This window comes from Aquisalimonas sp. APHAB1-3, assembly GCF_048323695.1.
Lineage (GTDB): Bacteria > Pseudomonadota > Gammaproteobacteria > Nitrococcales > Aquisalimonadaceae > Aquisalimonas.
The window spans coordinates 170,999-227,431 of the sequence record NZ_JBLWFT010000001.1; the positions used below are offsets into that span (position 1 = coordinate 170,999).

The following is a 56,433-nucleotide window of genomic DNA, read 5'->3' on the forward strand; positions in this document are numbered from 1 at the left end:
AGCCAGATCAGCGACCACGCGCTCAAGGTGCTCTACCGGCTCAAGAATGCCGGATTCGAGGCATACATGGTGGGTGGCGGGGTCCGGGACCTCTCTCTGGGGCGGGAGCCGAAAGACTTCGATGTGGCAACCGATGCGAAGCCGGAAGAGGTCAAGGATCTGTTCCGTAACTGCCGCCTCATCGGGCGCCGCTTCCGGCTCGCGCATGTGTTCTTCGGGCGGGACATCATCGAGGTGGCCACCTTCCGCGCCCTCCATGATCCGGAGAATGGCGACGGTGACGTGGCCGTGGAGGATGGCCTGATCCTCCGCGACAATGTCTACGGCACCGTCGAGGAAGACGCCCTGCGCCGGGACTTCACCATCAACTCCCTCTACTACAACATTGCCGATTTCTCGGTGGTGGATTTCGCCAACGGCATGGATGACCTGGAGGCCGGACGCCTACGGCTCATCGGCGACCCGGACGCGCGCTACCGGGAAGATCCGGTGCGCATGCTGCGCGCCGCGCGTTTCGCCGCCAAGCTCGGCTTCCAGATCAGCCCGGAGACCGGCGACTCCATCCCGGAGATGGCGCCGCTGCTGGCCAACATCCCCCAGGCGCGGCTGTTCGACGAGATCATGAAGCTGCTCATGGGCGGTGTCGGTGCCCACACCTTCAGTGTGCTGCGCCGTTACGGGCTGTTCGAGCAGTTGTTTCCGCAGACCGAGGCCGCCCTCGCCGGGCCGTCGGGCGAGGTGTGGGATCTGTTCATTCTGCGGGCGCTGGGAAATACCGATCGGCGGGTGAACGAGGATAAGCCGGTGACCCCGGCCTTCCTGTTCGCGGCACTCCTCTGGCCGAGCATCAGTGAGCGCGCGCAGGTGTTGGAAGCCGAGGACATGCACCCCACCCAGGCATTGCAGGAAGCCATCGGCGAGGTGATTGCAGCGCAGCTCGAGCGCGTGGCCATCCCCAAGCGGTTCAGCGTGCCCATGCGCGAGATCATGCTGCTGCAGCCGCGTCTGGCGCGCTTTCGGGGCAAGCGTGCATCCCGGCTGCTGAGCCACCCCCGGTTCCGGGCCGCCTACGATTTTCTCCTCATTCGCGCCGCCGCCGGCGACGCGCCGCAGGAACTCGCGGACTGGTGGACGCAGGCCCAGGAGGCGCCGGGCCAGCAACCTCCCGCCCAGGAGCCGGCCAGCGAGGGCAAGCCGCGTCGCCGCAGGCGTCGCCGGCGCCGTCGCGGCGGGGATGCGCCGGCGCCATCGGAATGAGCGCGGCGACCGTCACGGCGTGTATCGGGCTGGGCAGTAATCTCGACGACCCGTTGCTCCAGGTTAAGCGCGCCGTTGATGCCCTGGCCGCCCATGAGGCCATCCGGGTCACGGCGTGTTCATCGCTGTATGCCTCGGCGCCCATGGGGCCGCAGGACCAGCCGGATTACATCAATGCGGTAGCGGTCGTGGAAACGCCGCTGCCGGCGCTGTCATTGCTGGATGCGCTGCAGGCCCAGGAGGCGGCCCAGGCGCGCCGTCGTGGCCGTCGGTGGGGCCCACGGACCCTGGATCTCGACCTGCTGCTCTACGGTGACGACACGATCCGCACGGCACGGCTGCAGGTGCCGCACCCCGGTCTGCACCTGCGCGCCTTTGTGCTGTATCCTCTCGCCGAACTGGATCCCGGACGCCGCGTGCCGGGTCTGGGGCGAGTGCAGGAGCTGCTGGCGGCGTGTTCCGATGATGGGGTCCGCCGCCTGTGCGATCACGAGAATGAGTGGAACGGCGCCTCATGAGCGAGCGCAATTATCCCGGCTATCTAGTGGTTGAGGGGCCGATCGGGGTTGGCAAGACCAGTCTCGCCCGGCGCCTGGCCGCGAGTTTCGGCAGCGAGCTACTGCTTGAGGGGGCGGACGACAACCCCTTTCTGGAGCGCTTCTACGCGAATCCCCGTGATGCGGCGTTCCCGACGCAGATGCATTTTCTCATGCAGCGCGCCGAGCAGCTGCGCGGCCTGCGCCAGGCGGACCTGTTCGAGACGACGCGCATCGCCGATTTCCTGTTCCAGAAAGACCGCCTGTTCGCCCAACTCACCCTCAATGCCGACGAATTCGACCTCTACCGCCGCGTCTACGACCATCTGGCGCCGGATGTCCACCCGCCGGAACTGGTGATCTACCTGCAGGCACCGGTGAGCATTCTCATGGAGCGGATTCGCAAACGGGGCATCGCCCACGAGCAGCAGATCGACGCGGAGTACCTCCAGCGATTGAGCGATGCCTACGTGGAGTTCTTTCATCACTACGAGCAGGCGCCGCTGCTGATCGTCAACGCGGCCGAGATCGACCTGGTCAACAGCGATGCCGACTATGGCCAGCTGTTGGAGCGGTTGCAGACCGTGCGCAGCGGCCGCCATTTCTTCAATCCGGCACCCATTGGCTGAAGCCGTCCGGATACCGTCCCTGTGTGTTAGCGTCTGGAGTGCTTATGTACGCCGGTGAAACCCGTAAACGCCCTGTCACGGTGGCCTCGCTGGCCAGGATGAAGGCCGCCGGCGAACCCATCGCCTGCCTGACCGCCTACGATTACTCCTTCGCGGCGCTCACGGATGCCGCGGGCATGGATGTCATCCTAGTTGGCGACTCCCTGGGCATGACCATGCAGGGGCGGGAGACCACCCTGCCCGTGACCATGGAAGACATCATCTACCACGCCCGCTGTGTCGCCGCGGCGCGGCCACGTGCGCTGCTCATGGTGGACATGCCGTTCATGAGCCACTCCACGGTCGACGACGCTCTGCGCAATGGCGCCCGGCTGATGAAGGAGGGCAACGCCCAGATCATCAAGCTGGAGGGTGGCCGCGAGCAGACCGAGGCCGTCAGTCGACTCACAGGCGCCGGTGTACCGGTGTGTGCCCATCTCGGCTTGCAGCCGCAGTCGGTCCACAAGCTGGGCGGCTACAGGGTCCAGGGCCGGGAGGCGAGTGATGCCGACGCCATGGTCGCGGATGCCCGGGCGCTGGCCGATGCCGGGGCCGATGCCATCCTGCTGGAGTGTGTCCCCGCGGCGCTGGCTGCGCGCGTGACCCGCGAGGTCGACGTGCCCGTAATCGGGATCGGCGCGGGCGCCGACACCGACGGCCAGATCCTGGTGCTGCAGGACATCCTCGGCATCACGCCGGGCAAGACGCCGAAGTTCTCCCACAACTTCATGGCCGAGGCGGACACCATCCAGGGTGCGGTGGAAGCCTACGTGCAGGCGGTCCGCGATGGCCGCTTCCCGTCGGCTGAACACAGCTTCTGAGTCGCTCATGGATACGTTTCATCAGATCCAGCGCATGCGCAACCAGGTCCGCCGCTGGCAGGCGGCGGGTGAGGTGGTGGGGTTCGTACCGACCATGGGGAATCTCCACGAGGGGCATCTGCGCCTGGTCCGTCATGCCCGCCGCGTGAGCGACCGCGTGGTGGTGAGCGTGTTCGTCAATCCCACCCAGTTCGGCCCGGGCGAAGACTTCGACGCCTATCCCCGCACGCTGGAGGCCGATAGCGAGCACCTGTTGGCGGAGGGAGTGGATGCGCTGTTCGCGCCCACGGTGAATGAAGTCTACCCACGCGGCCTCGACCACCTGGTGACGGTCCATGTCCCCGGGCTGTCGGACATCCTGTGCGGTGCCCACCGCCCCGGGCACTTCACTGGTGTGGCGACGGTGGTGTGCAAACTCTTCGGTATGGTGGGGCCGGATCTGGCGGTGTTCGGGCGCAAGGACTTTCAGCAGTTTCAGGTGATCCGGCGCATGGTCACCGATCTCAATCTGCCAGTGGAGGTGATTGGCTCCGAGACGGCGCGGGAGGCGGATGGTCTGGCGCTCAGCTCACGCAACGCCTACCTGGAGCCGGCGCAGCGTGACACCGCACCGGCGCTGTACCGGGAGCTGCATCGCATCGCCACCGCACTCCGGGGCGGCGAGCGGGACTTCCTGCAGCTGGAAGCCGACGGCTGGAAGCATCTGGCTGAGGCTGGCCTGGCACCCGACTACGTCAGCATCCGCCTGCGGGACAATCTGGCCGAGCCGGTGCCGGATCTCCCTGCCAACGCCTTTGTGGTGCTGGCTGCGGCGTGGTTGGGTCGCGCACGCCTGATCGACAACATTGAGGTGGCTGATCTGGTGTCGTGAGCGCCGGGGCGCGGCTACTCTCATGAGTGCAGCCGCGCTACCATTTCCCTGACCAGTGGCTTCATGAAGTAGCTCTTCTCCGGCGCCAGGTCCGCGGGTCGGCCGCGCGCCGTGAGTGCTTCTTCCACCACCGGGCCGATGGCTGCCACCAGCGTGCGGCTCATGCCGCGGTTGAGTGCATCCTGGCAGTCCGCCCCCTCGGCAACCTCCCACAGACGCTGCACCTGTGCCTTGCTGGTGAAGGCGATCACGTCGATGCGGCCTGTATCCAGTGCCCGGATCAGCTCCAGCACCGCGGGGTCGTCCCGGTCCGAGAGGTAGACGTAGGGCGCCACCGCGTCCGCTTCGGCGCCGGCCGCCTGCAGCGCGTCCATGAGCGGGTGGTTGGGCTCCTCGCCGTAGAGCTGCACCCCGACCCGGTGGCCGGTGAGGTCCAGCTCCTCCAGCGTACGGATGACGCCGGCGCTGGTCGGTGACTCCGAGAGGAGGTCCGGCTTGAGGCCAAACGGCCGCAGCGCGCGCCCCGGCTTGGGGCCACGGGCGATGATGCGGGGATGGCTCAGCGCGGAGATGAACGCCTCGTGCTGCCCGCGCCGTTCGGCAAAGCCCAGCAGGCGGCGAAGCCCTTCGCCAGTCAGCAGGATCAGTTCATCCGGCGGGTTGTCGCAGAAGCGATCCAGCCACTGGTGCACGGCGTCTTCATCCGGACTGTCGGCGATGCGTACCAACGGGCAACGGAACGCCGTGGCGCCCCGTTCCTCCAGCATGCGGGCGAAGAGGTCCAGTTCACGGCTCTCGGGGACGGCGACGGTCAGGCCCTCGAGTTCCTGCTCACTCACGGTGGTCTCCTTGCGTTTGATGGCGCTCCAGTGCCCAGGCGACGTGCTCCCGGACCAGTGGCGATGGGTGCTCCCGGCGGTGGTGCAGCGCTTCAAGCACGGCAGCCTCCGTGGGCGCATTGCCCAGGGCGACGGCGATATTGCGCAGCCACCGCTCGTGCCCCAGGCGGCGAATGGCCGAGCCTTCGGTATTGGCCAGAAACGTCTGCTCGTCCCACAGGAAGAGTGTGACCAGGCTGGCGGTGTCCAGACCGTGACGGGGGTGGAAGTCCGCTTCGTCGGTGGGTCGGGCGAACTTGTTCCACGGGCAGACCATCTGGCAGTCGTCGCAGCCGAAGATGCGGTTGCCCATTAGCGGGCGAAGCGACTCCGGGATGCTGCCCTTGTGCTCGATAGTCAGGTACGACACGCAGCGGCGGGCGTCGAGCTGGTAAGGACCGGTGATCGCTCCGGTGGGGCAGACATCGATGCACGCCCGGCAGGTGCCGCAGTGGTCGGTGCCGGGTGTATCCACCGGCAGGGGCAGGTCGGTGTAGAGCTCGCCCAGGAAGAACCAGGAGCCGGCCTGGTGGTTCAGCAACAGCGTGTGCTTGCCGATCCAGCCCAGGCCGGCCTTCTCGGCCAGCGGTTTCTCCATGACCGGCGCGCTGTCCACGAACACGCGATAGCCGGCTGACCCGGATGCGGCTTCGATGCGGGACGCGAGCTGCTGCAGCCGCTTGCGCATGAGCTTGTGGTAGTCGCGGCCCAGGGCATAGCGGGAGATAAAGGCGCGCGTGGCGTCGTCCAGAATCGCATCCCCATCAGCGGCGGTATCCGCAGGGTGATAGTCCATGCGCACGCTGATAACCCGTTGGGTCCCCGGGAGGAGCTGCTCCGGGCGGGTCCGTTTGCGGCCGTGACGGGCCATCCACTCCATGTCGCCCTGCCGGCCGTCGGCCAGCCACTGATCAAGTCGCGCTTCCGCCGTGTCGAGCCGGGTATCGGTAATCCCGACCTGCTGGAAGCCGAGCGCTCGCCCCCAGCTGCGGATGTTATCCGCCAGGCCCTGCAGACCGGGATCGATCGGCGTGTTGTCACGTGTCGTGCTCATGGCCGGCAGTGTACCGCGCCGCGGCCCTCGCGCCCCAGAGCGGGGAGGCCATGCGTTGCTCCTGCGCCTGCAGTTATACTGACGCTCATGTCGACTTTGCCCCATGCGCTCTATCGTCCGGATCAGGTGGCCGAGATGGATCGTCGTGCGATCCAGGACCACGGCGTGCCCGGTCTCGCTCTCATGGAGTGTGCCGGCGCCGCGGCCTACGACGCACTGCGCGCCGCCTGGCCGGAGCGTCGCCACCTGTGCGTGCTCTGTGGCGGTGGCAACAATGGCGGTGATGGTTACGTCATCGCCGAGCTGGCGCGCCGCGACGGGCTGATGGTGGACGTGCTGGCGCTGTCCGATCCCGAGCGCCTGCGCGGTGATGCCGCCACGGTGGCGGCCCAGTACGGTGCGGCAGCCGAGGTGGCTCCGTTCGCCGGTGCGCTGCCCGAGGGGTGTGATCTGGTGGTCGATGCCATGCTGGGCACCGGTCTGCAGCGCCCGGTGGAGGGGGCGTACCGGGAGGCCGTGGATGCGGTGAACGCCAGCGGGTTGCCCGTGCTGGCGGTGGATATCCCGTCCGGGCTCCACGGTGGTACGGGTGCCGTGCTGGGAGCGGGCGTCCGGGCTGACCTCACGGCCACGTTCATCGGTTTGAAAGCCGGACTGTTCACGGGCGAGGGTCCGGCACACACCGGGACGGTCCTGTACGACGGCCTGGGCGTGCCCGCGGCGGTCTTCGGCGGTATCGAGCCGATTGCACGGCGCAGCAGTCACGACGGGCTCCGGCACTGGTTCCCGCGGCGTGAACGTACTGCGCACAAGGGGCGCTTCGGGCACGTGCTGGTCGTCGGCGGGGATTCCGGAATGGGCGGTGCTGCCCTGATGGCGGCACGGGCTGCGGCACGATGCGGCGCGGGGCTCGTCAGTGTTGTCACACGGCGGGAGCACGCGCCGGGATTTCTCGCGGCACAGCCGGAACTCATGGTGCATGGGGAGGATCACCTTGCCGCACTGCTGCAGCGTGCCAGCGTGATCGTGCTTGGCCCGGGGCTTGGGCGCTCGCCGTGGGGGCAGGCGATGTACCGCGAGGTGCGTGCGTTCCCGGGGCCACAGGTGCTGGACGCTGACGCGCTCAACCAGCTGGCGGAGACGCCGGATCGCCACGATGAGCAGGTCCTTACGCCTCACCCGGGCGAGGCTGGGCGGCTGCTGGGAGTGGGGGCGGCAGAGGTCCAGCAGGACCGTTTCGCGGCGGCGCACGGCGTCATCGGGCGCTATGGCGGCACGGCGGTGCTGAAGGGTGCCGGTACGCTCGTGCTGGGGCCGGACGGCATCCCGGCGCTGTGTACCGACGGCAATCCCGGGATGGCCTCCGGCGGCATGGGCGATGTGCTCTCGGGTATCATTGGCAGCCTGATCGCCCAGGGTTTTCCGCCCGCCGAAGCGGCCGAGGCCGGTGTCTGTCTGCATGCAGCGGCGGCGGATCGGGCGGCCAAGGCAGGCGAGCGGGGGTTGCTTGCCACGGATCTGTTGGCTGAACTGCGAGCGTTGCTGAATCCGTCATGAGCGAACCAGTGTTGACACGCGGCGGGGTTGACGAAGGTATGGTCTGGCTGCCGGATGAGACAGCCACGGCCCGGTTCGGCGCGCGACTCTGGCACGCATGGGAAGGTGAACAGCAGTGCGTCATCCTGCTGGAAGGCGATCTCGGCGCCGGCAAGACGACGCTCGTGCGCGGCCTGCTCAGGGGGGCGGGCGTACAGGGCAGTGTGCGTAGCCCCACCTACACGTTGATCGAGCCTTACGCTCTCGGTGCGTGGCGCGTGCTGCACCTGGACCTGTATCGACTCGGTGATCCCGGGGAGCTGGAGTTTCTCGGTCTGCGCGACGAGCTCGGCCCGGCGACGCTGGTGCTGGTGGAGTGGCCGCAGCGCGGCCGTGGTGCACTGCCCGACGAAGACCTGATCGTGCATCTGGACCACGCCGGAGAGGGGAGGTCGGTTGGTGTGTCCGCCCGTTCCCCGCAGGGGGGGACCATGCTGCAGGTGTTGGCCAGAGGGTAACGGGGTCTAAGTTATTTTAATCAGCTGTTTAGAGCATGCCCTTGATGTTGTTCTTGCAATTTCGTGTTCAACGGGGTTACCGTTTCGGTAAATGTCTGTCAGAACAAGCGCCCGGGCCATGGCACGTTTATTCGTCCTGCTACTGCTGCTCGTTACCTCCGGCACTCTGATCGCCAGTCAGGTGCAGGTAGAGAACGTGCGTACGTCTGCGGGCTCCGAGCGCACACGGGTGGTATTTGATCTGAGCGGTGACGTTCAGCACCGCGTGTTCAACCTCAAGGACCCTGACCGGGTCGTGATCGACATCACGGGCGCGGCAATCTCCGACAGCTCCAGCGTCAGCGACGCCGGTCTCATCCAGCGCCTACGCAGTGCCGCCCGGGGAGACGGTGATCTGCGCGTCGTCCTCGACACCGATGGCCCGGTCCGGACGCAGTCCTTTCTCGTGAAGCCCAACGACCAGTATGGTCACCGTCTGGTCGTTGACCTGCATCCCGGCGAAGAGCGGGAGGAACCCGTGCGCACGGCCCAGGACAGCGCGCAACGCGATTTCGTGGTGGCCATCGACCCAGGCCATGGCGGGCGTGACCCGGGTGCGATCGGGCCCACCGGGGCCATGGAAAAGGATGTGGTGCTCGAGGTCGGCCGCAAGCTCTACTACCTCCTGGATCAGGCGCCCGGGATCAAGCCGTTGATGATTCGTGATTCCGACACGTACGTGCCGCTTTCGGAGCGGCGGGAAATGGCCCGCTCCAACAACGCGGACATCTTTGTGTCCCTGCATGCGGATGCGACGGAAAGTGGCGGTCCGCGTGGATCGTCGGTCTATACCCTGTCCCAGACCGGCGCGTCGTCCCAGGCGGCCAGCCTGCTGGCGCAGCGCGAGAATGCGGCAGATCTCCTCGGGGACATCTCGTTGTCTGACAAGGACGACATGACCCGCTCGGTGCTGGTGGATCTCTCCCGCGGCGCGACGCTCGAGGCCAGCGTCGAACTGGCCGGTGAGGTGCTGCACGAACTTGCGGGCGTTGGACCCATTCACCGGGGCGACGTCGAGCGCGCCGGGTTCGTGGTGTTGAAATCGCTGGACATGCCGTCCGTTCTGGTTGAGCTGGCGTTCATTTCCAACCCGGAAGAAGAGCGCCGGCTGCAGCAGGCTGATCATCAGTGGGACCTGGCGCGCGCCGTCTCGCGGGGCGTATCCGGTTATGCGGAGCGACACCGGCCATCGGGCGGGCGCATGGCCTCGGCCGGTCGCGAGTACGAAGTCCAGCGTGGTGACACCCTCAGCGGCATCGCCAGCGAGCACCGTGTGAGCGTTTCCGAGCTGCGGTCCGCCAACGATCTCAACGGTGACGTGCTGTCCGTGGGGACGACGCTGCGCATCCCCGAGTAAGCCACTTCCCGGGGCCACCAAGGGTGGCCGGCGGCACACGGCGTGCGCCATAATGCCGGCGTTCTCCGCCAATGTTGCCGTCACTGTCGCCCATGTCTTTACCCCGTCCGATCAAGCCCCTTCCCGAGCAGCTCATCAACCAGATCGCCGCTGGCGAGGTGGTCGAGCGCCCCGCGTCGGTGGTCAAGGAGCTGATGGAGAATAGCCTTGACGCGGGTGCGGACCGTATCGATGTGGATCTCGAGACCGGTGGCAAGCGCCTGATTCGGATCCGCGACAACGGTCGCGGCATTCCTCGGACGCAGTTGGCGCTCGCTCTGAGCCGCCATGCCACCAGCAAGATCGGGTCGCTGGACGAGCTTGAGCACGTGGGCAGCCTGGGCTTCCGCGGTGAGGCGCTGCCCAGCATCGCGTCCGTATCGCGCCTGCGTCTGACATCCCGGGTGTCAGCCGACGAGCACGCGTGGCAGGTGGAGACCGATGGCGACGAGGTGCCGCCGGAGCCGGCGCCCGCCGCGCATCCTGCGGGGACGACCGTTGAGGTGCGCGATCTCTTCTTCAACACCCCCGGGCGGCGCAAGTTCCTCAAGGCGGACCGCACGGAATTCGGGCACATCCAGGAGCTCATCCGGCGGCTGGCGCTGGCGCGTTTCGACGTCAGCATCCACGTTCGCCACAACGACAAGCCCGGGCTGCAGGTGGCCGCCGCCCGGAGTCAGGATGCCGCCGAGGAACGACTGGCACGCCTGTTGGGGCGCGAGTTCGTGGAGCAGTCCTTGCGCATCGATGTGGAGGCCGCGGGGCTGGTGCTCCGTGGCTGGGTGGCGCTGCCGACCTTTTCCAGAACGACGGCCGACCTCCAGTATCTGGTGGTCAACGGCCGTGTGGTGCGTGACCGCCTGGCCTCGCACGCCATTCGCCGCGCCTACCAGGATGTGCTCTACAAGGATCGCTACCCCGCCTACGTGCTCTACATGGACGTAGACCCCGGTCAGGTGGATGTCAACGTCCACCCCGCCAAGCACGAGGTTCGTTTCCGTGACGGTCGCCTGATTTACGATTTCCTGTTCCGCCACCTGCGGCAGGCGCTGGAGTCCGTGCGGCCCGAGACCACCGGCGGCGCCGCCGCGCCGGGGGCGCAGCCGCCGTCGCCTTCGTCCGATCAGATGCTGTCGCGGGGCGGAGCGGCGGTGGTACAGCCGTCGACATCATCCGCCTCCCCGCCGCGGCAGGATGGTTTCGGGTTCGGCGTCAGGGAAGCGCAGGCGCTCTACGGTGACGTGGGTCCGCCCGGGGCCGAGGCGACCGGGCAACCGGGCGCGGCAGGGGCTGTCCCGCCCGCTCCCGCCGAGTCGGCGGATGATGGTCCCGACGCGCAGGGGCCGCCGCTCGGATACGCGCTGGCGCAGATTCATGGCGTCTTCATTCTGGCGCAGAACGCCGAGGGCGTGGTGCTGGTGGACATGCACGCCGCTCATGAGCGCATCGTCTACGAGCGCATGAAGCAGCAGCTGGCGGCGCAGGGGGTCTCCGCGCAGCCGCTACTGGTTCCGGTCAGCGTTGCGGTGGCGCCGGCCGAAGCCGATCTGGCGGAGCAGCACCACGACGCCTTCGCACGCCTCGGCTTCGAGCTGGATCGGGCCGGACCGGAGACCGTGCTGGTGCGACAGGTGCCGGCCCTGCTGCGCAATGCGGACGCCGGCGCGCTGGTGGCGGATGTGCTTGCCGATCTGCGTGGCTGTGAGGATGCGTCGCGGCTTGAGGCGCGGCTGAATCACGTACTTGGCACCATGGCCTGTCATGGGTCCGTGCGTGCCAACCGGCAGCTGACCCGGGCGGAGATGAATGCGCTGTTGCGGGACATGGAGAGCACGCCGAACAGTGGTCAGTGCAACCATGGCCGGCCGACCTGGACCCGGCTGGCCATGGCCGATCTGGATCGGCTGTTTTTGCGCGGTCAATAACCCATGACCCGTCGCGATCAGCCGTTGCTCTGTCTCATGGGGCCAACCGCGTCCGGCAAGACCGGCGTTGCGCTGGAACTCGCCCGGCGCTTTCCCGTGCGCATCATCAGTGTTGACTCCGCGCAGGTCTACCGGGGCATGGATATCGGTACCGCCAAGCCGTCGCCGGACGTGCTGGATAGTGTGCCCCACGGACTGGTGGATATCTGTGATCCCGTGGAAGCGTATTCGGCGGCCCGGTTCTGCGAGGATGTGCCTGGCGAGGTCCGCAAGGCGCGTGACGCGGGGCGGATTCCGCTGCTGGTGGGCGGCACCATGCTGTATTTCCGCGCGCTGGAGCACGGACTGGCCGACCTCCCCGCCGCGGATGCCTCTCTGCGCGCGCAGATGGAACGTGAGGCGGCCGAACGGGGCTGGGATGCACTGCACAGGGAACTGGCGACGATCGACCCGGAGAGCGCGCGGCGGATTCATCCCAATGATGCGCAGCGCATTCAGCGGGCGCTGGAGATCTACCGGCTCAGCGGTTCAACCATGACCGCGTTGCTTGCCGATGTGCGGCGACCGGAGCCGGGTGGTGCGCTGATGAAGTGCGTGCTGGCACCAGCCCGGCGGGAGGTCCTGAACGCCCGGATCGCGGACCGGTTTGATGCCATGCTGGACAATGGTTTTGTCCCGGAGGTCGAGGCGTTGCGTGCGCGAGGTGATCTCGGATTGAACCACCCGTCCATGCGTGCTGTCGGTTATCGGCAGGTCTGGCACTATCTCGACGGCGCGTTCGACCGATTGCAACTGCGGGAGAACGGCGTCGTGGCAACGCGTCAGTTCGCCAAGCGGCAGATGACGTGGCTGCGCAAGGAGACGGATGCTCTGTGGATGGATCCCGATCGGGACGCCGTGGTTGATCGGCTGACGCACCTGATCGAGAGTGTGTCGTGAGGGGTAACATCGCCGAAAGGACGCGTTTGCCTGTGCTAGACTGGCTTCGGGTTCGCAATAAGGCCCGATTCCAAGGCGTCTACGCGCGGATCCGCGATAAGAACAAGCTCAACGGGAATTTGAAGGGGTCAAAAATGTCCAAGGGACAGTCGCTGCAGGAACCTTTTCTCAACGCGCTGCGAAAGGAACGGATTCCGGTGTCTATCTATCTGGTCAACGGTATCAAGCTGCAGGGGCAGATCGAATCCTTTGACCAGTTTGTGGTTCTGCTGCGGAACACGGTGAACCAGATGGTCTACAAGCACGCTATTTCCACCATCGTACCTGCCCGGAACGTCAAACTTCCGCCGGCGGAGCAGGAGCGAGGCGCTTCGGATCTTGGTAACGCATGAAACACCCGGGGCGGCAGCCTCGGAACTCAAACTGTTTGATCGGCCCGGCGGTGGCGAGCGGGCGGTGCTGGTGCATCTCGATATGGACGGGCGCGGCGTTGCCGACGCCCTGGACGAGCTGCATTCGCTTGCCGAATCCGCCGGTGCCGAGGTGGTCGAGAGCTTCGTCAGTCGGCGCGACCGGCCCGATCCGCGGTATTTCATCGGCCGCGGCAAGGTCGATGAGCTGGCTGCGCTGGTGGCGTCCGGCGAGGCGGACCTCGTGCTCGTCAACCATGCGCTGTCGCCCAGTCAGGAGCGCAACCTCGAGGCGGCGTTGCGCTGCCGCGTGCTTGACCGCACCGGGTTGATCCTGGACATCTTCGCCCAGCGCGCCCGCACTCATGAGGGCAAGCTGCAGGTGGAGCTGGCGCAGCTCCGGCACGTGGCCTCGCGGTTGGTGCGCGGCTGGTCGCACCTGGAACGCCAGAAGGGCGGCATCGGGCAGCGCGGGCCGGGTGAGACGCAGCTGGAGATGGACCGCCGTATGCTCGGCGTCCGCATCAAACAGCTGGAAAAGCGGCTTGCCAGGGTTCGCCAGCAACGCCAGCAGGGCCGCCAGGCGCGCCGCAAGCAGGATGTGCCAACGGTTTCACTGGTGGGGTATACCAACGCCGGCAAGTCCACACTGTTCAATCGTCTGACCGAGGCGGAGGTGTATGCCGATGACCGGTTGTTTGCCACGCTGGACACCACCCTGCGTCGGGTGAACGTGGACAGTGGCGAGCACGTCATTCTGGCCGACACCGTCGGATTCATCCGTGAGCTTCCCCACCAGCTGGTGGCGGCGTTCCGGTCGACTCTGGAAGAGGCCACCGAATCGCAACTGCTGCTGCACGTGGTGGATGCCAGCGCGGATGATCGCGACGGCAGCATCGAACAGGTCGATTCTGTGCTGGAGGCCATTGGGGCGGACAGCATTCCGACCATACGCGTGTTCAACAAGATCGATGAGGCCGGCCGTGAGCCCGGCGTCATGGTGGATCCGGAAACCGGGCTGACCGAAGTCTGGGTATCCGCCCAGGACGGGCGCGGAATGGATCTGCTGCTGACTGCGATTGCCGATGCCGTTGCCGCAGAGCGTGTGCAGGGGCGGCTCACTCTGTCGCCTGATCAGGGTCGGCTGCGTGCGCGGCTGTTCGACCTGGGGCGGGTCCTGGAAGAAGTCTGGACCGACGACGGTGAATTGCTGCTGGATGTGGATATCCGTCGTCGCGATCTGGAGCGTCTGTACGAAAAGGAGGGTCTCACGGCTCCGCTGGAAGCCGCGGTTCCGTGATATGTTGCGGGGCAGCGTCGGAGATCATTACAATCCGGTTCGGTCTGTGGCCCGCCCGCATTCCAATAATTAATCCTGTCTACGGAGAACAGTATGTCCTGGAACGAACCCGGTCGTGGGAATCGGGACCCGTGGGGCGGCTCAGGGAATCAGGGGCCACCTGATCTCGATGAGGTGATCAAGAACGTCAAAGGCAAGTTCGGCGGCCTGTTCGGTGGCAAGGGCGGTTCCGGCGGCAACGGCGACAGTCAGGGCAACGGCGGTGAGGGCTCAGGCCCGCCCGGTGTCAGTGGCACGGCCATCGGCGCCATCATCGGCGTTGCGGTTCTGGTCTGGCTTGCCTCGGGCATCTACATCGTTGATGAGGGCTGGCGTGGTGTGGAGAAGCGCTTCGGTGCCTATCACCAGACGACCATGCCCGGTCCGCACTGGCGTCCGCCGCAGCCCATCGGCACCGTCGAGCGGGTGAACGTCGAGACGGTGCGTGTCTCCGAAATCGGTTACCAGACCGGTGGCGGTGAGCGCCGGCGGCACGTTCCGCGCGAGGCGCTGATGCTGACCCAGGACGAAAACATCGTCGACGTCCAACTGGCCGTGCAGTATCAGGTCGAAGACCCGGCCAAGTACGTGTTCAACTTCCGTGACCCGGATCAGAGCCTCAAGGATGTCACCGAAAGCGCACTGCGCGAGACGGTCGGCAAGCGGCGCATGGACTTCGTGCTCACGGAGGGACGGACCGAAGTCGCCCAGGAGACCCGCCGGCTGCTGAGCGAGGCGATGGAATCCTACGGCACCGGCCTGCGCGTGGTCAGCGTGGACATGCAGGACGTCCAGCCGCCGGAGGAAGTGCAGCCGGCCTTCGAGGACGCCATCATGGCGCGCGAGGACGAGCAGCGTAAGATCAATCAGGCCAACGCCTACCGCAACGAAGTGATTCCGCGCGCTCAGGGTGAAGCGGCCCGGGTGCGCGAGGAAGCGCAGGGCTATCGTGAACAGGTTGTCGCCGAGGCGGAGGGTGAAAGTGCCCGCTTCCTTGCCGTGCTCCGTGAGTACGAGCGGGCCCCGGAAGTCACGCGTACCCGCCTGTATCTCAATACCGTGTCGGATATCTACTCCCGGAGTCAGAAGGTGTATATGACCGGCGATGCCGCCGACTCGCTGTTGTATCTGCCGCTGGATCGCATGGGCGATCGGCAGTCGCGCGGTGACGACGCCCGGCGGGATACGGGGGCGCTGGATCCCGACGTTCTCGATCGCCGTCTGTCCACGCAGGATCAGCAGCAGCCCAGCGGCGCCCGTAGTCGGGGCGACCTGCGTTCGCGGGAGGCCTATTAATGCAATCGTTGAAGTCAATTGGCGGCATCGCTCTGGTGGTGGCCCTGGTGGTGGGCTATTTCTCGGTGTTCACCGTGGATGAGACCGAAAGGGCGCTGATGTTCCGCCTTGGTGAAATCCAGCGCGCGGACTATGAGCCGGGGCTGCATTTCAAGATGCCCTTCATCAACAACGTGCGGAAGTTCGACGCGCGGGTGCAGACTCTCGACGCCGAGCCGGAGCGCTACCTGACGGGTGAGCTCAAGAACCTCATCGTGGACGCCTTCGTCAAATGGCGCATCACAGACGTGCGTGAGTACTACACCACCGTGGGTGGCGATCCGGCCCGTGCCAATGCCCGTCTCAACGAGAACATCAAGGACGGGCTGCGTAGCGAGTTCGGTCGCCGCACCATCCAGGACGTGGTCTCCGGCGAGCGTTCGCAGATCATGGATATCCTCAGTGAGGAGGCGAACACCTACGCCGCCAGCCTGGGGATCGAGGTGCTGGAAGTCAGGCTGAAGCGGGTGGATCTGCCGCCCAACGTCAGCGAGTCCGTGTTTCAGCGCATGGTTGCCGAGCGTGAGCGGGTCGCACGTGATATCCGCGCCAGCGGTGACGAAGCGTCTGAGCGGATTCGCGCCGATGCCGACCGGCAGCGTACCGTACTGGTTGCCGAAGCACGCCGTGATGGTGAGGAGCTGCGAGGCGAGGGTGAGGCGGAAGCCGCTGCGATCTTTGCCCAGGCAGCGGAACAGGATCCGGAATTCTTCAGCTTCATCCGCAGTCTGCGCGCCTACGACCGCGCCTTCCAGGGTGAAGATGACGTGCTTGTCCTGACGCCGGACAATGACTTCTTCCGCTATCTGGAAGACCCGTCCGGCGGTGACGACGACTGAACGGCACGCGCCCGGCGTCGGGCCGTTCAGGCGAAGACCGGTAGCACTGACGGAACCGGGCGGTTGACATGACCGCCCGGCTTTTTTTGGAGTCGGCATGGCACCGTTCGAACTGTTCATGACGGCGATTGCGCTTGTCCTCATCGTCGAGGGCATTCTGCCGTTTCTCAGCCCGCGCCTGCTGCGGCGCTATCTTGAACAGGTCCAGGCCATGGATGACCGCAGCCTGCGGCTCGGCGGGCTCGCCGCCATGCTGAGCGGTCTCGGGCTGTTGTACTTGTTTGGCGCATGAGGGAGCCTTCAGGGCAATGAAAGAAGCAGAATTCTCCCGGGCCAACCGGTGGCTCCTGCCCGATGGTGTGGACGAAGTCCTGCCGCCCCGGGCGGCCGCTCTGGAAACCCTTCGGCGGGATATGCTGGATGCCTGGCGGAACTGGGGCTACGAACTGGTGATGCCCCCGGTCATTGAGTATCTGGACTCCCTGCTCATCGGCACCGGGCCGGATCTTGACCTGCAGACCTTCAAACTGACCGATCAGCTATCGGGCCGCATGATGGGCGTGCGCGCGGACATGACCCCGCAGGCTGCCCGCATCGACGCACACCAACTCAAACGGTCAGGGCCGACACGGCTTTGCTATCTGGGGACCGTGCTGAATACCCGCCCGGAAGGGCCGGGGCGCAGCCGGAACCCTGTGCAGCTCGGAGCCGAGCTGTTCGGGCATGGGGGCGTCGAGAGCGATGTCGAAATCATCGCCCTCATGATGGAGACGCTGCGTATCGCCGGCCTGCCCACGCCGCACCTGGATATCGGGCACGTGGGCATCTATCGTGCGCTGGCGAGTGAAGCGGGGCTGGACCCGGACACCGAGAACCGCCTCTTTGACTGTCTGCAGCGCAAGGCCGCCGGTGAGATTCGCGACCTGCTGCAGAGCGTGCCGTCGGGGGCGGCGCGGGATCGACTGGCCGCGTTGACCAACCTGAACGGTAGCGTGGAGGTGCTGAATCACGCGGGCGAACAGCTCGCGGGCGCCGGCGAGGCGGTCCAGACTGCACTGAAGCATCTCTGGGCGCTCTCGTCCGCAGTGGAGCGGCAGATTCCGGAGGTGACGCTGCACTTCGATCTCGCCGAGCTCCGCGGGTACCGCTTCCACACCGGCGTGGTGTTCGCCGCGTTTGCGCCCGGCTGCGGCCAGGAAGTGGCCAGGGGCGGGCGGTATGACGGAATTGGCGAGGTGTTCGGGCGGCCGAGGTCGGCGACCGGCTTCAGCGCCGATCTCAAGAACCTGCTTGCGTTGAGCGAGCGGGAGCTTGAGCCTGAACGCACCGGGATACTGGCACCCTGGGGGGACGCCAGTGACCTGGTGACCGCAGTCCGGGAGCTCCGGGCGAACGGGGAGCGTGTTGTCGTCGAACTCCCGGGAGCGACTGCGTCGCCGGAGGAGCTCGGCTGCGACCGCCAGCTTGTGGAGAGCAATGGCGCCTGGAAAGTGGTGCCATTGGCCGAGTGAGTCAATCGCGGCTGCAGGCCGCTCATGGGCAACTGGAACGGACAGCATGGCAAAGAACGTGGTGGTGATCGGCACCCAGTGGGGTGACGAAGGCAAGGGGAAAGTGGTCGACCTGCTGACGGAGCGTGCGGCTGCGGTGGCGCGTTTCCAGGGGGGGCACAACGCCGGGCACACACTGGTGATCGACGGTGAGAAGACCGTGCTGCACCTGATTCCGTCGGGGATTCTCCGTGAGGGTGTGCATTGCCTGATCGGTAACGGCGTCGTGCTCGATCCGGCGTCGCTGTTCCGCGAGATCGAGACGCTGGAAGCGCGCGGCGTACCGGCCCGTGAACGGCTCCGCCTGAGCCCTGCCTGTCCGGTGATCCTGCCCACGCACGTGGAGCTGGACAGGGCGCGCGAGAAGGCGCGCGGCAAGTCGGCCATCGGCACGACCGGTCGCGGCATCGGCCCCGCGTATGAGGACAAGGTTGCCCGGCGCGGCATCCGCGTCGCGGACCTGCTGCGGCCCGAGGTGCTGGCGCCGAAGCTCCGCGATCTGATTGCCTTCCACAACTTCGTGCTGGAGCAGTATTTCGGCGAGCCGGCCCAGCCATTCGAGGCTGTCTACGATCTGTGCCTGCAGCATGCCGAGCCCCTGCGACCCATGGTCGAGGACGTCATCAGCATTCTCCATGCCCACCGCCGGGCGGGGAACCGCATCATGTTCGAGGGCGCCCAGGGCGCCCTGCTGGATATCGACCACGGCACGTACCCTTACGTGACATCGTCCAACACCACCGCCGGCGGTGCTGCCAGCGGAACCGGCGTGGGGCCGCGGGACATCGACTATGTCCTGGGTATCACCAAGGCCTATACCACACGGGTCGGTGCCGGCCCGTTTCCCACGGAGCTCGATTGCGACGTGGGGCGCCACCTGGCGGAGAAGGGCAACGAGTTCGGGTCCACCACCGGGCGTGCGCGCCGGTGCGGTTGGTTCGACGCGGCAGCGCTGCGGCGTTCGGCGCAGGTGAACAGCATCTCCGGGCTCTGTATCACCAAACTGGACGTGCTCGATGGTCTCGAGACGGTTCGCATCTGTGTTGGTTATCAGTGCGGTGGCCAATGGCAGGATGTGCCGCCGCTTGGTGCGGAAGCCATGGCGGACTGCGAGCCGGAGTATATCGAGCTGCCGGGGTGGAGTGGTTCCACCGCCGGCCTGACGTCTCTCGACGCACTGCCCGATAACGCCCGCGCCTACCTCGACAAGCTCGCCGAACTCGTCGGCGTGCCGGTGGACATTATCTCCACCGGCCCGGATCGCAACGAGACGATCATGCTGCGCCATCCCTACGACGAGGATGTGGTCTGAGCCGGTAGTCCTCCCGTGATGGGCGTGCGACGCGCCGGCCGCTCCGGTCAGCAGCGTGCGGAGACAACAAAGGCGGCCTTTTGGCCGCCTTTGCAGAAGTCACGGCAACTGTTCCGTGACGTTCTAGTAGTCAGCTGGTGTCAGAAAAGGAATTTAGCTCCGACACTTAGAGCGGACAAATCGTATCCGGACTCATCCAGGTACTGCACGTATTCTGCGTTTAACCCGACCTCAGCTGAGGGGTAGAACTCGAAGCCAACACCGTAGCTCAGGCCTGTATCTGTGTCCGAGTCGGAGAAGCCACCGGCGGAGAAGGTGGCCTTCGCGTTTGTGATGCCGACAAGGCCGTACGCCGCGGCGATGTCTCCGAGAGGGAGGTAGCCAACCGCGTAGGCGCCGAAGAGCCTGTCTAGCTCGACATCAACGTCAACGGTCTCGGTTCCCACGGTCACCGGGACCGAGTCGTCGGCCAGCCCGATGCCAAGCCGGCCTTCCACGGCAAAGTACTCGGTTGCATGGTATCCCAGGCGGCCGATGAGAGCGGTCGGCTCTGCATCGTTGGATACGCCGTCCTCATCGTAAGTTAGCTGGGTAAACATACCACCGGCGTACCCGACACCCTCCGAGGCTTGGTGTGAAGTTGCTGGAAAGGTAACGGCGAGCAGGGAACTGGCAATGATTGCGTTAAGGCCAAAGCGGTAAGACATGGGTGCCCCCGTTGTTGTTTAGTTTTCTTGTGGCAAACAAACCGTTCGTTCGGCGAGGCGCAATGCTACCACACCCCCCGAATCCATTTGCAGGCACTGTTCTTCAAGATCGGTGCAGAGCGGACGACATCCTAAGCCCACACGAAACCTTCCGCGGACTGGTTGTTTGTACCGGTTCGCTGTTCCTGTCGAGGAAAGCGAAGGGTGCACCCTGATCAGCCTTCCGCCTGAACGCTAACCGGCAGTGCCGAGGTTGGTTGGGTTGATGTCGGATTTACCAGGCTTAGGAGCCAGGGGGCACAGTGGCCGAAGATCGGCGCTCGACTAAGCAGGAAGGCACTGACTACTTGAAGGCCATCGCTAAGGGGCGAGAAGACAGGTGGGCCTGGTATTCCATGGGCCTACCTGTCGCCGCACTGCTCGTGGTTCTCTAGCAGGAATTGCCGGCACAAGACCATGCGCTAGTCACTGTCGTCCATTTAACGGGCGTTGTGCTCCTGCTGGTTTCGGCGCTAGCAGGGGGCGTTGCGCAGTGGTGCGCGAAACGACTCCCGAGAGTGGCTTCGGTATTCCAGCAGGGCGAGTACACCCTCTCCCACGGTTCAATCCGGGGTGCAGTCAGCGAGAGGGCAGAGGACGAGCGTCTGGTGGCTGGGCGACTCTTGAGCCGACTGCGCTGGCTTGAGAAACCGGCTCGCATCGTCAATGTTGGGGCTTTGGTCCTTGCGCTCATGCTGCTGAGCGCTGAACATCTGCTTGGAAGCTTGAGCGACGGAGGGCGTGCTGACGCCTCGGGGGAGGCTCTGGGGCTGACTGCTGATTATGCTCATTCGGACGAGTACATCACGGGATCGGACTGTGACTAATAGCAAGTTGCGGATTTTCATTGTGGTATGCGTCGCTGCGGCGAGCGTCGCCGGATGTGAGACATTCTACATGGGGTCCGACGCCGCCCGGGAGGCACGAGAGGCGCGGGAGGCCCAAGAAGCCGAAGAACGGCGGGCTTTGCTGGAAGAGCTAGAAGAACGCTACCAGGAAGAGATGAGCGCGCTCCTAGAGTGTACTGATCGGGCGATCCCCCGGTTAGATGATCGGACTAGCCAGGCAGATTTGGTGGCAGAGGCCGTGATGCGGGAATGCCGCGAGGATGTGCAGAGGGTCGTCTCGACGCGGCTTGAAGCAGAGGATCCAGACTGGCGGGTGCGCAGTGACCTTGAACGGGCAGTCAGGTCTGGCCTTGAGGGGGCCGTGATAAACGCCGTTCTCCGTAGCCGAGTTGAGCACGATGCTGTACGAAGCGGAGATTAAAGGGGTACTCCCCGGTCTTGCATATGGTTGCGAGCGCGTTCTGGTGCTGGTAGGGCTCTTGGTGAGCCAACGGTTTAGCGATTACACACAAAAAAGGCGGCCAGTTGGCCGCCTTTTTTGTTTCTGTCTGGTGCCCAGGAGAGGACTTGAACCTCCACGGGGTTGCCCCCACTAGCACCTGAAGCTAGCGCGTCTACCATTTCCGCCACCTGGGCCTTTCGCCGGGAACCAACCCGGGTCAGGGCGCGTACTTTACCGAGGGGGTGTGGGCCTGTCAACGGCTTCAAGGGGGCTTTCGCGTTGCATGGCTGTGGTGTTCGCGTATGCTCGTCCGGCATTGGCGCTGCGCGCCCTTGAGAACACGTGATCCGCCCTGAAATGGCGGATAGCCCGGCACAGAAGCGGGGCAAACAGATGAAAACTGGAGTCAAGCAGACGTTATGACACGGAAACGAAAGCAGGCTGACGCCGGAGCCGATCCCTACCGGGAGCGTGAGGCGCAGAAATATGACAATCCGGTGCCTAGCCGTGAACACCTGATGACATTCATTGCCGATCAGGCGCGTCCCCTCACGCGCGACGAACTGGCCCAGGCGCTCGGGCTGAGTGACCCGGATTCCCTGGAAGGGCTGCGCCGCCGGCTGATCGCCATGGAACGTGACGGTCAGGTGGTGCGCAACCGCCGCCGGGGCTACGTGCTGGTGGACAACGAAGAACTGGTGCGAGGCCGGGTGATCGGTCACCAGGACGGTTACGGCCAGCTCGCCCCGGACGTCGGCGGCGAGCGTATCTTCATCTCGCCCCGGGACATGCGCCTGGTCATGCACGGTGACCGGGCGGTGGTGCGGGTGACCGGCGTCAACCACGAGGGGCAGCCCTCGGGCATTCTCGTGGACGTCATTCAGCGCGCCAACAAAACGGTGGTCGGCCGCTTCTTCCAGGAGAGTGGCGTCGGTTTCGTGGTGCCCAGCAACAAGCGTATGCACCACGACATCATCGTGCCTTCGCAGGCTCAGAAGAACGCCGGCAACGGCGAACTGGTAGTGGTGCAGATCACCCAGCAACCCCAGGCGCGCCGCCAGCCCATCGGCGAGGTGATCCAGGTGCTCGGTGAGCATATCCGTCCCGGCACCGAGATCGAGACGGCGCAGCTGATCTACGGGATTCCCGTGGAGTGGCCGGAGGCCGTGACCAAGGAAGTGGAGCGCCTTCCGGATGAAGTGCCCGAGGCAGACAAGCAGGGCCGTAAGGACCTGCGGGAACTGCCGCTGATCACCATTGACGGGGCCGACGCCCGGGACTTCGACGATGCCGTCTATGCCGAGCCCAAACCGTCCGGCTGGCGGCTGGTGGTGGCCATTGCGGATGTCTCCCACTACGTGACGCCGGGCTCCGCGCTGGACAAGGAGGCCAGGCACCGCGGCAATTCCGTGTATTTTCCGCGCAATGTCGTGCCGATGCTGCCGGAGAAGCTCTCCAACGGGTTGTGTTCACTGAATCCGGATGTGGATCGGCTGTGCATGGTCTGTGACATGCTCATCACCACCAGCGGTGAGATCCGGCGGTCGACGTTCTATCGCGCGGTCATGCGCTCCCACGAGCGCATGATCTATGAAGACGTGGCCCGTATCCTTGTGGATCAGGACGAGGCGCTGCAGGCGAAGTACGCACCGATTCTGCCGCAGCTGGATCACCTCTACGGTGCGTATGAATCGCTGCGCAAGGCCCGCAACCGGCGCGGTGCGATCGACTTCGAGACCACCGAGACCCAGATCCTGTTCGACGACCATGGCTCCATCGAGGATATCCGGCCCACGGAGCGCACCGACGCCCACCGGCTGATCGAGGAGTGCATGCTGGCGGCCAACCAGGCCACGGCCCGCTACCTTCTCAAGCAGCGGCTGCCGACCCTGTTCCGCAACCACGACGGCCCGGACGAGGACCGCCTCGACAACCTCAACCGGTTCCTGGCCGAGACCGGGCTGGTGATGGGGGGTGGTGACGATCCGCAGCCGGCCGACTATGCGAAGCTGCTGCGCAGCGTGCAGCACCGCTCGGACCGTCACCTGATCCAGACGGTGATGCTCCGCTCGCTCAAGCAGGCGGTCTACCACCCGGTGAACAGCGGCCACTTCGGCCTGGCCATGGAAGAGTACGCGCACTTCACGTCGCCCATCCGGCGTTACCCCGACCTGCTGGTTCATCGTGGCATCGGGCACGTCATCGATGGCGGAAAGGGGCAGACCTTCCCGGTGGGGCAGGACGAGCTGCTCGGGCTCGGGGAGCAGTGTTCCATGACCGAGCGCCGTGCCGACGAGGCGACCCGGGATGCTGAGTCCATCCTCAAGTGCCAGTACATCCGCGACAAGGTGGGTCAGGAGTACGACGGCGTGGTGACCGGTGTGACGGGCTTCGGGCTGTTCGTGGAACTGGATGGCCTGTACGTGGATGGCCTGGTGCACGTCACCCAGCTCGAGAACGACTTCTTCCGCTTCGACCCCATCGGTCACCACCTGACCGGCGAACGCACGGGACGGGTCTACCGGCTCACGGACCGCGTGCGTGTGCGGATCGACAAGGTCGACCCCGACGAGCGCAAAGTGGATCTGGCCATGCTCGGCCCGCTGGACGCCAACGGCGAGCTCGCCGAGCCGGTGGCCGACAGCAGTCGGGGTGGCCGCAAACCGGGCAAGGGCGGTAAGGGTGGCCCTGGCAAGCGTGATGGCGGCAAAGGCCGCAGGCGTCGCAGCGGAGGCAAACAGCAGTGAAAGCCGGTGAGCTGATCCACGGCATGCATGCCGTGCGCTCGGCGCTGCGTTTCGACCCCACCGGCGTGGTCGAAGTCTGGGTGGAGCGGAACCGCAAGGATCAGCGCATGCGGCAGCTGCGCGACGAGCTCTCCCGTTCCGGTGCGCGCATCCAGGAGGTGCCGCGCCGTGAGCTCGACCGCCTCAGTGATGGTGCCTCGCACCAGGGCGTGGTGATCCGCTACCGTGGGCCGGAACCCCAGGGGCTGGATGCGCTCGAGGCGCGCCTGGAAGCCATGGACGAGGCGCCGTTTCTGTTGATTCTCGACCAGGTGCAGGACCCTCACAATCTGGGGGCCTGCATGCGCACCGCCGATGCGGCCGGGGTTCACGCAGTCATCGCTCCGCGTGATCGGGCGGTCGGTTTGACGGCGACCGTCCACAAGGTGGCCTCCGGGGCCACCGCGAACGTGCCCTTCTACCAGGTCACGAATCTGGCACGCACTCTGGATGCCCTCAAGAAGCGCGGCATCTGGCTGGTGGGGGCGGCGGAACAGGCGGAGAACCCGCCCTGGGCGCTGGACCTGAGCGGCCCGCTCGGCATCGTCATGGGCGCGGAGGAGGACGGGCTTCGCCGTCTCACCCGCGAAGCATGTGATTTCCTCACGCGGATTCCCATGGCGGGCAAGGTGTCCAGTCTGAACGTGTCGGTGGCCACGGGCGTGCTGCTCTTCGAGGCCGTGCGCCAGCGGTGACGGGCGGCCGACGGTGTCTGCCGGGCACTCAGCTTCCCAAGCGGGTGCGTGTCACGTTATAATCCCGCGCTTGTCCGGGAGGCCCTTGCCCGGACATTGAGGGCCATACCGGCCCGTCCCTGCCTTTCGGGGTCACGAAAGGCTTCTCCGGGGTTCGCCCCGAGTAACCACAGGGAGTTACCAATGAGGCATTACGAAGTCGTGTTCATGGTCCACCCGGACCAGAGCGAACAGGTTCCGGCCATGACGGAGCGCTACCGCGGCATTATCGAGAATAATGGCGGTACCATTCACCGTCTCGAGGACTGGGGCCGTCGTCAGCTCGCTTACCCCATTCGCAAGCTCATCAAGGCGCACTACGTTCTGTTCAACGTGGAGTGCGGCAAGGATGCGCTCGACGAACTGACCTCCACGTTTCGTTTCAACGATGCTGTCATCCGGCACTTCGTTCTCTCCCGCGACGAGGCGGTAACCGAAGCCTCGCCGATGATGAAGGAGAAAGACGAAACCAGGGATCGCGGCCGCCGCGAGGACCGCCCGCGTGACGAGCGCTCGGAAGCGCCTGCGGAAGAGGCCCCGGCCGAGGAAGCCAGCAGCGAAGCCGAGAGCTGAGTCCGAGGAGTCTGCGGATGGGCAGTGAGACCCAGCCGCCCTGGCCGGATAATCGTCTGGCCCTCACGGGGCAGCTGCTGGATGATCCCCAGACCCGCATGACGCCCGCAGGTGTCCCGGTCAGCCGCTTTACCCTGGAGCACGAATCGCACCAGCCGGAAGATGGCCACAACCGTCAGGTCCGGTTCCGGGTCGCGGTCCATGCCAGAGGGCGAACGCTGCAGGACGTGATCGGTACGTTGCAGGCGGGTAGCCCAGTCAGGGTGCTCGGACATCTCGGGCGCTCGGGTTACCGCCCCGAACAGCATCAGCTGGTGGTCTTCGCAAGGCGCATCCAGCTGCTAACGAACGAAACGCAAGGAGTCGAGTAATGGCACGTTTTTTCCGTCGCCGTAAGTACTGCCGCTTTACCGCCGAGGGCGTGAAGGAGATCGACTACAAGGATCTCGCCACGCTGCGGAACTACGTCACTGAAACGGGCAAGATCGTCCCGAGCCGGATTACCGGCACGAGCGCCCGGTACCAGCGGCAGCTGGCGCGCGCCATCAAGCGCGCACGCTACCTGTCCCTGCTGCCGTACACGGACCGTCATTAAAGGCCTGGTCGGGCATCGCGGGGCCGTCCGGTGAAGCCGGTGCTGGCGTTCATGATGCAGGGCCGCTGGCAGCCGATGCTGATCATGGCAGCGGCGACGCTGATGCCCTTGCTGGCCTGGCTGGGCGGCGCGGTCCTTGCCCTGGTGACCCTCCGGCGGGGCGCCGCGGAAGGTGGCCTGGTCATGGCGGGTGCCGCCTTGGCCATGGGCATCGCGTTTGCTGCCATGGGCGTCAACCCCATGGTGGCCGTGGCCGGTCTGCTGGAGTACTGGCTGCCGGTGTTCCTGCTTGCCGTGGTCCTCAGGGCGACGGTGTCGTTGCCGTTGACGGTGCTGGTGAGCGCGGCCCTGGGCAGTGCGGCGTTGGTGCTCTGGTACGTCGTGGTTCAGGATCCGGCCGCCTTCTGGGCCCGGTCCCTCGGCGGCATGTTCGAGGGCGAGGAGGGCGCGGATCTGATGCGTGCCCTCGGACCGGTAATGTCCGGTTTCTGGGTCCTCGGGCTGTGGTCCCTGTCGGTTGCGAGCCTGCTGCTGGCACGTTGGTGGCAGGCGGTGCTGTACAATCCCGGGGGATTCCGCGAGGAGTTCCACGGATTGCGGCTGGACTGGCGATTCGCGGCCGGTACGCTGGTGGTCATGCTGATGGCGACGTTCACCGGGCCGGGGCTGGTCTACGACCTGTCCCTGCTGCTGTCCGGTGTCTTCGCGGTGCAGGCGCTGGCGGTGGCGCACTGTGTGGCGCATGCACGGGGCTGGCACTGGATGATGCTGGTGCCCGTTTACGGATTGATGCCGTTTCTGTTCAAGCTGTACGCGCTGCTGGGTATCGCCGATACCTGGTTCGATCTGCGGCAACGCCTGATCAGGGATAACGGTGGGTGAGCCGGCGCGGCCGGTTCGGGCTTTGAAAATCATTGGGGTTGGAACGATGGAAGTCATTCTGCTGGAAAAGGTAGAGAACCTGGGTAACTTGGGCGACAAGGTCACTGTGCGGCCTGGCTACGGGCGTAATTTCCTGGTGCCGCACGGCAAGGCCAAGCCGGCAACGGCGGAGAACATCAAGATCTTCGAAGAGCGTCGTGCTGAACTTGAGAAGGCCGCTGCGGAGGCGCTCGCTGCCGCCGAAGCGCGTCGTGACAAGGTCGCAGAGGCAACGCTGACGATCACCGCCAAGACCGGAGACGAAGGCAAGCTGTTCGGTTCGGTCGGTCCGGCGGACATCGCGGATGCTGCGGAGCAGGCTGGGCTGGAGCTGGCCAAGCACGAAGTGCGCATGCCAGAAGGCCCGATCCGCGTGGTCGGCGAGTTCGACGTGCATGTGCACCTGTATACCGACGTCGACACCACTGTGCGCGTGGTCGTGGAAAGCGCCTGAGGGCGTGATCCCGTTCGGGACCCGCGGCACCAGGCCGCGGGTCCGGAATTGGAGTAGTGTCGGGTTCCGGCGGGCATGCCCATGTGCCCATCGGCCTGTTCCGGATGAGGGGTGGCGGGTTACTCCATGGCTGATTCGAATCCCGCTCAAGAGCTGGACATCTCCGCCCTGAAGGTGCCCCCGCACTCACTGGAGGCGGAGCAGGCCGTCCTCGGCGGCCTCATGGTCGACAACGAAGCCTGGGACAACGTCGCCGACCGCGTCAGCGAAGACGATTTCTACCGTCACGACCACCGCCTCATCTTCCGCGCCCTTGGTGCTCTCGCCGAGCAGCAGCGCCCCATGGATGTGGTCACCCTCGCCGAAGCGTTGCGCAACGCCGGCGAACTGGATGACGCCGGGGGCATGGGGTATCTCGGCAGTATCGCCGCGGAGACCCCCAGCGCAGCCAACATCTCCGCGTACGCGGACATCGTGCGCGAGCGCTCCATCCTCCGGCAGATGATCCGGGCCGGCACGGACGTGGTCAGCTCCGCCTTCAAGCCGGATGGCCGCGACAGCAAGGATCTGCTGGAAGAGGCGGAGCGTCTCATCTTCCAGATCGCGGAGACCAGCGGGCGCTTTCAGCAGGGCTTTGTGGGCGTGCGCGACATCCTGCCGACGGTGGTGGAGCGCATCGATACCCTGTACCACCAGGATGGCAGCGTCACGGGTGTGCCCACCGGGTTCACCGACTTCGATCACATGACGTCCGGGCTGCAGGGGGGCGATCTCGTCATCGTCGCTGCACGCCCGTCCATGGGGAAGACCACCTTCGCCATGAATATCGCCGAGCACGTCGCCCTGAAGGACAGCGCCCCCGTGGCGGTGTTCAGCATGGAGATGCCGGGCGACGCCTTGGCCATGCGCATGCTCTCGTCGCTTGGCCGGGTGGAGTTGCAGAAGATCCGCACCGGCAATCTCGACGACGACGACTGGCCGCGGCTCACGTCGACCATGAGTCTGCTCTCCGAGGCGAAGCTGTTCATCGACGACTCACCCGGGCTCTCGCCCCAGGAGATGCGGGCGCGGTCGCGGCGCCTGAAGCGCGAACACGGCCTGTCCATGATCATGGTGGACTACCTCCAGCTGATGCAGCTTCCCGGGTTCAAGGAGAACCGAACCGCGGAGATCTCCCAGATCTCCCGTGGACTGAAGGCCATGGCGAAGGAGCTGGACGTGCCGGTGATCGCGCTCTCCCAGCTCAATCGCTCCCTCGAGCAGCGCCCCAACAAGCGTCCGGTTATGTCCGATCTTCGCGAGTCCGGCGCGATCGAGCAGGATGCCGACGTTATCGTGTTCATCTACCGCGACGAGGTGTACAACGAGGACAGCCCCGACAAGGGCAGCGCCGAGATCATCATCGGCAAGCAGCGTAACGGCCCCATCGGCACCTGCAGGCTCACGTTTCTCGGTCAGTACACGCGTTTCGAGAACTACATCCACGACGTCTACGGCGGCGAGGGCTGGCAGTGAGCCGGAACACGCGGGCGGTCATCAGCGTTGCTGCGTTGCGCCACAACCTGGCCGTGGCCAGGGACGCGGCCGGCGGCGCGCGGGTGATGGCGGTGATCAAGGCCAACGGGTATGGTCACGGTCTGCTTCGGGTGGCGTACGCGCTGCGTCACGCCGACGCCTTCGCCGTGACGTCGCTGGAAGAGGCAATCCCGCTGCGCGAAGCCGGATTCGCCCATCCGATCCTGTTGCTCGAAGGGCCGTTCGAACCGAACGAGATCCAGCTCGTCAGTCGTTACCGGCTGGACATGGCCGTGCACTCGGACTGGCAGATTAGTGTGCTGCAGGGGGCGCGGCTGACGCGGCCGGTGAACGTCTGGCTCAAGGTGGATTCCGGCATGCATCGCCTGGGTCTGCCGCCCGACACTGTCCCTGATGCCTACGCGCGGCTGTCCGGGTTGTCCGGGGTATCACCGCACCTGCGGCTGATGACCCATCTGGCGGAGGCGGATGATCCGGAATCCGAGGTGACGCCGCAGCAGTGTCGGGTATTTGCCGACACGGTTGAAGGCCTGCGGGGAGAGCGATCCCTGGCCAACTCCGCCGGGCTGCTTGGCTGGCCTCAAACCCGGGGCGACTGGGTGCGCCCCGGTATCATGCTCTACGGTGCGTCGCCGTTCGGTGCCGGGTCGCCGCTGCATGCGCCGCTGCGGCCGGCCATGACGCTCACCACCCGTATCAACGCCATCTACCAGCACCGTGCGGGCGATGCCATCGGTTACGGCGGCACGTGGACCTGTCCGGAGGACATGCCGGTGGCCGTGGCGGCGATTGGTTACGGGGATGGTTACCCGCGCCATGCCCCCTCCGGCACACCGGTGCTCGTCAACGGCGAGCGGGCACAGCTGATCGGCCGGGTGTCCATGGACATGATCTGTCTGGACCTGCGCGGGTTGAGCGGACCCGTGGAGGTTGGGGATACCGTGACCCTCTGGGGGGAGGGGCTGCCGGCGGAAGAGGTTGCGGAACACGCCGGTACCATCGCCTATGAGCTGTTCTGCACGGTGACGCAGCGGGTGCATTTTCAGGAAGAACGGGACCCCCATGGCAAGGACGAAGACTGAGTACTGCTGCAGTGCCTGCGGCGCAACCAGCCCGAAATGGTCGGGACAGTGTCCCGATTGCGGTGCCTGGAACACTCTTGAGGAAATCGTGCGGGCGCCCGAGCGCCCCGGTCAGCCCGCCGGAGCTCGACAGTATGCCGGGGACGCCGGCGTCACCACCCTCGGCGATGTGGCGCTCTCGGAGGACGCACGGTTCTCCACCGGTCTCAAGGAGCTGGACCGGGTGCTTGGTGGTGGCCTGGTACACGGCGGCGCCGTACTCCTGGGGGGCGATCCGGGCATTGGCAAGTCCACGCTGCTGTTGCAGACCACGGCCCACCTGGCCGCCCGGGACAGCGTGCTCTACGTCACCGGTGAAGAGTCGCTGCGGCAGGTCGCACTGCGCGCCTCCCGCCTGGGCGTGGCCGCCGATACCCTCGAGGTGCTGGCCGAAACCTGCGTGGAGGCGATTCTCGAGCACGCCAGGCAGCGCCGCCCGCGCGTACTCGTGGTGGATTCCATCCAGACCGTCTTTACCGAAGCGCTACAGTCGGCTCCGGGCGCCGTCGCGCAGGTGCGCGAGAGTGCTGCGCGGCTTATCCGCTTTGCCAAGCAGACCGACACCAGCGTGTTCCTGGTAGGCCACGTGACCAAGGACGGGCAGCTTGCCGGCCCCCGGGTGCTGGAGCACATGGTGGATACCGTGCTCTATTTCGAGAGCGAGGGCGGAAGCCGGTTCCGGTTGCTGCGGGCGGTCAAGAACCGCTTCGGCGCTGCGAACGAGCTGGGTGTGTTCGCCATGGACGAAAGCGGCCTCAAGCAGGTCAAGAACCCGTCAGCCATCTTTCTCTCCCGCCACAGCGAGCCTGTTAGCGGCAGCGCCATCATGGTTACGCGGGAGGGCAGTCGTCCACTGCTGGTGGAGGTCCAGGCGCTGGTGGCCGAGAGTCCGTCGTCGACACCGCGCCGGGTGGCGGTGGGGCTCGACGGCAACCGGCTGGCCATGCTCCTGGCCGTGCTGCTGCGTCACGGCGGCGTCATGACCGGGGATCAGGACGTGTTTCTCAACGTGGTCGGCGGGGTGCGGGTGGCCGAGACGGCGAGTGATCTGCCGGTGTTGCTGGCAGCGCTGTCCAGCCTCCGTGACCGTCCGCTGGCGGCGGATTGCGTGGTCTTCGGGGAGGTAGGGCTGGCGGGGGAGATTCGCCCGGTGCCCAACGGCGAGGAGCGACTGGCCGAAGCGGCGAAACATGGCTTTCGACGGGCGGTGGTTCCCGCGAAGAATGCCCCGCGAGGCAGCCAGGCGATCGGCGGGCTGGAGGTGAGCCCGGTCGAACGCCTGGAGGAAGCCATGGACGCGGTCTTCAGCCGCTGATGGTGCCAGCGGGTCAGGGCGACGCGTGACCGTCATCGGCCATGTCGGCGAGCTCCCGGCGCAGCATGTCCGCGTCGCCGAGGTTGAGCTCGACCAGCCGGCGCAAATGGCCCATGCTCTCGATATCGATGTGCGTGCAGTGGAAGCCCACATGCTGCTCGCGGCGGTGGGCCGTTTCCAGCGTCATTTCGATGTGGACTTCGTCGGTCAGGGGAATGCTGAGCAGGCACCGCTCCGCATCCGAGACCGTGCCCGCATCCGGTAGCAGGACAAGGACCCCTTTCAGAGAGATGTCGACGATACGCACATCCAGTGCGTGCACGCCCGTCTGCAGACGCGCCGGGCTGTCGAACTGGATGCGGCTGAACTGCCGTCTTTCAGTGGAAGGTGCCATTCTGGGTCTCTCGCCGGTCAATCTCACAGCTACCTTAGCACCGCTTGACCGTGGCGGCGACGTTCTTGCTCAGATTGGATCCCGCGCCTCCGCGGCTTCCAGCGTGTTCGCGAGCAGGGTGGCAACCGTCATGGGGCCCACGCCGCCGGGCACGGGCGTAATCCAGCCAGCCCTCTGACTCGCGCTGTCGAACTCCACGTCGCCGGTCAGCTTGCCGGAGTCGAGACGGTTGATGCCCACGTCCACGACGACAGCACCCTCCTGGATCCAGTCGCCCGCGACGAATCCCGGGCGACCGACAGCGGCGACCAGGACGTCCGCGTTGCGGATCTTGGTCTCCAGATCGCGGGTGCGGCTGTGGCAGATGGTGACCGTGCAACGTGCGTTGAGGAGTTCCAGGGCCATGGGGCGGCCGACGATGGTGGACTGGCCAACGATGACCGCATCCTTGCCGGGCAGGGATACACCGGCATCCTCCAGCAGCGTCATCACCCCGCGGGGCGTGCAGGAACGCAGCCCGGGCAGCTTCAGTGCAAGCCGTCCCATGTTTACCGGGTGGAACCCATCCACGTCCTTGGCCGGGTCGATGCGGTCGATGACGCGCTGGGCGTCGATCTGGGGCGGCAGCGGGAGCTGCACCAGAATGCCATCGATGGCCGGGTCTGCGTTGAGGGAGTCGATCAGCTCGAGGAGCGATTCCTCGGCAGTCGTGGCAGAGAGGTCGTAGGCGTACGATGTGATGCCGACTTCCTCACACTGCGCGCGTTTCTTGCTGACGTAGACCTGCGACGCGGGGTTCTCCCCGACCAGAATGACCGCCAGCCCCGGTTCGCGGCCTCCGGCTCCGGTGCGCCGGGCGACGCCAGCGACAACGGACTGACGCAATCTCAGGGCAGCGGCCTTACCGTCGAGGATTTTTGCGGTCATTGGGCTGGCGGTGCTCCGTGTGGGTCGAGGCGGTCGGGATGGTCGGGGATTCTCGCACGCGCCACTTGAGACCGACAAGCGTACAATTGACGCACTGAGGCCGGCTGCGTATCATTCTTCGCTCCGCAGCCGGTGATGTCGTTCGAGGCTGAATGGAGCGACTCTTCGGGGTGTGGCGCAGCCTGGTAGCGCGCCTGCTTTGGGAGCAGGAAGTCGGGGGTTCGAATCCCTCCACCCCGACCATGACTCTCGCGCCAGGTCATGACAGGATGAAAACCGAGCGCCCGTAGCTCAACCGGATAGAGCATCGGCCTTCTAAGCCGAGGGTTGCAGGTTCAAGTCCTGCCGGGCGCGCCAGTCCGGTCGGCGTTGCGGACAAGTCGGTAACAATGGTGGGCGTAGCTCAGTTGGTAGAGCCCTGGATTGTGATTCCAGTCGTCGTGGGTTCGAGTCCCATCGTCCACCCCATTCAATCAAGTCGGGCCGTTAGCTCAACTGGTAGAGCAACTGACTCTTAATCAGCAGGTTGAAGGTTCGAGTCCTTCACGGCCCACCAGGATTTCATCCCGAGCCAGGCGTTCGCCTGGCTTTTCTTTGGTTCATCGCGCCAAGCTATTGTTGTAAAGTTGCCACCGCGAGGGTGTGTTGCCAAGTAGCGACATGCATGCGTGATCCGCTCATCCGTTACACTGCCGTTTGTTGCCCAGTCCTCTTGCGTGGGCCGGTTGGTCTGAATCGTGCGGCCAGCGGTGGCGTGAGGGATGTCGCGCCTCAATAGCGAAAAGAACCACGCAGGGTGCACCGCCAATGATCCCGACCTTCCCCTCCCGTCCAGAGTGTTGTGTCAAGGCAACGCTTGTTCCGCTGTGTCTGATTGCCGTTTTCGCCATCAGCGCATGCTCGGTCGAGTCCGAAGAGGAGGTGGATGCGGATGCCGCACCGCCCGAGGTGCCGGTTCGTGAGGTGATCCGTGAACCCATTTCGGTTGAGAGGACGTATACCGGCCGCACTTTTGGCGCCCGGCAGGTCAATATCCGTGCGCGCGTCGATGGGCTGCTGGATCGTCGCGGCTACGCCGAAGGGTCCATTGTCGAGGAAGGCGCGGAGCTGTTCCGGATCGACGCCTCCCCCTACGAGGTGATCGTCCAGAGTGCGGAAGCGGAGCTGGAGCGCGCCGAGGCGGAGCAGCGTCAGGCGGAACGCGAGTGGCAGCGCGTGTCCGACCTCTATGACGATGACGCCGCCAGTGCCCGGGAGCGCGATGAAGCGCAGTCCGAGCTGGAACTGGCCGGTGCGGGGGTGGCGCTTGCGGAGGCGCAGCTCGCCGAAGCGCAGATCGACTTGGATTTCACCGTGGTCGAGGCGCCGTTGCGGGGTGTTGCCGGCATGGAGGAGTCGCCGGAGGGCAGCCTGATCGACGCCGGTGATCTGCTGACCACGGTGACCCAGCTCGATCCAATCCACGTGCGCTTTGCCATCCCGGAAGGGCACATGAGTGCTTATGGGTCCCAGATCCGCAGCGGCACCGGGATTACCGTGACGCTGCGCAGCCGGGACGGTAGCGAATATGGCGAACTCGGCCGCATCGACTACACCGAAGCGTCAGTCGATCCGGAAACCGGCACTGTCGATGCGCGCGCTGTGTTTCCGAACCCCAGCGAGGAACTGATGCCGGGTCAGTTCGTGAGGCTGGCCGTCTCGGGTCTGCACGCCGGTTGGGGGTTCCGTATTCCCCATGCCGGCTTGGTGGATGATCGGGAAGGTCCCGCGCTCTATCTGCTGGATGATGACGACCGGCTGGAGAAGAGGTATGTCAGTGTCGGGCTTGATCTCGGCGACGATTTCCTGGTGACCGAAGCGCTCGAAGACGGTGACCGCGTGGTGGTTGGCGGCGTCGCCGATCTTGATGAAGGCGACAGGGTGGACCCGCAGCCGTCACCGCGGGATGAGGAAGACGACCCCCGTGACGTGCTCGGTGTTCTGCCGCCGGCCGACGAGGAACTCTCCGAAGAGGATCTGGAGGAAGACGACGAGGACGACGAGGACGACGAGGACGACGAGGACGACGAGGACGACGAGGACGACGAGGACGACGAGGACGACACGGACGACACGGACGACACGGACGACACGGACGACACGGACGACACGGACGACACGGACGACACGGACGACACGGACGACACGGACGACACGGACGACACGGACGACACGGACGACACGGACGCCGACGCCGACGCCGACGCCGACGCCGACGAGAGCGATGTCGCGGCCGATGCGCGTGAAGCGGCCGAGGAGGCGGCGGAAGCGATCGAGGGTGACGGTAACGGCGATGGGAGCGACTGATGCTTCGCTTCTTCATTGACCGCCCCGTTTTCGCCACGGTCATCTCCATTCTTATCGTGCTCGCCGGCCTTGCCGCCGGCCGGATGCTGCCGGTGGATCAGTACCCGGACATCCTGCCGCCGAAGGTGATGGTGTCGGCCAGTTACCCCGGTGCCAGCGCCGAGGCGGTTGCCGAGACCGTGGCTGCGCCGCTCGAGGCCACGGTGGACGGCGTCGACAACATGGCCTACATGCGCTCGAGCTCCACCGATGACGGGCAGATGGAGCTCATCATCACCTTTGAAGTCGGCACCGACCCCGACATCGCGGCCATCAACGTCAGTAACGAGGTGGAGGGCGCCATGGGGCGCCTTCCGGATACGGTCGTCAGCAGTGGAATCTCGGTAGAGAAGCGCGCCCCGTCCATGCTGCAGATGATCACCTTCACCTCGTCGGACGGCAGCCTCGACCCCCGTTACATCAGTGATTACGTCTGGCGTAACGTCTATGCGGAGCTGCGCCGTGCCCCCGGTGTCGGTGACCAGGACTTCTTCGGCGCCCAGATCTACTCCATGCGCATCTGGCTGCATCCGGATCGCATGGCCGAGTTCGACATCACGCCCAGCGATGTCCGGAACGCCGTTCAGGAGCAGAATGAGCAGTACGCGGCCGGCGAGTTCGGCGCGGAGCCACAGGACAGGCGACTGGACTTCACCTATACCGTCACCACACCGGAGCGTTTCTCCGAGGTGGACGAATTCGAACAGATCATTCTCCGCAGCCGCTCCGACGGGTCTGCGCTGCGTCTGAACGATGTGGCGCGGGTGGAGCTGGGTGCGCACCAGTACGCCTTCAGCGCGACCCACAACGGTCAGGAGACGGTGCCCGTCGGCATTTACCTGGAGCCCGGTGCCAATGCTCTGGAGACCGCGGCCGGGGTTCGCCAGATCCTCGATGACCTGGAGCCGCGGTTCCCGGACAGCCTCGAGTACGCCATCCCCTTCGATACCACGACCTTTGTCGATGCATCGATCCAGCGGGTGCTGCTCACCCTTGTACAGGCGCTTGTGCTCGTGGTCGCCGTGGTCTACCTGTTCCTGCAGACCCTGCGGGCGACAGCCATACCGATCGTGGCGGTACCCGTGTCGCTCGTGGGCACGCTGGCCGGCATGTACCTGTTCGGTTTTTCCGCGAACATGCTGACGTTGTTCGGCCTGATACTAGCCATTGGCATTGTGGTGGATAACGCCATCATTGTGTTGGAGAACGCCGAGCGCATCATGCGCGAGGAGGGGCTGGAGCCACGGGAAGCCGCCCGCAAGACCATGGACGAGGTGGCCGCCCCCATTATCGCCATGACCCTGGTAACCGTGGCGGTCTTCGTTCCGGTGGCGTTCATCGGCGGTTTCAGCGGCCAGATGTACCAGCAGTTCGCCATTACCATCGCCGTGTCCGTGTTCATTTCCGGCATCGTGGCGTTGACGCTGAGCCCCGCCATGTGCGCGCGACTGCTTTCCAGCGAACCGCGCCAGCCGGCCCGGCCCTTCCGCTGGTTCAATGGCGCTTTCAACCAGCTCACCAGGGCTTACGTCGGCGGTGTACGCTACCTGCTGCGCCACCCAGGCGTAGGCATGGGGCTATTCGCTCTGTTGCTGGCAGCAATCGTCGTCATGTTCCGGATTGTTCCGGGCGGGCTGGTGCCGGACGAGGACCAGGGGTATGTCTTCGCGGCGGCGGAACTGCCAGCGGCGTCGGCACTGAACCGCACCCAGGACGTGATGGACCGGCTCGGGTCCGAGGCTCTGGATGACGACGACGTTGCGGATGTGGTCAGCTTCTCCGGCATGGATCTGCTGTCGGATGGTCTCAAGACATACACCGGGGCCGCCTACGTGACGCTGAACAACTGGTCCGAGCGTCGCGAGGCGGCTCGGAGCAGCGATGCGGTGATCGGGCGACTGGAACAGGCCGGCGAGGGTATTCCGGAGGCCCGGATCCAGGCCTTCAACCCGCCGCCCATCACCGGTATTTCCACCACCGGCGGGTTCGAGGCCTACCTGCAGAGCCGCATAGGTGATGATATGGTCACCATGGAGCAGCGGGCGCGGGAACTGATCGATGCCGCCGAGGCGCGGCCGGAGCTCGCCAGGCTTCGTACCGCCCTGAATAACGACGTGCCGCGGTACGAGGCGGACGTGGACCGTGACCGCGCATTCGCCGCCGGGGTTGCTCTGAGTGACGTCTTCGAAGCCATGCAGAGCACGTTTGGCGCGGTCTACGTCAATGACTTCAACCTCTTCGGCCGGGTCATGCGCGTGCACATGCAGGCGGAATCTGAATTCCGGGAGCGGCCGGACGACCTGGACAAGGTCTTCGTGCGCTCGGACGAGGGCCGGCTCGTGCCCCTGTCCACGCTGATCACCGTGCAGCGGACTCAGGGGCCCGATGAAGTAGAGCGGTTCAATGTGTTCCCGTCCGCGCGCATCATGGGCGAGCCGGCACCCGGCTACAGCTCCGGCGATGCGATTCACGCCCTCGACCAGGTGGTGGAGGAGACGCTCTCCGACGACTACCTTCTTGGCTGGACCGGCGCCGAATACCAGGAGCAGCAGGCCTCCGGCGCAGCGGTGGCGGCGTTCGTGCTCGGGGTGATCTTCGTGGTACTGATCCTGGCTGCCCAGTACGAGCGCTGGAGCCTGCCGCTGGCTGTTCTGATGGCGGTGCCCTTTGCCGTGTTCGGTGCGCTGGTGGCCATCTGGGCGACCGGACTTGAGAATGGCATCTATTTCCAGGTGGGCCTGCTGGTGTTGATCTCCCTGGCGGCGAAGAATGCCATCCTTATCGTGGAATTTGCCGTGCTCAAGCGAAACGAGGGGCTGGAGCTGGTCGATGCCGCGCTGGAGGCGGCGCGGCTGCGTTTCCGGCCCATCATGATGACCGCCATGTCGTTCATTCTCGGGGTGGTGCCGCTGGCGTTCGCGTCCGGAGCCGGGGCCAACAGTCAGCAGGCCATCGGCACCGGCATCATTGGTGGCATGCTGAGCGCCACCTTCCTGGCGCTGCTGTTCGTGCCAATGTTCTATTACCTGATCTCGCTGGGCACCGAGTGGATGCAGGCCCGTCTGTCCCGTCGTCGCGCTGAGGGCGAGCAGAATGCGTAAGGCCTGGTTGGTAACCGCGTCCGTATTGGCGGTGTCAGCGTGCACCGTGGGCCCCGACTACGAGCGTCCCGATCTCGCGCTGCCGGAGGAGTGGCCGGACGAGATCGCCGCGCAGATGGATGTGGGCTACGACGACGTGGAGTTCTGGTGGGAGCGCTACGATGACCCGGTGCTTGAAGGCCTGGTCGAGGAGGCGCTGGAGAACAACCTGGACGTGGAGACCGCTGCGGCGCGGGTCCAGCAGGCCCGGGCTGTCCTCGGCTTCCGGGACGCGGAGCGTTACCCTCGGCTGGACGGCGTCATCGAGGCCGAACGCGAGAACCCCGGCCTCACCGGCGGGGACACCGAGTCGGAGTTCCTCGTCGGGGCCGCCCTGAGCTACGAACTGGATCTCTGGGGGCGGCTGTCGCGCAGCCGGGAATCGGCACGAGCCGAACTACTGAGTACCGCCTATACTCGCGATGCCGTGAAGCTGGCGGTCATCAGTGACGTGGTAACCACCTATTTCGATTATCGCGCTGTGCGGGCGCAGATCGACACCACCGAGGACACCATCGGCTCGCTGATCGAAGCGCTGAATCTGGAGCGTTCACGCCTGGACAGCGGCGCCTCCACGGAGCTGGCCGTCCGACAGGCGGAGGCGGAGCTCGAAACCAGTCGCGCCGGCCTCCCGGGGCTGCGCTCCGAAGCGCAGCAGCGCCGCCGCGCCCTGGCCGTGCTCGTTGGCGATGCCGAGGCGGTGCTGAGCGGGCTCGAGGGCCTGGGCGATCACGGCCTCGATGAGCTTCCGGAGACGGGGCACGAGCTGCCCGAGTCAATCCCCTCGGACCTCCTGGTGCGGCGGCCCGACGTCAGGGCGGCGGAAGCCTTTCTGGTTGCTGCCAATGCCGATATCGGCGCCGCCCGGGCCGCCTGGCTACCCAGTGTCGACCTGGTGGGTCTGTATGGCAGTGGCGCCACATCCGTGGGTGATCTGTTCACCGGGCCGGCGACGCTGTGGGAGGTGATCGGCACCGCGACCATCCCGATCCTCGATTTCGGCAGACGCCAGGCGGAGGTCGAGCAGGCTGAAGCAGCGCGTGAACTTGCCGAATTGCAGTACCGGGGCACCATTCAGGATGCCCTGGTGGAAGTGGGGGACGCCTGGACGGTGCTCACCGCCGCTGATGAGCGCGTTCAGGCACGCGAACGCGAGATCACCGCGCGTGTGGAAGTCGCGCGGCTGGCCGAGCGGCGTTATCTGGGGGGTTACATCCCTTATCTGGAAGTGCTCGACGCCCGGCGTGCGCTGTTCGATGCCCGCCTGACCATGTCGGAAGCGATTCGTGACCGGCTAGCGGCCACGGCGACCCTGTACCGTGCCCTCGGGGGCGGGTGGCAGCCCGGGCAGGGAGTGCAGGCCGACGCGGGAGACTAATCCCTGGCCGCAAGTGATGTGGAAGTCTCTGTCCATCATGGGCACAATACGCACCAACGCGGCAGTGGCGGAACTGGTAGACGCGGTAGGTTTAGGTCCTGCTGGGCATTGCCTGTGGGGGTTCGAGTCCCTCCTGCCGCACCAGAACGTCACACCGTGACCAGTGACCCGAGCCGTGACGCCGCGGCCCTGGAGGGGCTTGTGGCCCGGGCGCAACCGGTTGCTCTCACTGGCTCGGGACTCGATCCATCGCTGCACGCGGCGTTGCCGCGCGGCCGATGGGTCCTAATTTGTTCAGATTTTGGCCTTGTGGAACTGAGGTGGCATCAATGCAGGTAACAGTGGAAACGGCCGAGGGCCTGGAGCGCAAGATCAGGGTCCAGGTGCCGGCGGAGCGCGTTGACGGGGAAGTCCAGAAACGCCTGAAAGACATGGCCGGCCGCGTGCGGCTTGATGGTTTCCGGCCTGGCAAGGTGCCCATGAAAGTGGTGCAGCAGCGCTTCGGCGGCCAGGTGCGCCAGGAAGTGCTGAGTGAAGTGGTGCAGCAGACCTACGGTGAAGCGCTGCAGCAGGAAGAACTCCAGCCTGCCGGGTCGCCCAATGTGGACCTCAAGCAGGGCGCCGAGTCCGGCGACCTGGAGTACGAGGCGAGCTTCGAGATCATGCCCGAGTTCGAGGTTCAGGGTGTGGGCGACATGAAGCTGGAGCGCCCGGTCGCGGAAGTGACCGACGAGGAGGTGGACAAGGTCCTTGAAGACCTCCGCAAGCAGCGCGCCACTTACAACGAGGCCGACAAGGCCGCCGAGGACGGGGACCAGGTGGTCATCGACTTCCACGGTACCGTGGACGGCGAGGATTTCGAGGGCAATCAGGGCGAAGACACACCGGTGACCCTGGGCGCCAACCAGATGCCTCCCGAGTTCGAGGAAGCGCTTGTGGGCCTGCGCGCCGGCGACCAGAAGAAGATCGAGTACACCTTCCCGGAGAACTTCCCCACCGAGGGGATTGCCGGCAAGACGGCCGTCTTCGATACTACCGTGAAAAGTGTCAAGGCGCCCGAATACCCCGAGCTGGACGACTCCTTGGCGGAGACCGTCGGCCTTCAGGAAGGTGGACTCCAGGGGCTGCGCGACCTCATCCGCAGCAACCTCGAGCGTGAAGTGGAGCGCGCCCAGAAGGCGAAGCTCAAGGAGCAGGTAACCGACGCCCTGGCCAGGGCCAACGAGATCGAGCTGCCCAAGGCCCTGGTGGATGGTGAGATCGAGTCGATGCAGCAGCAGATGCGCCAGCGCATGCAGTCGCAGACCGGGCAGGCGGCGGACGACCTCGAGCTGCCGGCAGACCTGTTCGAGGAGCAGGCACGCCGCCGGGTGACGCTGGGTCTGGTCATGAACAAGCTGATCGCCGACAACAGCATCCAGGTCGATCAGGATCGCGTTCGGGAGGAACTCCAGAACATGGTGGCCGGTCACCAGAATCCACAGGAGATGCTCCAGCAGTACGTGCAGAATCGCGAAATGATGCAGGGTCTGGAAGTGAACATCCTGGAGGATCAGGTCGTCGAATGGGTGGCCGAGCAGGCCCAGGTGGAAGACAAGCCCATTGACCTCGAGTCGCTGCTCAATCCCCAGCAGGCGCAGCAGGCCGAAGCGGCCGACGACGGCGAAGCGTCCACCGAAGAGACCAGCAAAGAGGGCTGATCATGGCCACGAACGAAACCTCGATGAGTGCGTCCGAAATCCAGGCCAACCTGGTGCCCATGGTCGTTGAGCAGACGTCCCGGGGCGAGCGTGCCTACGACATCTTCTCGCGGCTGCTGAAGGAGCGCGTCGTCTTCCTGATCGGGCCGGTCGAGGATCACATGGCCAACCTGATCGTGGCGCAGCTGCTGTTTCTCGAGTCGGAGAACCCGGACAAGGACATCCACCTCTACATCAACTCGCCGGGCGGGTCGGTGACCGCGGGGCTGTCCATCTACGACACCATGCAGTTCATCAAGCCCGATGTGTCCACCATGTGTGTCGGTCAGGCGGCCAGCATGGGCGCGCTGCTGCTCGCCGGGGGTGCCCACGGCAAACGCTATTCGCTGCCGAACTCCCGCGTCATGATCCATCAGCCGCTGGGCGGCTATCAGGGGCAGGCGACCGATATCGATATCCACGCCCGGGAGATCCTGAGCATCCGTGACCGGCTGAACCGGATTCTTGCCCACCACACCGGTCAGGACCTGGAGACCGTGCAGAACGACACCGAGCGAGACAACTTCATGTCGCCAGAAGGGGCTCGGGAGTACGGTCTGGTGGATCAGGTCCTGCAGGACCGCTCCAAGGTCGCCGAATCCTAGCTCCCATTGCCGGGTGCCATGCTAGTGTGGCATCCGGTTATCCCTTCCGGACTGTGACGTTGGGCGCCATCCGCGGCGTCCGCTCTTGCGTGACCCCTCAAAAGCAGGCAAGGTTTGAAGTGATGGCATCCGCCAGCGCGGTGTGGCGCAAGCCATGCAAGTCCTGGAACTAACCGAGGATCGGTCATGAGCGACAGAGACAAGACGCGTGGTGACGACGGCGGTAAGCTGCTGTACTGCTCTTTCTGCGGCAAGAGCCAGCATGAAGTACGCAAGCTGATCGCCGGTCCGTCCGTGTTCGTCTGTGATGAGTGTGTCGAGCTCTGCAATGACATCATCCGTGAGGAGATGCAGGAGAAGAGTGCGTCCGGCGACTCGCAACTTCCGAAACCCCACGAAATCGCCCACGTACTGGACGAGTATGTCATTGGCCAGGGCCTGGCCAAGCGGACGCTCTCGGTCGCTGTCTACAACCACTACAAGCGGCTTGAAGCAGTTCAGGGCAAGAAGGATGACGTCGAGCTCACCAAGAGCAACATCCTGCTGATCGGGCCCACGGGCTCGGGCAAGACGCTGCTGGCGGAGACGCTGGCGAGGCTGCTGGACGTCCCGTTCACCATCGCCGACGCGACCACGCTGACTGAGGCGGGGTACGTTGGTGAAGATGTCGAGAACATCATCCAGAAGCTGCTGCAGAAGTGCGATTACGACGTGGAGAAGGCCCAGACGGGCATCGTCTACATCGACGAGATCGACAAGATCTCGCGCAAGGCGGACAACCCGTCCATCACCCGAGACGTCTCAGGTGAGGGGGTGCAGCAGGCGCTGCTGAAGCTGATCGAAGGGACGACGGCGTCGGTGCCGCCCCAGGGCGGACGCAAGCACCCGCAGCAGGAGTTCCTGCAGGTGCACACCGGCGGTATCCTGTTCATCGTCGGCGGTGCGTTTGCCGGGCTGGACAAGCTCATCCGCGACCGCTCCGAGAGTGGTGGCATTGGCTTCTCTGCGGAGATCAAGGCCGAGAGCGAGCGCAAGAGCATGGGCGAGACCCTGCACGACGTGGAGCCCCAGGATCTGATCAAGTACGGACTGATCCCGGAGTTCGTCGGCCGTCTGCCCGTGATCGCCACGCTGGACGAGCTGGATGAGGATGCGTTGATCGAGATCCTCAGTCAGCCGAAGAATGCGGTCACCAAGCAGTACCAGAAGCTCTTCGAGATGGAAGGGGTCGAGCTGGAGTTCAGGGAAGAAGCGCTGCGTGCAGTGGCGCAGAAAGCCATGGAGCGCGGGACCGGCGCTCGCGGGCTGCGCACCATCATCGAGAACGTCCTGCTCGATACCATGTACGACATCCCGTCCATGGAAGGCGTCAGCAAGGTGGTCGTGGATGACGCGGTGATCCGCGGCGAAACCAAACCTTACCTGATCTACGAGTCCCCGGAGCATTCCCGGGCGGCGTCCGACTAGCGTGATGCGGGGCGGCGGGGTTCGCCGCCCCGGCGCTCCTGCCTTTTCCCTGATTCACCGACGGGCTCACGAAGCCGATTGGCGTGGGTCATGGTGTCGTTGTCCCGATTGCCTGCAGTGATCCATTGAAACCGGCATGACATGACCACATATTGAGAGTCAGGCAAGTTCAATGGCTCGGGCGTATCCGCCCTGCCTTCAAACCAGTTCAAGCGAGGTTGACCCTACATGACCCGCAATGACGACAGCTCTGAAATCGTCAAGGAAACCCTGAACGCCGCGCCGGTGCTGCCGCTGCGCGACGTTGTCGTCTATCCCCATATGGTGATTCCCCTGTTCGTGGGCAGGGAAAAGTCCATCAAGGCGCTGGAGTCCGCCATGGAAGCGGACAAGCAGATCCTGCTGGTGGCACAGAAGAGTGCGGAAGTGGATGACCCGGCGGTGTCCGATCTCTACGAGCAGGGTACTGTCGCCACCATCCTGCAGATGCTCAAACTCCCGGACGGCACGGTCAAGGTGCTGGTCGAAGGCCTGCATCGGGCGCGTGTGATCAGCGTCCATGCTGACGATGACTTCTTCACGGCGCACGCCGTGATCCCGGAGCAGACGGACTACTCGGAAGATCGCGAGGTTGACGTTCTGGCCCGTTCGATCATGAGCCAGTTCGATCAGTACGTGAAGCTGAACAAGAAGGTGCCGCCGGAGATTCTGTCCTCTTTGCAGGGCATCGACGATCCCGGTCGGCTCGCCGATACCATCGCTGCGCATATGGCGCTGAAGATCGAGGGCAAGCAGCAGATCCTGGAGATCGAGGACGTGCGGGAGCGGCTGGAGCACCTGCTCGGACTGATCGAGGGCGAGATCGATGTGCTGCAGATCGAGAAGCGCATCCGTGGTCGCGTGAAGCAGCAGATGGAGAAGAGCCAGCGCGAGTACTACCTCAACGAACAGGCCAAGGCCATCCAGAAGGAACTGGGCGAACTGGAAGACGCGCCCAACGATACCGACGAGCTCGAGCAGAAGATCGAGAACTCCGGCATGCCCGACGAGGTCATGACCAAGGCCAAGGCCGAGCTCAATAAGCTGCGGATGATGCAGCCCATGTCTGCGGAAGCCACGGTGGTGCGCAACTACGTCGAGTGGCTGGTGTCTGTGCCGTGGAAGAAGCGCAGCCGGGTTAAACACGACCTGGACAAGGCGCAAAGCGTGCTGGACAACGACCATTACGGTCTGGAGAAGGTCAAGGAGCGCATCCTCGAGTATCTGGCCGTGCAGAAGCGCGTGAAGAAGCTCAAGGGCCCGATTCTGTGCCTCGTGGGCCCGCCCGGCGTGGGCAAGACCTCCCTGGGCCAGTCAATTGCCCGGGCCACGAACCGCAAGTTCGTGCGCATGTCCCTGGGCGGTGTGCGTGACGAAGCGGAGATCCGTGGCCATCGCCGGACCTATATCGGCTCGCTACCGGGCAAGATCGTCCAAAACCTCTCCAAGGCGGGGACGCGCAATCCGCTGTTTCTGCTGGACGAGGTGGACAAGATGGCCATGGATTTCCGTGGCGATCCGGCCTCGGCCCTGCTCGAGGTGCTTGATCCGGAGCAGAATGCGACCTTCCAGGACCATTATCTGGAAGTGGATGTGGACCTCTCGGAGGTGCTCTTCATCTGCACGGCCAACACCATGAACATCCCGGCGCCGTTGCTGGATCGCATGGAGGTCATCCGCCTTGCCGGTTACACTGAGCACGAGAAGGTCAATATCGTCCAGCGGTACCTGTTGCCGAAGCAGATGAAGGCGAACGGGCTCAAGGAGGGCGAGCTGGAGGTTAGCGAGAACGCGCTGAAGGATATCGTTCGGCATTACACCCGTGAAGCCGGCGTGCGCAGCCTGGAGCGTGAAGTCGCCAAGATCTGCCGCAAGGTGGTGAAGGAGCTGGTGCAGGCCCCGCGCGAGAAGAAGCTGGTGGTCAATACCCAGAACCTCGACAAGTATCTCGGCGTTCGGCGCTACCGTTACGGTGTCGCGGAGGAGAAGGACCAGATCGGTCATGTCACCGGGCTTGCCTGGACCGAAGTCGGCGGCGAGCTGCTCAATATCGAGTCCGCAATCGTCCCTGGCAAGGGCAAGATGACGCACACCGGCCAGCTGGGCGAGGTGATGAAGGAGTCCATTCAGGCCGCCATGACAGTGGTTCGCAGCCGCGCCCGGATGCTGGGCATCCAGCCGGACTTCCACCAGAACAGCGACGTTCACATCCATGTTCCGGAAGGCGCGATTCCCAAGGATGGTCCGAGTGCCGGTATCGGCATGTGCACCGCGCTGGTCTCCGCGCTCACCGGCATCCCGGTGAAGTCGTCGGTGGCCATGACCGGGGAGATCACCCTGCGGGGCGAGGTACTGCCCATCGGCGGCCTCAAGGAGAAGCTTCTGGCGGCGCACCGTGGCGGAATCACCACCGTGGTCATCCCGGAGGAGAACCGCAAGGACCTCCAGGAGATTCCCAAGGGCGTCATCGGTAAGCTGGACGTGCGTCCGGTGCGCTGGATTGATGAAGTGCTTGAACTGGCTCTGGTTCAGACCCCCCAGCCGCTGCCCGAGGACGAGGCTGGCACCGATGAAGAGCAGGCGCCGAAGAAGCGGTCACGCAGCAAAAAGAAGGAAGGCGGTGTCCGGGCGCATTGACACCGCGTTGGCCCGATTGCTATAAACGACGCGGCTGGTGGTGATGGGCACCAATGCACCACCAGCTTTTTTGTTGGGCCGGATATTGGCCCGGGGGCTGGACAGAGGCAGGCTCAGATGCGATAAAGTGGCCCTGCAGCTGGCGCCGCTGGCGCCTTTGCGAGAAGCAGGCCGCATCTTCCCGAGGAACCGCATAGCTTGTAGAGTTGGCTGCGGTTAAGAAATGGAAGTGACGTTGTCCAGGTAGAACAACACTAAGGGGAATACAGGATGAACAAATCGGAACTGATCGAAGCCGTTGCCCAGAATGCTGACCTGTCCAAGGCCTCTGCCGCCAAGGCAGTGGACGCCATGGTCGACGCTGTGACCAGCGCCCTGAAGGAGAACGATTCCGTGAGCCTGGTCGGCTTCGGCACCTTCTCCGTGCGTGAGCGCGCGGCACGGTCTGGCCGCAACCCGCGGACCGGTGCCACCATCAACATCCCTGCGACCAAAGTGCCGAGCTTCAAGGCTGGCAAAGCGCTGAAGGATGCTGTAAACTAGCGCCTTCTTCGATTGGGGTGGTTAGCTCAGCTGGTAGAGCGTCGCCCTTACAAGGCGAATGTCGGGGGTTCGATCCCCTCACCACCCACCAAGTGGTGTATCAAAATCCGGAGCGGTAGTTCAGTTGGTTAGAATGCCGGCCTGTCACGCCGGAGGTCGCGGGTTCGAGTCCCGTCCGCTCCGCCATATTTGTTATCGAAAGGCGCCTTAGGGCGCCTTTCGTGTTACAGGGCATGGATTTTCTCGCAGTGCCCGATTGCGTCCGGTGCAGACGTTCCGGAACCATTACATGGCCCTGACGGTCAGTGCCCTTGGCCTGATACGATAAGTGGCATCAGTGGCGGCCGACCACGCGGGGTTGGCTGCATCAATAGGGACAGGGTGGAGCATGCTGCAATCCATCAGAGATCGGGCGACCGGCTGGATCGCCTGGGTGGTCATTATCCTCATCGGTTCCGCGTTCGCGCTGTTTGGCCTGTCCAACTACATGGAACCGGGCGGAACGCCGCGCGCCGTGGCGACGGTGAATGGGTCCGAGATCAGCCGCAACGTGGTGGGCCAGGCCTACCGGGATCAGCGACAGCAGATCGAGCGGGCCTATGGCGATGATCTGGAAATCACCGAGGAGATCGATCGCGAGATCCGGCGGGATGCGCTGGAGCGGCTGATCAACCAGCGTCTGGTTGCCGATTACATCGGCGATCGCAACATGACCCTCTCGGATCAGGATCTCGCCGCCATCATTCGGTCGCAGGAAATGTTCCATGAAGGCGGCCGGTTCTCGCAGGAGCGCTACCAGGCGGTGTTGCGGGCCAACCAGATGAGTTCCGCGCAGTACGAACAGCAGATCCGCCGGGATGCGCTGGCGCAGCAGTTGCGCGCCGCATTCAGTGAGAGCGGGCTGGTCACGGAACGGGAAGTGGATGATCTTCTGCGCCTGCAGATGCAGGAGCGGGATATCGCCTGGTTACGGCTGGATGCTGCCGCGTGGCATGACGACGTGGAGGTTTCCGAAGACGCCATCCAGGCCTATTACGATGAGCACCGCGATACCTTCGTGACGGAGGAGCGGGTGCGGCTTGCCTATGTGGAGCTGCGCCGCGAGGATCTCATCGACGACGTCGACGTCAGCGACGATGAGATCGAGACCCGCTACGAGCAGGTTCGTGGGGACCGGTACACCGAGGATCGCCTCGTTGAGGCACGGCATATCCTCATCCGTGTGGATGAGGATGCGGATGACGAGACCGTGACAGAGGCGAAGCAGCGTGTCGAGGAACTGCGCCAGCGCATCATGGACGGCGAATCCTTTGTGGAGCTTGCTGAAGCGTATTCCGATGATCCCGGTTCCGCCGGCCGGGGAGGCGATCTCGGGCGTGTCGAACGGGGCGATATGGTGGAGCCGTTCGAAGACGCGCTGTTCGCACTGGACGAGGGTGAAGTCTCCGAGCCGGTCCGGTCGCCCTTCGGCATCCATCTCATCGAAGCCACCACCGCGACCGGTGGCGAGGTCACCCCCCTTGAGGAGGTGCGCGACGAACTCCGCCGCGAGATCGCCGAGGAGCAGGTGAGCAACGAGTACTTCGACGACCTGAATCGGCTTGACGAGCTCGCTTTCGACTCCCCGGGCACCCTCGATGACGCGGCAGATGCCCTGGGGCTGGAGATTCGCGAGAGCGACTGGTTCACTCGTGACGGGGGCGACGATGGCATTGCCGCCCGGACGGAGGTGGTGGAAGCGGCGTTCGATCCGGAAGTGCTGGACGACCGCATGAACAGTCCCGTCATCGAGCTGGGTGATGACCGCGCGGTGGTGGTGCGGGTCGCGGAGCACGAGCCGCAGGACCAGCTTTCCCTCGACGACGTTCGTGATGACATCGAAGTCCGTGTGCGTAACCGCAAGGCGGTGGAGGCGGCGGAAGCCTTCGCGGACGAACTCATTGAGCGTATCCGCGACGGCGATAATCCGACGGACATCGCCTCCGAAGACGGGCGGGTGTCCTTCGAGGACATCGGCTGGGTGAATCGCGAAGAGGGTGAGGCCCCGTGGCAGGTGTTGCGCGCGGTATTCAGTATGGCACGCCCCGAGAACGACCGCCCCGGCCTGGAGAAGATCCTGGCTGCGGACGACCCGGTTGTGCTGGTTCTGCGCGGCGTACGCGATGGTGACGTCGAAGGGGTCGACCCCGAGGAGCGTCGCGAGCTGGCTGATCGGTTGCGGGATTCCTACGGCGACGAAGCCGTGGAGCAGTTCCTGGCCCAGCTGCGCGCCGATGCCGACGTGGAAATCCACGACGACGACTACCGCTAGTCAGCTCCCCGGTGGCGCCTCATGGAGGCGCCACCGGGGAGCCTTCCCTCATTCCTCTTCCAGGCCGTCCAGGCCGGGCAGCCCGACGATGTGGAACCCGCTGTCCACGTGCACGATCTCGCCCGTCATCCCCCGGGCAAGATCCGAGCAGAGGAACGCGGCCACGTTACCCACTTCATCGGTGGTCACGTTGCGCTTCAGCGGCGCGGAGCGGGCATTGAACTCCAGCATCTTGCGGAAGCTGCCGATTCCGGCGGCCGCGAGCGTCTTGATCGGGCCGGCGGACAGGCCATTGACGCGTATACCGTGGGGGCCCAGGTCGTAGGCCATGTAGCGCACGCTGGCCTCGAGACTCGCCTTGGCCGCACCCATGACGTTGTAGCTGGGCAGGGCTCGTTCGGCGCCGAGGTAGGTTAGTGTCAGCAGCGACGATTCCTCGTGCATCATGCCGCGCAGGGCCCGGGCCAGGGCCACGAAGCTGTAGGCACTGATGTCGTGGGAGATGCGATAGCCGTCGCGCGTGGTGTTGTCCACATACGAGCCCTTGAGCTCGTCCTGGGGAGCAAAGCCGATGGAGTGCACCGCGGCGTCCACTGTGTCCCAGTGCTTCGACAGCGCCGGGGCGAGATTGTCAAAGTCTTCGTCCTGGCTCACGTCCAGCGGCAGGACGATATCGCTGCCCAGTTCCGCGGCGAACTTCTCGACCCGCGGCTTGAGCTTTTCGCCCAGATAGGTGAACGCCAGTTCCGCGCCTTCACGCCGCATGGCCTGGGCCACGCCGTAGGCGATGGAGCGGTTACTGGCCACGCCCGTGATCAGCACCCTTTTTCCGGAAAGAAATCCCATGACAGGTCTCCTCGCTGTGACAGTTGTCATCGTGAACAGCGACACGGCGTGCCCGCACCGCGGGGCAGGGCGCGACCGTGACGATACCGGGCGGACTATAACGTATTCCCGGTGTTTTCGGGCAGCCCGGCACGTTGGCACGGCGTTGGCCGTGGAGTTCTGCTATCCTGCGATCCGGCTTATTTCACTGCCGGCAGATGATCTGAAAACAGACCCATGGACCCCGTAATCGCCCTGGTTGGACGCCCGAACGTCGGCAAGTCGACCCTCTTCAACCACCTCACCCGGAGCCGGGATGCCCTGGTGGCCGATTTCCCCGGTCTGACCCGCGACCGCCAGTACGGGCGTGCGCGCGTGGGCCGGCAACCCTTCGTCGTCATCGATACCGGCGGACTGGGGGATGATCCCGAGGGTGTTGAAGCCGGCATGCACAAGCAGGCAATGCAGGCCATCGAAGAGGCCGACGGGGTGGTCTTCCTGGTGGACGGTCGCGCCGGCATTACGCCGGGTGATCAGGATGTGGCCGCCCGTCTGCGGCGCGCGGGCAAACCCGTGGTACTGGCGGTGAACAAGACGGAAGGCCTGGATCCGGGCGTCGCAGGAGCGGAGTTCCATGCGCTTGGCCTGGGGACGCCCGCGCCCATCGCCGCTGCCCACGGGCACGGGATCAAGGCGCTGCTGGAAGCGGTCCTCGGTGGCGTTCCCCGCGAGCGGCTGGAGGGTGACAGCGCGACGGTCGTCCCCGAAGAGGGTTCGGGTACGCGTGTGGCGGTGCTCGGCCGGCCGAACGTGGGGAAGTCGACGCTGATCAACCGTCTGCTCGGCGAGGAGCGCGTTCTGGTCTACGACGCGCCCGGGACGACCCGCGACAGTATCGAGGTGCCGTTCGAGAAGGATGGCCGCCACTACACGCTGATCGACACCGCGGGGGTGCGCCGTCGCAGCCGTGTCCAGGAGTCGGTGGAGAAGTTCAGCGTGGTGAAGACGCTGGCGGCGATCGACGCCGCGCACGTGGTCATCATCGTGCTGGATGCCCGCGGTCGGGTCACGGAGCAGGATGCTCACCTGGTCGGGCACGCCATCGAAGCGGGGCGCGGGCTGGTCATCGCGGTGAACAAATGGGACGGGCTGACCGACCACGACAAGGACGACGTGCGTCGGCTGCTGCGCGTCAAGCTGGGGTTTCTGGAGTTCGCCGAGATCCATTTCATCTCCGCGCTCCACGGGACGGGCGTGGGGCTGCTGCTGGAGGCCGTGGATCAGGCCCATGAGGCCGGCAACCGCGATCTGTCCACCGGCCGTCTGACCCAGGTGCTGGAGGACGCCGTGGACCGCCATCCACCGCCGTTGGTCCGGGGTCGGCGGATCAAGCTTCGCTATGCCCACCAGGGCGGCCGCAATCCGCCGGTGATCGTGGTGCACGGCAATCAGGCCGAGCGCACGCCCCGTGACTACCGACGGTATCTGGCCAATACGTTCAGGGACGTGCTGAAACTCCAGGGCACGCCGGTGCGCCTGGAGTTCAAGACCACCGGCAATCCGTTTGAAGGGCGCCGGAATACCCTGAGTGAGCGGCAGCAACAGCGCCGGGACCGCATGATCCGGCACATCAAGAAGAGCGAGAAGAAGAAAAAGCGGCGGTGAACCCATGCGCCGCCCCTGGATACATTCGATGCAGGAGAGCTGACAATGCGAGTGCGTTCAACCCTGTTTCTGACAGGGGTCCTCCTGGCGGGCTGTGCCACGGATCCGCAGCCGGATACGGTGCGGCCCGTGTCCATGGACGAGCCGCCGGAGGCCCTCGTCGGCGACTGGCGCGTCGTCGGGGCCGTCGATCCCCAGGGGCGTTACCTGGAACCCGATGCGGTGTCGTTCTCCCTGGAAATCGCCGATGACGGACAGGTCGCCGGCTCTGCCGCATGCAACAGCTGGAACGCCCAGGTGGAACACGTCGACGACGACCACCTCCGGTTCGGCGCCATCGGCCTGACCCGCGCCGCCTGCCAGATCCAGGACCCGGACGCCCGGGCCTTCGAGGATCTGTTCGTGACCAATCTCACCCGGACCATGGAGTGGTCGCGCAGCAGCGATACACTGGTGCTGCGGTTCCAGGACGGTCAGGAGTGGGAGCTTACGGCCCCGGATTGATGAGTACAGATCGGTCTGCGAGTCACCGTCCGGGCCGTCAGTTCCCGTTCCAGTCCGGATACTCCGTGTAGTCTGCCGGGTTCACATCGGGCATGCCACGGGAGAGGTTCTCCTGCAGTATCGCCAGAAACAGCGATCCCTGCTCCAGTGCGTCATCCAGCGCGATGTGATTGTGCCGCAGGCCCGGTTCGAACAGATGGGCCGGCAGGCGTTTCTTCGTGGCCCGGTGGAAGGAACTCGTCTGTATCACCGCCATGGCATAGCTCTTGATGTCCAGCGCCGTGTAGCCGAACGGTGTTCCTCCGGTGAACCGGTGCAGGTAATAGTTCACGAAGGTGAAGTCGAAAGCCACCGGCCAGGCGACGAACACCGGGCGCCCGCCCATCCCCTCCAGCCAGCTGCGGTAGGCCTGCATTCCCTGTTCCGGGGGTTGCTGGTCCTGTCGGCAAGCCGCCCATGCTTCCGGCCACTGCTCCCACCACGTCATGGTGTCCGGATGGGTTCCGGCCTCCGGTAGCGTCTCCAGATTCACGGAAAAGGTGTCCAGCAGCTCGCCCTCCAGGGAGTAGGCGGCCGATCCGATCGAGAGCATGGAGTAGAGCCCCGGTACGGGGCCGTCCGCCTCGATGTCCGTGGAGACGAAGACGTCGTTCGGTGGCTTGCGGAATCGCGACATTTATACATCTCCTGTACACTTCTTGTATATCATGCGTTGCCCGCGAACGCTGTAGCAACTCTTCTTGTCACCGGGAGACCCTCGTGGCCCTTCGACAGCTTATCCTCTGCCTGGGCGATCAACTCAACCGCGATGCGGCTGTGTTCGATGATTTTGACAAGTCCACCGATGCGATCTGGATGGCGGAGGTGCCGGAGGAATCCACGCACGTCTGGTCGCACAAGGCCCGCATCACCCTGTTTCTCAGCGCCATGCGCCACTTCGCCGAGGGGTTGAGCCTTAGTGGGCTGACGGTCCACTACCACCGGCTGGGCGAGCACGAGCATACCAGCCTGGCGTCGGCGCTGGCGGCGGATCTCGAGCGCCTGCGGCCGGAGCGTGTACTGGTCACCCATCCGGGGGATTATCGCGTATCCAGGCGGCTCAAGGCGACCGTCCGGGCGGCCGGGCTTCGCCTGATCGTCGTCCGCGATCGCCACTTCTTCGATTCGCCGGAGCGGTTCCGGGTGTGGGCGAGAAGCCGCAAACAGCTGCGCCTGGAAAACTACTACCGCGCCATGCGGCGCCATCACGGTATCCTCATGGTGGGGGAGGAGCCTGTCGGTGGCGCCTGGAACTTCGACGCCGACAACCGCAAGTCCTTCGGCGCGGAAGGCCCCGGTGCGCTGCCTCAGCCCGTGCGCTTTCCGCCGGATGCCACGACCAACGAAGTGATCGCCGACGTGGAGAGGCACTTCCCGGGGCACCCCGGGCGTCTGGATTCCTTCGACTGGCCGGTGACCGCCGAGCAGGCCTGGGATGCGCTGGAGGATTTCATCAATCATCGGCTGCCGTCGTTCGGCCCCTACCAGGACGCCTTGTGGCGGGACGAACCGTGGCTGTACCACTCCCGCCTGTCCGCGGCCATGAACCTGAAGCTGCTGGCGCCCCGAGTGGTTGTGAATGCGGCCGAGTGGGCCTGGCGCGAGGGGCGTGCACCGCTGGCCTCGGTGGAAGGGTTCATCCGCCAGATCCTGGGCTGGCGGGAGTTCGTGCGCGGTGTCTACTGGCTGCACATGCCGGATTACCTGGACGGCAATGCGCTGAACGCCCAAGCGGATCTGCCGGCCTTCTACTGGACCGGTGACACCGACATGGCGTGTCTGCGGCAGACGCTGCGCCAGACCCTGGATCACGGGTACGCCCATCATATCCAGCGGCTGATGATCACGGGGTTGTACGCGTTGCTGCTGGGTGTGGAGCCACGCCAGGTCCACGAATGGTACCTGGCTGTCTACGTGGATGCCGTGGAGTGGGTGGAGGCGCCGAACACCCTGGGTATGTCGCAATTCGCCGATGGCGGTGTGTTCGCGTCGAAGCCGTACTGCGCCTCCGGCCGCTACGTCCAGCGCATGAGCAACTACTGCGCGGAGTGCCGCTACGATCCCGGCAAGCGCAGCGGCGACGACGCCTGCCCGTTCACGACCCTCTACTGGGACTTTCTCCAGCGACATGAACAGCGGTTGCGGGAGAACCCGCGCACCCGCATGCAGATACGCAATCTGGAGCGCCTGGACGATGCCACGCGTGAGGCCGTGCGGTCGTCGGCCGACCGGCACCGTCGGACCGTGTCGTCCCAGTCCGTCGTCACGGCACGATCGTGATCCGGTGTGGTACTGTCGCCGTCTGACGGACTCCCGGACGGCCACACAGGAGCGCCGGCATGATCCCGGTCGCCGACGACAACCCCACCCGTATCGCGCCACTGGTGACCTGGGCCCTGCTGGCGGCCTGCATCGGCGTGTTCGTCTGGCAGATCGGGCTGGATCCGCGCGAACACGCCGGCATCGTGCACGGCTACGGATTCATTCCCGCCGTCTTCTTCGATCATGCGCAGTTGCCACCGTCGCTGGAGATCGTGCCGGCCTGGGCGACACTGATCTCGTCCATGTTTCTGCACGGTGGCTGGATGCACCTCATCAGCAACATGCTGTACCTGTGGGTGTTCGCCAACAACGTCGAGGACGCCATGGGCCACATGCGGTTCATCGTGTTCTACGCCCTGTGCGGCATTCTCGCCGCCCTTGCCCACGGGCTGGCGGCCCCCGAGTCGCAGATCCCCATGATCGGTGCGAGCGGCGCCATTTCGGGGGTGCTGGGCGCCTATCTGATGCTGCACCCCTTCTCCCGGATCACGGTGATCATCCCGCTCGGCATCATTTTCTACCCGGTACGGCTCCCGGCGGGCATTGTGCTGCTGGCGTGGTTCGGGCTGCAGCTGCTGAGCAGCGCCACGGTGGACCCCAATGAGCCCGGCGTCGCCTTTCTGGCCCACATCGGCGGGTTCGTGGCCGGCATGCTGCTGATTCCGCTGTTCAAGTTCCGCCGGGTGCGTTTGTTCCGTGGGCGAACCACCTGACACGATGGCAATAACAGGAATCACCGGAGGAGATGATCATGGACGCAGGCTTTATCGCGCGGCGAACCGGCTGGCCGGGCAGCCGCATTGATCCCCGACAGCCGGCGGTATCCTTCGGCGCGGGCGCGAGCTGGTCCTATGCGGAGCTGGATGACCGAGTCTGCCGCTACGCCAACAGCCTTCACGCCCGCGGAGTCCGTAAAGGCGACCGCGTGGGGATTCTGCTGTTCAACTGCCTCGAGTACTGGGCGCTCTATCTGGCCGTCATGCGGCTGGGCGCCGTTGCGGTCCGGTTGAACTTTCGTCTGGCGCCGGAAGAACTGGCCTATGCGCTGAACGACTCCGGCAGTCGCACCGTCTGCTTTCACGCCTCCCTGGCCGAGCGCGTCGACCCCATCCGGGAGACGGTCGCAGCCGGTGAGTGGATCGCGCTGGCCGATGGCGATGCCCCGGTGCCGCGCTGGGCCCATCCCTGGTCCGTGCTGGAGGAGGGGGCCGCCGGCGAACCCGACGTGCCCGTGCCCGCGGCGGATGCGCCGGCCATGCTCATGTACACGTCGGGCACCACCGGGCGGCCCAAGGGCGCCCTCTGGAAACACGCCAACACCCTGTGGTTTGCCGCCATGCAGGCCATGCAGTGGCGGCTGGACGAGCAGACCGTGGCCATGACCACGGGCCCCATGTACCACGTGGGTGCCGTCGAGGACCTGACCAGCGCCGCCCTGGCGGTGGGTGGCCACGCCGTCGTGCTGGAGAGCGGCGGGTTCAGCATCCGCACGGTGCTGGACATCATCGCCGCGCGCGGCGTGACCGACGTCTTCCTGTTCCCGTTCATGATCTATGACCTGGTTCAGCTCGACGACGGTCAGCCCGTGGAGCTGGGCAGCGTCCGCCGGATTCTCTGTGGCGGCGATCCGCTGCTGCCATGGGCCATCCAGACCATCAACGAACGCTACCCGTGGATCGAGCTGGTACAGGTGTACGGCCTCACCGAGGGGACACCCATCGCAGCGGCCACCACGGGGGAGGAAACCCGCCATGCGCCCGAGAGTGTGGGACGCCCCATGCCGTTCACGGAGATCAGCATCCGCGGTGAATCGGGCGAACCCGTGCCGGCGGGTGAGGAGGGCGAGATCTGGATCCGCAGCCCGGTCGTCTGCACGGAGTACTGGCAGCGCCCGGACGCAACGGCGGAGACGTTCGTGGATGGCTGGTGCCGCACCGGGGACCTCGGCCGGCTGAACGCGGACGGGTTGCTGTGTATCGCCGGCCGCCAGAAGGACATGATCCGCAGCGGCGGTGAGAACATCTACCCCGCCGAGCTGGAAGATGTACTCATGCGGCACGAAGACGTGCGCGAGGTGGCCATCGTCGGCGTGCCTGATCCGAAGTTCGTGGAGACGGTCTGTGCCGTGGTGGTCCCGCGCGCCGGTGCCAGCCTCGGAGAGGAGGAGGTGATCGACTTCTGCCGCGAGCGCCTGGCCGGTTACAAGCGGCCACGGCACG

Annotated in this window: 48 protein-coding genes and 8 tRNA genes (2 of these 56 only partly in view); 48 read left to right on the forward strand and 8 right to left on the reverse strand. The window is 65.2% G+C overall.

The genetic code is table 11. The features are described from left to right. The 5 genes in view from pcnB to panC are tightly spaced (at most 44 nt apart) and all read left to right on the forward strand, a layout consistent with a single transcriptional unit that may run on beyond the window. A protein-coding gene (gene pcnB, locus ACNSTU_RS00765; RefSeq protein ID WP_418212001.1) for a polynucleotide adenylyltransferase PcnB crosses the window boundary here: on the forward strand, positions 1-1,257 show its 3' portion. The gene continues 75 nt to the left of window position 1, outside the view; the window shows 1,257 of its 1,332 coding nt (coding positions 76-1,332); its start codon lies off the left edge, out of view; its stop codon occupies positions 1,255-1,257. After that, the gene (gene folK, locus ACNSTU_RS00770) at positions 1,254-1,775 is read left to right on the forward strand and encodes a 2-amino-4-hydroxy-6-hydroxymethyldihydropteridine diphosphokinase (protein ID WP_290634190.1); all 522 of its coding nucleotides are present in this window, start codon (positions 1,254-1,256) and stop codon (positions 1,773-1,775) included. Before pcnB ends, folK begins: the two co-directional genes overlap by 4 nt. Further along, the gene (locus tag ACNSTU_RS00775) at positions 1,772-2,422 is read left to right on the forward strand and encodes a deoxynucleoside kinase (RefSeq protein WP_290634192.1); all 651 of its coding nucleotides are present in this window, start codon (positions 1,772-1,774) and stop codon (positions 2,420-2,422) included. The genes folK and ACNSTU_RS00775 overlap by 4 nt, the downstream gene beginning before the upstream one ends. 44 nt (positions 2,423-2,466) lie before the next feature. Continuing rightward, entirely contained in the window at positions 2,467-3,282 is an 816-nt protein-coding gene (panB, locus tag ACNSTU_RS00780) for a 3-methyl-2-oxobutanoate hydroxymethyltransferase (protein ID WP_290634194.1), read from the forward strand. Positions 3,283-3,289: 7 nt separating this feature from the next. Then, the gene (gene panC / locus ACNSTU_RS00785) at positions 3,290-4,153 is read left to right on the forward strand and encodes a pantoate--beta-alanine ligase (protein WP_290634196.1); all 864 of its coding nucleotides are present in this window, start codon (positions 3,290-3,292) and stop codon (positions 4,151-4,153) included. A 20-nt stretch (positions 4,154-4,173) separates the two neighbouring features. On the opposite strand, the gene ACNSTU_RS00790 is transcribed toward panC, so the two are convergent. Beyond that, complete coding sequence (locus ACNSTU_RS00790; RefSeq protein ID WP_290634198.1) at positions 4,174-4,992, reverse strand: uroporphyrinogen-III synthase; 819 nt, start codon at positions 4,990-4,992, stop codon at positions 4,174-4,176. Then, positions 4,985-6,085, reverse strand: a complete 1,101-nt coding sequence (gene queG, locus ACNSTU_RS00795) for a tRNA epoxyqueuosine(34) reductase QueG (RefSeq protein ID WP_290634200.1) — start codon at positions 6,083-6,085, stop codon at positions 4,985-4,987. Before queG ends, ACNSTU_RS00790 begins: the two co-directional genes overlap by 8 nt. Before the next feature lie 135 nt (positions 6,086-6,220). Here queG and ACNSTU_RS00800 point away from each other — a divergent pair, with 135 nt between their 5' ends. From ACNSTU_RS00800 to ACNSTU_RS00855, 12 genes are all read left to right on the forward strand, one after another. Continuing rightward, positions 6,221-7,642, forward strand: a complete 1,422-nt coding sequence (locus ACNSTU_RS00800) for an NAD(P)H-hydrate dehydratase (RefSeq protein ID WP_290637821.1) — start codon at positions 6,221-6,223, stop codon at positions 7,640-7,642. After that, a complete protein-coding gene (gene tsaE, locus ACNSTU_RS00805) occupies positions 7,639-8,139 on the forward strand; it encodes a tRNA (adenosine(37)-N6)-threonylcarbamoyltransferase complex ATPase subunit type 1 TsaE (protein WP_290637819.1) in 501 nt (166 codons plus the stop codon). The genes ACNSTU_RS00800 and tsaE overlap by 4 nt, the downstream gene beginning before the upstream one ends. Positions 8,140-8,257: 118 nt before the next feature. Then, positions 8,258-9,535, forward strand: coding sequence for an N-acetylmuramoyl-L-alanine amidase (locus ACNSTU_RS00810; protein ID WP_418212002.1), 1,278 nt, complete (start codon positions 8,258-8,260; stop codon positions 9,533-9,535). A 92-nt stretch (positions 9,536-9,627) separates the two neighbouring features. Then, positions 9,628-11,499, forward strand: a complete 1,872-nt coding sequence (mutL, locus tag ACNSTU_RS00815) for a DNA mismatch repair endonuclease MutL (RefSeq protein ID WP_290633155.1) — start codon at positions 9,628-9,630, stop codon at positions 11,497-11,499. Between the two features lie 3 nt (positions 11,500-11,502). Further along, positions 11,503-12,438, forward strand: a complete 936-nt coding sequence (gene miaA, locus ACNSTU_RS00820; protein ID WP_290633157.1) for a tRNA (adenosine(37)-N6)-dimethylallyltransferase MiaA — start codon at positions 11,503-11,505, stop codon at positions 12,436-12,438. Between the two features lie 134 nt (positions 12,439-12,572). Beyond that, a complete protein-coding gene (gene hfq / locus ACNSTU_RS00825) occupies positions 12,573-12,830 on the forward strand; it encodes an RNA chaperone Hfq (RefSeq protein ID WP_091640226.1) in 258 nt (85 codons plus the stop codon). After that, a complete protein-coding gene (hflX, locus tag ACNSTU_RS00830; RefSeq protein ID WP_290637956.1) occupies positions 12,817-14,148 on the forward strand; it encodes a ribosome rescue GTPase HflX in 1,332 nt (443 codons plus the stop codon). Before hfq ends, hflX begins: the two co-directional genes overlap by 14 nt. A 93-nt stretch (positions 14,149-14,241) precedes the next feature. Beyond that, complete coding sequence (gene hflK, locus ACNSTU_RS00835) at positions 14,242-15,483, forward strand: FtsH protease activity modulator HflK (RefSeq protein ID WP_290633892.1); 1,242 nt, start codon at positions 14,242-14,244, stop codon at positions 15,481-15,483. After that, positions 15,483-16,361: a protease modulator HflC gene (gene hflC, locus ACNSTU_RS00840; RefSeq protein ID WP_290637954.1), complete on the forward strand. Its 879-nt coding sequence runs from the start codon at positions 15,483-15,485 to the stop codon at positions 16,359-16,361. Before hflK ends, hflC begins: the two co-directional genes overlap by 1 nt. 97 nt (positions 16,362-16,458) lie before the next feature. Then, on the forward strand, positions 16,459-16,653 hold the full coding sequence (locus ACNSTU_RS00845) for a DUF2065 domain-containing protein (protein ID WP_290637952.1): 195 nt from the start codon (positions 16,459-16,461) through the stop codon (positions 16,651-16,653). Between the two features lie 16 nt (positions 16,654-16,669). Beyond that, positions 16,670-17,872, forward strand: a complete 1,203-nt coding sequence (locus ACNSTU_RS00850) for an ATP phosphoribosyltransferase regulatory subunit (RefSeq protein WP_290637950.1) — start codon at positions 16,670-16,672, stop codon at positions 17,870-17,872. 46 nt (positions 17,873-17,918) lie between these two features. Beyond that, positions 17,919-19,223 (forward strand): adenylosuccinate synthase, encoded by a 1,305-nt coding sequence (locus ACNSTU_RS00855; RefSeq protein WP_418212003.1) that lies wholly within the window; start codon positions 17,919-17,921, stop codon positions 19,221-19,223. Between the two features lie 140 nt (positions 19,224-19,363). Here ACNSTU_RS00855 and ACNSTU_RS00860 read toward each other — a convergent pair whose 3' ends face one another. Together ACNSTU_RS00860 and ACNSTU_RS00865 are read right to left on the reverse strand one after the other, a co-directional pair. Then, the gene (locus tag ACNSTU_RS00860) at positions 19,364-19,930 is read right to left on the reverse strand and encodes a porin family protein (RefSeq protein WP_290637532.1); all 567 of its coding nucleotides are present in this window, start codon (positions 19,928-19,930) and stop codon (positions 19,364-19,366) included. A 1,436-nt stretch (positions 19,931-21,366) separates the two neighbouring features. Further along, positions 21,367-21,453 (reverse strand) — tRNA-Leu (locus ACNSTU_RS00865). A gap of 225 nt (positions 21,454-21,678) precedes the next feature. On the opposite strand from ACNSTU_RS00865, the gene rnr reads away from it, so the two are divergent. The 10 genes from rnr (at position 21,679) to radA (ending at position 31,294) form a co-directional block, all read left to right on the forward strand. Beyond that, a complete protein-coding gene (gene rnr / locus ACNSTU_RS00870) occupies positions 21,679-24,006 on the forward strand; it encodes a ribonuclease R (RefSeq protein ID WP_290637530.1) in 2,328 nt (775 codons plus the stop codon). After that, positions 24,003-24,740 carry a 23S rRNA (guanosine(2251)-2'-O)-methyltransferase RlmB gene (rlmB, locus tag ACNSTU_RS00875; RefSeq protein ID WP_418212004.1) on the forward strand — a complete coding sequence of 246 codons (738 nt, stop codon included), beginning with the start codon at positions 24,003-24,005 and terminating at the stop codon, positions 24,738-24,740. The genes rnr and rlmB overlap by 4 nt, the downstream gene beginning before the upstream one ends. Before the next feature lie 183 nt (positions 24,741-24,923). Further along, positions 24,924-25,352, forward strand: a complete 429-nt coding sequence (gene rpsF / locus ACNSTU_RS00880; protein WP_290634689.1) for a 30S ribosomal protein S6 — start codon at positions 24,924-24,926, stop codon at positions 25,350-25,352. A gap of 17 nt (positions 25,353-25,369) precedes the next feature. Beyond that, complete coding sequence (gene priB / locus ACNSTU_RS00885; RefSeq protein ID WP_290634691.1) at positions 25,370-25,723, forward strand: primosomal replication protein N; 354 nt, start codon at positions 25,370-25,372, stop codon at positions 25,721-25,723. Then, positions 25,723-25,947 (forward strand): 30S ribosomal protein S18, encoded by a 225-nt coding sequence (gene rpsR, locus ACNSTU_RS00890; RefSeq protein WP_091640213.1) that lies wholly within the window; start codon positions 25,723-25,725, stop codon positions 25,945-25,947. Before priB ends, rpsR begins: the two co-directional genes overlap by 1 nt. Before the next feature lie 30 nt (positions 25,948-25,977). Then, positions 25,978-26,829: a hypothetical protein gene (locus ACNSTU_RS00895; protein WP_290634694.1), complete on the forward strand. Its 852-nt coding sequence runs from the start codon at positions 25,978-25,980 to the stop codon at positions 26,827-26,829. A gap of 46 nt (positions 26,830-26,875) precedes the next feature. Continuing rightward, positions 26,876-27,322 carry a 50S ribosomal protein L9 gene (gene rplI, locus ACNSTU_RS00900; RefSeq protein WP_290634696.1) on the forward strand — a complete coding sequence of 149 codons (447 nt, stop codon included), beginning with the start codon at positions 26,876-26,878 and terminating at the stop codon, positions 27,320-27,322. Positions 27,323-27,448: 126 nt separating this feature from the next. Further along, positions 27,449-28,837, forward strand: coding sequence for a replicative DNA helicase (gene dnaB / locus ACNSTU_RS00905; protein ID WP_290634698.1), 1,389 nt, complete (start codon positions 27,449-27,451; stop codon positions 28,835-28,837). Continuing rightward, a complete protein-coding gene (gene alr, locus ACNSTU_RS00910) occupies positions 28,834-29,940 on the forward strand; it encodes an alanine racemase (protein WP_290634700.1) in 1,107 nt (368 codons plus the stop codon). The genes dnaB and alr overlap by 4 nt, the downstream gene beginning before the upstream one ends. Beyond that, complete coding sequence (gene radA, locus ACNSTU_RS00915) at positions 29,921-31,294, forward strand: DNA repair protein RadA (RefSeq protein WP_290637710.1); 1,374 nt, start codon at positions 29,921-29,923, stop codon at positions 31,292-31,294. Before alr ends, radA begins: the two co-directional genes overlap by 20 nt. 13 nt (positions 31,295-31,307) lie before the next feature. Here radA and ACNSTU_RS00920 read toward each other — a convergent pair whose 3' ends face one another. Next, the gene (locus ACNSTU_RS00920; RefSeq protein ID WP_290634704.1) at positions 31,308-31,688 is read right to left on the reverse strand and encodes a PilZ domain-containing protein; all 381 of its coding nucleotides are present in this window, start codon (positions 31,686-31,688) and stop codon (positions 31,308-31,310) included. A gap of 69 nt (positions 31,689-31,757) precedes the next feature. Then, entirely contained in the window at positions 31,758-32,615 is an 858-nt protein-coding gene (folD, locus tag ACNSTU_RS00925) for a bifunctional methylenetetrahydrofolate dehydrogenase/methenyltetrahydrofolate cyclohydrolase FolD (protein WP_418212005.1), read from the reverse strand. A 166-nt stretch (positions 32,616-32,781) separates the two neighbouring features. Here folD and ACNSTU_RS00930 point away from each other — a divergent pair. The 16 genes from ACNSTU_RS00930 to ACNSTU_RS01005 all read left to right on the forward strand — a co-directional run bounded on the left by ACNSTU_RS00930 (position 32,782) and on the right by ACNSTU_RS01005 (position 48,859). Beyond that, positions 32,782-32,858 (forward strand) — tRNA-Pro (locus tag ACNSTU_RS00930). Between the two features lie 37 nt (positions 32,859-32,895). Next, positions 32,896-32,972: transfer RNA gene (locus ACNSTU_RS00935), tRNA-Arg, on the forward strand. Between the two features lie 35 nt (positions 32,973-33,007). Next, positions 33,008-33,083: transfer RNA gene (locus ACNSTU_RS00940), tRNA-His, on the forward strand. Between the two features lie 12 nt (positions 33,084-33,095). Beyond that, positions 33,096-33,171, forward strand: a tRNA-Lys gene (locus tag ACNSTU_RS00945). 251 nt (positions 33,172-33,422) lie between these two features. Beyond that, positions 33,423-34,961: an efflux RND transporter periplasmic adaptor subunit gene (locus ACNSTU_RS00950; protein ID WP_418212006.1), complete on the forward strand. Its 1,539-nt coding sequence runs from the start codon at positions 33,423-33,425 to the stop codon at positions 34,959-34,961. Beyond that, positions 34,961-38,101, forward strand: coding sequence for an efflux RND transporter permease subunit (locus tag ACNSTU_RS00955; RefSeq protein WP_290637714.1), 3,141 nt, complete (start codon positions 34,961-34,963; stop codon positions 38,099-38,101). The genes ACNSTU_RS00950 and ACNSTU_RS00955 overlap by 1 nt, the downstream gene beginning before the upstream one ends. After that, complete coding sequence (locus tag ACNSTU_RS00960; protein WP_290637716.1) at positions 38,094-39,518, forward strand: efflux transporter outer membrane subunit; 1,425 nt, start codon at positions 38,094-38,096, stop codon at positions 39,516-39,518. The genes ACNSTU_RS00955 and ACNSTU_RS00960 overlap by 8 nt, the downstream gene beginning before the upstream one ends. A gap of 58 nt (positions 39,519-39,576) precedes the next feature. Beyond that, positions 39,577-39,662: transfer RNA gene (locus ACNSTU_RS00965), tRNA-Leu, on the forward strand. 185 nt (positions 39,663-39,847) lie between these two features. Next, complete coding sequence (gene tig, locus ACNSTU_RS00970; RefSeq protein ID WP_290637718.1) at positions 39,848-41,218, forward strand: trigger factor; 1,371 nt, start codon at positions 39,848-39,850, stop codon at positions 41,216-41,218. Positions 41,219-41,220: 2 nt separating this feature from the next. After that, entirely contained in the window at positions 41,221-41,862 is a 642-nt protein-coding gene (gene clpP / locus ACNSTU_RS00975; protein WP_290637720.1) for an ATP-dependent Clp endopeptidase proteolytic subunit ClpP, read from the forward strand. Positions 41,863-42,048: 186 nt separating this feature from the next. Further along, the gene (gene clpX, locus ACNSTU_RS00980; protein ID WP_290630826.1) at positions 42,049-43,329 is read left to right on the forward strand and encodes an ATP-dependent Clp protease ATP-binding subunit ClpX; all 1,281 of its coding nucleotides are present in this window, start codon (positions 42,049-42,051) and stop codon (positions 43,327-43,329) included. 228 nt (positions 43,330-43,557) lie between these two features. After that, positions 43,558-46,005 carry an endopeptidase La gene (gene lon, locus ACNSTU_RS00985; protein WP_290637722.1) on the forward strand — a complete coding sequence of 816 codons (2,448 nt, stop codon included), beginning with the start codon at positions 43,558-43,560 and terminating at the stop codon, positions 46,003-46,005. 270 nt (positions 46,006-46,275) lie between these two features. Further along, positions 46,276-46,548 (forward strand): HU family DNA-binding protein, encoded by a 273-nt coding sequence (locus ACNSTU_RS00990; protein ID WP_091640191.1) that lies wholly within the window; start codon positions 46,276-46,278, stop codon positions 46,546-46,548. 15 nt (positions 46,549-46,563) lie between these two features. Beyond that, positions 46,564-46,639, forward strand: a tRNA-Val gene (locus ACNSTU_RS00995). 18 nt (positions 46,640-46,657) lie between these two features. Further along, positions 46,658-46,734: transfer RNA gene (locus ACNSTU_RS01000), tRNA-Asp, on the forward strand. Positions 46,735-46,936: 202 nt separating this feature from the next. Further along, positions 46,937-48,859, forward strand: coding sequence for a SurA N-terminal domain-containing protein (locus ACNSTU_RS01005; RefSeq protein WP_290637724.1), 1,923 nt, complete (start codon positions 46,937-46,939; stop codon positions 48,857-48,859). A gap of 48 nt (positions 48,860-48,907) precedes the next feature. Here ACNSTU_RS01005 and ACNSTU_RS01010 read toward each other — a convergent pair whose 3' ends face one another. Beyond that, positions 48,908-49,705 carry an enoyl-ACP reductase FabI gene (locus ACNSTU_RS01010; RefSeq protein ID WP_290630835.1) on the reverse strand — a complete coding sequence of 266 codons (798 nt, stop codon included), beginning with the start codon at positions 49,703-49,705 and terminating at the stop codon, positions 48,908-48,910. Between the two features lie 216 nt (positions 49,706-49,921). On the opposite strand from ACNSTU_RS01010, the gene der reads away from it, so the two are divergent. Then, positions 49,922-51,349: a ribosome biogenesis GTPase Der gene (der, locus tag ACNSTU_RS01015; protein WP_290630837.1), complete on the forward strand. Its 1,428-nt coding sequence runs from the start codon at positions 49,922-49,924 to the stop codon at positions 51,347-51,349. A gap of 45 nt (positions 51,350-51,394) precedes the next feature. Next, positions 51,395-51,853 (forward strand): META domain-containing protein, encoded by a 459-nt coding sequence (locus ACNSTU_RS01020; protein WP_290630838.1) that lies wholly within the window; start codon positions 51,395-51,397, stop codon positions 51,851-51,853. 37 nt (positions 51,854-51,890) lie between these two features. Here the strand turns inward: ACNSTU_RS01020 and ACNSTU_RS01025 are convergent, their stop codons facing one another. Beyond that, positions 51,891-52,529, reverse strand: a complete 639-nt coding sequence (locus ACNSTU_RS01025; protein ID WP_290630840.1) for an exonuclease — start codon at positions 52,527-52,529, stop codon at positions 51,891-51,893. Between the two features lie 83 nt (positions 52,530-52,612). Between ACNSTU_RS01025 and ACNSTU_RS01030 the strand changes: the two genes are divergently transcribed. The 3 genes in view from ACNSTU_RS01030 to ACNSTU_RS01040 are tightly spaced (at most 59 nt apart) and all read left to right on the forward strand, a layout consistent with a single transcriptional unit that may run on beyond the window. After that, entirely contained in the window at positions 52,613-54,172 is a 1,560-nt protein-coding gene (locus ACNSTU_RS01030) for a cryptochrome/photolyase family protein (protein ID WP_290630842.1), read from the forward strand. Positions 54,173-54,231: 59 nt separating this feature from the next. Beyond that, the gene (locus ACNSTU_RS01035) at positions 54,232-54,927 is read left to right on the forward strand and encodes a rhomboid family intramembrane serine protease (protein WP_290630844.1); all 696 of its coding nucleotides are present in this window, start codon (positions 54,232-54,234) and stop codon (positions 54,925-54,927) included. Between the two features lie 38 nt (positions 54,928-54,965). Continuing rightward, on the forward strand, positions 54,966-56,433 hold the 5' portion of the coding sequence (locus ACNSTU_RS01040; protein ID WP_290630846.1) for a class I adenylate-forming enzyme family protein. It continues 119 nt past the right edge of the window; 1,468 of the gene's 1,587 nt are visible here — the first part of the coding sequence; it begins with the start codon at positions 54,966-54,968; its stop codon lies beyond the right edge, outside the window.

What these genes read in the sequence shown, in the direction of transcription:
- ACNSTU_RS00960 (WP_290637716.1), top strand. Translation starts at nt 38,094, where the DNA reads ATGCGTAAGGCCTGGTTGGTAACCGCGTCCGTATTGGCGGTGTCAGCG.
- mutL (WP_290633155.1), top strand. Translation starts at nt 9,628, where the DNA reads ATGTCTTTACCCCGTCCGATCAAGCCCCTTCCCGAGCAGCTCATCAAC.
- radA (WP_290637710.1), top strand. Translation starts at nt 29,921, where the DNA reads ATGGCAAGGACGAAGACTGAGTACTGCTGCAGTGCCTGCGGCGCAACC.
- ACNSTU_RS01025 (WP_290630840.1), bottom strand. Translation starts at nt 52,529, where the DNA reads ATGTCGCGATTCCGCAAGCCACCGAACGACGTCTTCGTCTCCACGGAC.
- rplI (WP_290634696.1), top strand. Translation starts at nt 26,876, where the DNA reads ATGGAAGTCATTCTGCTGGAAAAGGTAGAGAACCTGGGTAACTTGGGC.
- der (WP_290630837.1), top strand. Translation starts at nt 49,922, where the DNA reads ATGGACCCCGTAATCGCCCTGGTTGGACGCCCGAACGTCGGCAAGTCG.
- ACNSTU_RS00810 (WP_418212002.1), top strand. Translation starts at nt 8,258, where the DNA reads ATGGCACGTTTATTCGTCCTGCTACTGCTGCTCGTTACCTCCGGCACT.
- ACNSTU_RS01010 (WP_290630835.1), bottom strand. Translation starts at nt 49,705, where the DNA reads ATGGGATTTCTTTCCGGAAAAAGGGTGCTGATCACGGGCGTGGCCAGT.
- panB (WP_290634194.1), top strand. Translation starts at nt 2,467, where the DNA reads ATGTACGCCGGTGAAACCCGTAAACGCCCTGTCACGGTGGCCTCGCTG.
- ACNSTU_RS00800 (WP_290637821.1), top strand. Translation starts at nt 6,221, where the DNA reads ATGGATCGTCGTGCGATCCAGGACCACGGCGTGCCCGGTCTCGCTCTC.
- tig (WP_290637718.1), top strand. Translation starts at nt 39,848, where the DNA reads ATGCAGGTAACAGTGGAAACGGCCGAGGGCCTGGAGCGCAAGATCAGG.
- ACNSTU_RS00990 (WP_091640191.1), top strand. Translation starts at nt 46,276, where the DNA reads ATGAACAAATCGGAACTGATCGAAGCCGTTGCCCAGAATGCTGACCTG.
- ACNSTU_RS01035 (WP_290630844.1), top strand. Translation starts at nt 54,232, where the DNA reads ATGATCCCGGTCGCCGACGACAACCCCACCCGTATCGCGCCACTGGTG.
- ACNSTU_RS00955 (WP_290637714.1), top strand. Translation starts at nt 34,961, where the DNA reads ATGCTTCGCTTCTTCATTGACCGCCCCGTTTTCGCCACGGTCATCTCC.
- rnr (WP_290637530.1), top strand. Translation starts at nt 21,679, where the DNA reads ATGACACGGAAACGAAAGCAGGCTGACGCCGGAGCCGATCCCTACCGG.
- rpsR (WP_091640213.1), top strand. Translation starts at nt 25,723, where the DNA reads ATGGCACGTTTTTTCCGTCGCCGTAAGTACTGCCGCTTTACCGCCGAG.
- hflC (WP_290637954.1), top strand. Translation starts at nt 15,483, where the DNA reads ATGCAATCGTTGAAGTCAATTGGCGGCATCGCTCTGGTGGTGGCCCTG.
- ACNSTU_RS00920 (WP_290634704.1), bottom strand. Translation starts at nt 31,688, where the DNA reads ATGGCACCTTCCACTGAAAGACGGCAGTTCAGCCGCATCCAGTTCGAC.
- ACNSTU_RS00950 (WP_418212006.1), top strand. Translation starts at nt 33,423, where the DNA reads ATGATCCCGACCTTCCCCTCCCGTCCAGAGTGTTGTGTCAAGGCAACG.
- ACNSTU_RS00845 (WP_290637952.1), top strand. Translation starts at nt 16,459, where the DNA reads ATGGCACCGTTCGAACTGTTCATGACGGCGATTGCGCTTGTCCTCATC.
- ACNSTU_RS01005 (WP_290637724.1), top strand. Translation starts at nt 46,937, where the DNA reads ATGCTGCAATCCATCAGAGATCGGGCGACCGGCTGGATCGCCTGGGTG.
- priB (WP_290634691.1), top strand. Translation starts at nt 25,370, where the DNA reads ATGGGCAGTGAGACCCAGCCGCCCTGGCCGGATAATCGTCTGGCCCTC.
- tsaE (WP_290637819.1), top strand. Translation starts at nt 7,639, where the DNA reads ATGAGCGAACCAGTGTTGACACGCGGCGGGGTTGACGAAGGTATGGTC.
- lon (WP_290637722.1), top strand. Translation starts at nt 43,558, where the DNA reads ATGACCCGCAATGACGACAGCTCTGAAATCGTCAAGGAAACCCTGAAC.
- folD (WP_418212005.1), bottom strand. Translation starts at nt 32,615, where the DNA reads ATGACCGCAAAAATCCTCGACGGTAAGGCCGCTGCCCTGAGATTGCGT.
- clpP (WP_290637720.1), top strand. Translation starts at nt 41,221, where the DNA reads ATGGCCACGAACGAAACCTCGATGAGTGCGTCCGAAATCCAGGCCAAC.
- folK (WP_290634190.1), top strand. Translation starts at nt 1,254, where the DNA reads ATGAGCGCGGCGACCGTCACGGCGTGTATCGGGCTGGGCAGTAATCTC.
- clpX (WP_290630826.1), top strand. Translation starts at nt 42,049, where the DNA reads ATGAGCGACAGAGACAAGACGCGTGGTGACGACGGCGGTAAGCTGCTG.
- hflK (WP_290633892.1), top strand. Translation starts at nt 14,242, where the DNA reads ATGTCCTGGAACGAACCCGGTCGTGGGAATCGGGACCCGTGGGGCGGC.
- ACNSTU_RS00855 (WP_418212003.1), top strand. Translation starts at nt 17,919, where the DNA reads ATGGCAAAGAACGTGGTGGTGATCGGCACCCAGTGGGGTGACGAAGGC.
- queG (WP_290634200.1), bottom strand. Translation starts at nt 6,085, where the DNA reads ATGAGCACGACACGTGACAACACGCCGATCGATCCCGGTCTGCAGGGC.
- ACNSTU_RS01020 (WP_290630838.1), top strand. Translation starts at nt 51,395, where the DNA reads ATGCGAGTGCGTTCAACCCTGTTTCTGACAGGGGTCCTCCTGGCGGGC.
- panC (WP_290634196.1), top strand. Translation starts at nt 3,290, where the DNA reads ATGGATACGTTTCATCAGATCCAGCGCATGCGCAACCAGGTCCGCCGC.
- dnaB (WP_290634698.1), top strand. Translation starts at nt 27,449, where the DNA reads ATGGCTGATTCGAATCCCGCTCAAGAGCTGGACATCTCCGCCCTGAAG.
- rpsF (WP_290634689.1), top strand. Translation starts at nt 24,924, where the DNA reads ATGAGGCATTACGAAGTCGTGTTCATGGTCCACCCGGACCAGAGCGAA.
- ACNSTU_RS00850 (WP_290637950.1), top strand. Translation starts at nt 16,670, where the DNA reads ATGAAAGAAGCAGAATTCTCCCGGGCCAACCGGTGGCTCCTGCCCGAT.
- hfq (WP_091640226.1), top strand. Translation starts at nt 12,573, where the DNA reads ATGTCCAAGGGACAGTCGCTGCAGGAACCTTTTCTCAACGCGCTGCGA.
- ACNSTU_RS00775 (WP_290634192.1), top strand. Translation starts at nt 1,772, where the DNA reads ATGAGCGAGCGCAATTATCCCGGCTATCTAGTGGTTGAGGGGCCGATC.
- miaA (WP_290633157.1), top strand. Translation starts at nt 11,503, where the DNA reads ATGACCCGTCGCGATCAGCCGTTGCTCTGTCTCATGGGGCCAACCGCG.
- ACNSTU_RS00860 (WP_290637532.1), bottom strand. Translation starts at nt 19,930, where the DNA reads ATGTCTTACCGCTTTGGCCTTAACGCAATCATTGCCAGTTCCCTGCTC.